At 57.5% G+C, this 57,130-nt stretch carries 47 protein-coding genes, 5 tRNA genes, 1 pseudogene and 1 riboswitch (1 of these 54 running past the window's edge); of the genes and pseudogenes, 34 read left to right on the top strand and 19 right to left on the bottom strand.

Annotation, left to right across the window (positions count from 1 at the left end):
- Positions 1 to 192: the 5' portion of a hypothetical protein gene (locus tag KCG87_RS21295; protein WP_027612618.1), read on the bottom strand. 117 nt of this gene lie to the left of the window's left edge; 192 of the gene's 309 nt are visible here — the first part of the coding sequence; it begins with the start codon at positions 190 to 192; its stop codon lies off the left edge, out of view.
- A 93-nt stretch (positions 193 to 285) separates the two neighbouring features.
- Entirely contained in the window at positions 286 to 1,053 is a 768-nt protein-coding gene (locus KCG87_RS21290; RefSeq protein ID WP_210558856.1) for a helix-turn-helix transcriptional regulator, read from the bottom strand.
- Positions 1,054 to 1,165: 112 nt separating this feature from the next.
- Here KCG87_RS21290 and KCG87_RS21285 point away from each other — a divergent pair, with 112 nt between their 5' ends.
- Both KCG87_RS21285 and KCG87_RS21280 read left to right on the top strand, forming a co-directional pair.
- Positions 1,166 to 1,981 (top strand): sulfite exporter TauE/SafE family protein, encoded by an 816-nt coding sequence (locus KCG87_RS21285; RefSeq protein ID WP_210558857.1) that lies wholly within the window; start codon positions 1,166 to 1,168, stop codon positions 1,979 to 1,981.
- Positions 1,982 to 2,044: 63 nt separating this feature from the next.
- Positions 2,045 to 3,190: a hypothetical protein gene (locus tag KCG87_RS21280; RefSeq protein ID WP_210558858.1), complete on the top strand. Its 1,146-nt coding sequence runs from the start codon at positions 2,045 to 2,047 to the stop codon at positions 3,188 to 3,190.
- A 9-nt stretch (positions 3,191 to 3,199) separates the two neighbouring features.
- Here KCG87_RS21280 and KCG87_RS21275 read toward each other — a convergent pair whose 3' ends face one another.
- The 4 genes from KCG87_RS21275 to KCG87_RS21260 all read right to left on the bottom strand — a co-directional run bounded on the left by KCG87_RS21275 (position 3,200) and on the right by KCG87_RS21260 (position 6,965).
- A complete protein-coding gene (locus KCG87_RS21275; protein WP_210558859.1) occupies positions 3,200 to 4,183 on the bottom strand; it encodes a hypothetical protein in 984 nt (327 codons plus the stop codon).
- A gap of 275 nt (positions 4,184 to 4,458) precedes the next feature.
- Positions 4,459 to 4,968 (bottom strand): Bro-N domain-containing protein, encoded by a 510-nt coding sequence (locus KCG87_RS21270; protein ID WP_210558860.1) that lies wholly within the window; start codon positions 4,966 to 4,968, stop codon positions 4,459 to 4,461.
- 389 nt (positions 4,969 to 5,357) lie between these two features.
- Complete coding sequence (locus KCG87_RS21265; RefSeq protein WP_210558861.1) at positions 5,358 to 5,777, bottom strand: very short patch repair endonuclease; 420 nt, start codon at positions 5,775 to 5,777, stop codon at positions 5,358 to 5,360.
- Positions 5,778 to 6,965 carry a restriction endonuclease gene (locus KCG87_RS21260; RefSeq protein ID WP_210558862.1) on the bottom strand — a complete coding sequence of 396 codons (1,188 nt, stop codon included), beginning with the start codon at positions 6,963 to 6,965 and terminating at the stop codon, positions 5,778 to 5,780.
- A gap of 81 nt (positions 6,966 to 7,046) precedes the next feature.
- Between KCG87_RS21260 and KCG87_RS21255 the strand changes: the two genes are divergently transcribed.
- The 3 genes from KCG87_RS21255 (at position 7,047) to KCG87_RS21245 (ending at position 11,418) form a co-directional block, all read left to right on the top strand.
- Positions 7,047 to 8,027 (top strand): DNA cytosine methyltransferase, encoded by a 981-nt coding sequence (locus KCG87_RS21255; protein WP_210558863.1) that lies wholly within the window; start codon positions 7,047 to 7,049, stop codon positions 8,025 to 8,027.
- Positions 8,028 to 8,113: 86 nt separating this feature from the next.
- Positions 8,114 to 10,273, top strand: coding sequence for an ATP-binding protein (locus KCG87_RS21250; protein ID WP_210558864.1), 2,160 nt, complete (start codon positions 8,114 to 8,116; stop codon positions 10,271 to 10,273).
- Positions 10,273 to 11,418: a hypothetical protein gene (locus KCG87_RS21245; RefSeq protein ID WP_210558865.1), complete on the top strand. Its 1,146-nt coding sequence runs from the start codon at positions 10,273 to 10,275 to the stop codon at positions 11,416 to 11,418. The genes KCG87_RS21250 and KCG87_RS21245 overlap by 1 nt, the downstream gene beginning before the upstream one ends.
- A gap of 111 nt (positions 11,419 to 11,529) precedes the next feature.
- Here the strand turns inward: KCG87_RS21245 and KCG87_RS21240 are convergent, their stop codons facing one another.
- From KCG87_RS21240 to KCG87_RS21230, 3 genes are all read right to left on the bottom strand, one after another.
- Positions 11,530 to 12,384 (bottom strand): DUF2971 domain-containing protein, encoded by an 855-nt coding sequence (locus KCG87_RS21240; protein ID WP_210558866.1) that lies wholly within the window; start codon positions 12,382 to 12,384, stop codon positions 11,530 to 11,532.
- An 81-nt stretch (positions 12,385 to 12,465) separates the two neighbouring features.
- Complete coding sequence (locus tag KCG87_RS21235; protein WP_003227292.1) at positions 12,466 to 13,716, bottom strand: ribonucleotide-diphosphate reductase subunit beta; 1,251 nt, start codon at positions 13,714 to 13,716, stop codon at positions 12,466 to 12,468.
- Positions 13,717 to 14,269: 553 nt separating this feature from the next.
- Positions 14,270 to 14,530 carry a DUF2790 domain-containing protein gene (locus KCG87_RS21230; protein ID WP_027612631.1) on the bottom strand — a complete coding sequence of 87 codons (261 nt, stop codon included), beginning with the start codon at positions 14,528 to 14,530 and terminating at the stop codon, positions 14,270 to 14,272.
- 475 nt (positions 14,531 to 15,005) lie between these two features.
- Here KCG87_RS21230 and acs point away from each other — a divergent pair, with 475 nt between their 5' ends.
- The 7 genes from acs to argR all read left to right on the top strand — a co-directional run bounded on the left by acs (position 15,006) and on the right by argR (position 23,050).
- Positions 15,006 to 16,961, top strand: a complete 1,956-nt coding sequence (acs, locus tag KCG87_RS21225) for an acetate--CoA ligase (protein ID WP_007963105.1) — start codon at positions 15,006 to 15,008, stop codon at positions 16,959 to 16,961.
- Positions 16,962 to 17,669: 708 nt separating this feature from the next.
- On the top strand, positions 17,670 to 18,443 hold the full coding sequence (locus KCG87_RS21220) for an ABC transporter substrate-binding protein (protein WP_027612633.1): 774 nt from the start codon (positions 17,670 to 17,672) through the stop codon (positions 18,441 to 18,443).
- A 91-nt stretch (positions 18,444 to 18,534) separates the two neighbouring features.
- Positions 18,535 to 19,224, top strand: a complete 690-nt coding sequence (locus tag KCG87_RS21215) for an ABC transporter permease (protein ID WP_003227287.1) — start codon at positions 18,535 to 18,537, stop codon at positions 19,222 to 19,224.
- Positions 19,221 to 19,919 carry an ABC transporter permease gene (locus tag KCG87_RS21210; RefSeq protein ID WP_210558867.1) on the top strand — a complete coding sequence of 233 codons (699 nt, stop codon included), beginning with the start codon at positions 19,221 to 19,223 and terminating at the stop codon, positions 19,917 to 19,919. Before KCG87_RS21215 ends, KCG87_RS21210 begins: the two co-directional genes overlap by 4 nt.
- A gap of 1 nt (position 19,920) precedes the next feature.
- On the top strand, positions 19,921 to 21,033 hold the full coding sequence (locus KCG87_RS21205; RefSeq protein ID WP_134787129.1) for a M14 family metallopeptidase: 1,113 nt from the start codon (positions 19,921 to 19,923) through the stop codon (positions 21,031 to 21,033).
- A 27-nt stretch (positions 21,034 to 21,060) separates the two neighbouring features.
- Positions 21,061 to 21,825 (top strand): ATP-binding cassette domain-containing protein, encoded by a 765-nt coding sequence (locus tag KCG87_RS21200; protein ID WP_003227281.1) that lies wholly within the window; start codon positions 21,061 to 21,063, stop codon positions 21,823 to 21,825.
- 232 nt (positions 21,826 to 22,057) lie between these two features.
- On the top strand, positions 22,058 to 23,050 hold the full coding sequence (argR, locus tag KCG87_RS21195) for a transcriptional regulator ArgR (protein WP_167734168.1): 993 nt from the start codon (positions 22,058 to 22,060) through the stop codon (positions 23,048 to 23,050).
- A gap of 26 nt (positions 23,051 to 23,076) precedes the next feature.
- Here the strand turns inward: argR and KCG87_RS21190 are convergent, their stop codons facing one another.
- Positions 23,077 to 28,122 carry a DUF6543 domain-containing protein gene (locus tag KCG87_RS21190; RefSeq protein WP_210558868.1) on the bottom strand — a complete coding sequence of 1,682 codons (5,046 nt, stop codon included), beginning with the start codon at positions 28,120 to 28,122 and terminating at the stop codon, positions 23,077 to 23,079.
- A 310-nt stretch (positions 28,123 to 28,432) separates the two neighbouring features.
- Here KCG87_RS21190 and KCG87_RS21185 point away from each other — a divergent pair, with 310 nt between their 5' ends.
- From KCG87_RS21185 to astE, 7 genes are all read left to right on the top strand, one after another.
- Positions 28,433 to 29,653 carry an aspartate aminotransferase family protein gene (locus tag KCG87_RS21185; protein WP_210558869.1) on the top strand — a complete coding sequence of 407 codons (1,221 nt, stop codon included), beginning with the start codon at positions 28,433 to 28,435 and terminating at the stop codon, positions 29,651 to 29,653.
- Positions 29,654 to 29,893: 240 nt separating this feature from the next.
- A complete protein-coding gene (aruF, locus tag KCG87_RS21180) occupies positions 29,894 to 30,913 on the top strand; it encodes an arginine/ornithine succinyltransferase subunit alpha (protein WP_025112905.1) in 1,020 nt (339 codons plus the stop codon).
- Positions 30,914 to 30,964: 51 nt separating this feature from the next.
- Positions 30,965 to 31,990, top strand: coding sequence for an arginine N-succinyltransferase (gene astA / locus KCG87_RS21175; protein WP_027612638.1), 1,026 nt, complete (start codon positions 30,965 to 30,967; stop codon positions 31,988 to 31,990).
- On the top strand, positions 31,987 to 33,456 hold the full coding sequence (gene astD / locus KCG87_RS21170; RefSeq protein WP_171061879.1) for a succinylglutamate-semialdehyde dehydrogenase: 1,470 nt from the start codon (positions 31,987 to 31,989) through the stop codon (positions 33,454 to 33,456). Before astA ends, astD begins: the two co-directional genes overlap by 4 nt.
- 163 nt (positions 33,457 to 33,619) lie before the next feature.
- A complete protein-coding gene (gene astB / locus KCG87_RS21165; RefSeq protein ID WP_115984193.1) occupies positions 33,620 to 34,966 on the top strand; it encodes an N-succinylarginine dihydrolase in 1,347 nt (448 codons plus the stop codon).
- Positions 34,967 to 35,023: 57 nt separating this feature from the next.
- A complete protein-coding gene (locus KCG87_RS21160) occupies positions 35,024 to 35,314 on the top strand; it encodes a topoisomerase II (protein ID WP_134787124.1) in 291 nt (96 codons plus the stop codon).
- A gap of 12 nt (positions 35,315 to 35,326) precedes the next feature.
- Positions 35,327 to 36,337 (top strand): succinylglutamate desuccinylase, encoded by a 1,011-nt coding sequence (astE, locus tag KCG87_RS21155; RefSeq protein ID WP_027612642.1) that lies wholly within the window; start codon positions 35,327 to 35,329, stop codon positions 36,335 to 36,337.
- A 122-nt stretch (positions 36,338 to 36,459) separates the two neighbouring features.
- On the opposite strand, the gene KCG87_RS21150 is transcribed toward astE, so the two are convergent.
- On the bottom strand, positions 36,460 to 36,969 hold the full coding sequence (locus KCG87_RS21150) for a 6,7-dimethyl-8-ribityllumazine synthase (RefSeq protein ID WP_098965159.1): 510 nt from the start codon (positions 36,967 to 36,969) through the stop codon (positions 36,460 to 36,462).
- Between the two features lie 101 nt (positions 36,970 to 37,070).
- A riboswitch (FMN riboswitch) is annotated at positions 37,071 to 37,242 on the bottom strand.
- Between the two features lie 289 nt (positions 37,243 to 37,531).
- Between KCG87_RS21150 and ltaE the strand changes: the two are divergent.
- The 8 genes and pseudogenes from ltaE to KCG87_RS21110 all read left to right on the top strand — a co-directional run bounded on the left by ltaE (position 37,532) and on the right by KCG87_RS21110 (position 43,641).
- A pseudogene (ltaE, locus tag KCG87_RS21145) lies at positions 37,532 to 38,534 on the top strand (low-specificity L-threonine aldolase).
- A 146-nt stretch (positions 38,535 to 38,680) separates the two neighbouring features.
- On the top strand, positions 38,681 to 41,299 hold the full coding sequence (gene alaS, locus KCG87_RS21140; protein WP_210558870.1) for an alanine--tRNA ligase: 2,619 nt from the start codon (positions 38,681 to 38,683) through the stop codon (positions 41,297 to 41,299).
- Between the two features lie 90 nt (positions 41,300 to 41,389).
- The gene (locus KCG87_RS21135) at positions 41,390 to 42,631 is read left to right on the top strand and encodes an aspartate kinase (protein WP_025112914.1); all 1,242 of its coding nucleotides are present in this window, start codon (positions 41,390 to 41,392) and stop codon (positions 42,629 to 42,631) included.
- A gap of 187 nt (positions 42,632 to 42,818) precedes the next feature.
- Entirely contained in the window at positions 42,819 to 43,007 is a 189-nt protein-coding gene (gene csrA, locus KCG87_RS21130; protein WP_002554426.1) for a carbon storage regulator CsrA, read from the top strand.
- Between the two features lie 62 nt (positions 43,008 to 43,069).
- Positions 43,070 to 43,160: transfer RNA gene (locus KCG87_RS21125), tRNA-Ser, on the top strand.
- Between the two features lie 107 nt (positions 43,161 to 43,267).
- Positions 43,268 to 43,344: transfer RNA gene (locus tag KCG87_RS21120), tRNA-Arg, on the top strand.
- Between the two features lie 71 nt (positions 43,345 to 43,415).
- Positions 43,416 to 43,492: transfer RNA gene (locus tag KCG87_RS21115), tRNA-Arg, on the top strand.
- A gap of 72 nt (positions 43,493 to 43,564) precedes the next feature.
- Positions 43,565 to 43,641 (top strand) — tRNA-Arg (locus KCG87_RS21110).
- A gap of 18 nt (positions 43,642 to 43,659) precedes the next feature.
- On the opposite strand, the gene KCG87_RS21105 is transcribed toward KCG87_RS21110, so the two are convergent.
- A complete protein-coding gene (locus tag KCG87_RS21105; protein WP_210558871.1) occupies positions 43,660 to 44,178 on the bottom strand; it encodes a cell envelope protein SmpA in 519 nt (172 codons plus the stop codon).
- A 321-nt stretch (positions 44,179 to 44,499) separates the two neighbouring features.
- Here KCG87_RS21105 and mgtE point away from each other — a divergent pair, with 321 nt between their 5' ends.
- Positions 44,500 to 45,942: a magnesium transporter gene (mgtE, locus tag KCG87_RS21100; RefSeq protein WP_027612263.1), complete on the top strand. Its 1,443-nt coding sequence runs from the start codon at positions 44,500 to 44,502 to the stop codon at positions 45,940 to 45,942.
- Positions 45,943 to 46,175: 233 nt separating this feature from the next.
- Here mgtE and KCG87_RS21095 read toward each other — a convergent pair whose 3' ends face one another.
- The gene (locus KCG87_RS21095; RefSeq protein WP_003178899.1) at positions 46,176 to 46,502 is read right to left on the bottom strand and encodes an Arc family DNA-binding protein; all 327 of its coding nucleotides are present in this window, start codon (positions 46,500 to 46,502) and stop codon (positions 46,176 to 46,178) included.
- A gap of 388 nt (positions 46,503 to 46,890) precedes the next feature.
- Here KCG87_RS21095 and phnN point away from each other — a divergent pair, with 388 nt between their 5' ends.
- Entirely contained in the window at positions 46,891 to 47,460 is a 570-nt protein-coding gene (phnN, locus tag KCG87_RS21090) for a phosphonate metabolism protein/1,5-bisphosphokinase (PRPP-forming) PhnN (RefSeq protein WP_210558872.1), read from the top strand.
- On the opposite strand, the gene KCG87_RS21085 is transcribed toward phnN, so the two are convergent.
- Positions 47,435 to 47,614, bottom strand: coding sequence for a PA3371 family protein (locus KCG87_RS21085; RefSeq protein ID WP_027612267.1), 180 nt, complete (start codon positions 47,612 to 47,614; stop codon positions 47,435 to 47,437). The genes phnN and KCG87_RS21085 overlap by 26 nt on opposite strands.
- A gap of 20 nt (positions 47,615 to 47,634) precedes the next feature.
- Positions 47,635 to 47,865, bottom strand: a complete 231-nt coding sequence (locus tag KCG87_RS21080) for a hypothetical protein (protein ID WP_027612268.1) — start codon at positions 47,863 to 47,865, stop codon at positions 47,635 to 47,637.
- Between the two features lie 294 nt (positions 47,866 to 48,159).
- Here KCG87_RS21080 and KCG87_RS21075 point away from each other — a divergent pair.
- Positions 48,160 to 48,236: transfer RNA gene (locus tag KCG87_RS21075), tRNA-Arg, on the top strand.
- An 82-nt stretch (positions 48,237 to 48,318) separates the two neighbouring features.
- Here the strand turns inward: KCG87_RS21075 and KCG87_RS21070 are convergent.
- On the bottom strand, positions 48,319 to 49,770 hold the full coding sequence (locus KCG87_RS21070; protein WP_227698847.1) for a lysozyme inhibitor LprI family protein: 1,452 nt from the start codon (positions 49,768 to 49,770) through the stop codon (positions 48,319 to 48,321).
- Between the two features lie 132 nt (positions 49,771 to 49,902).
- Between KCG87_RS21070 and KCG87_RS21065 the strand changes: the two genes are divergently transcribed.
- The 4 genes from KCG87_RS21065 to KCG87_RS21050 all read left to right on the top strand — a co-directional run bounded on the left by KCG87_RS21065 (position 49,903) and on the right by KCG87_RS21050 (position 55,084).
- Entirely contained in the window at positions 49,903 to 51,507 is a 1,605-nt protein-coding gene (locus tag KCG87_RS21065) for a tetratricopeptide repeat-containing response regulator (protein WP_047295822.1), read from the top strand.
- A complete protein-coding gene (locus tag KCG87_RS21060; RefSeq protein WP_097085806.1) occupies positions 51,504 to 52,196 on the top strand; it encodes a HAMP domain-containing sensor histidine kinase in 693 nt (230 codons plus the stop codon). The genes KCG87_RS21065 and KCG87_RS21060 overlap by 4 nt, the downstream gene beginning before the upstream one ends.
- A 200-nt stretch (positions 52,197 to 52,396) precedes the next feature.
- On the top strand, positions 52,397 to 53,638 hold the full coding sequence (locus tag KCG87_RS21055) for a glutamine synthetase family protein (RefSeq protein ID WP_209318239.1): 1,242 nt from the start codon (positions 52,397 to 52,399) through the stop codon (positions 53,636 to 53,638).
- Between the two features lie 69 nt (positions 53,639 to 53,707).
- Positions 53,708 to 55,084 carry an MFS transporter gene (locus tag KCG87_RS21050; protein ID WP_134787112.1) on the top strand — a complete coding sequence of 459 codons (1,377 nt, stop codon included), beginning with the start codon at positions 53,708 to 53,710 and terminating at the stop codon, positions 55,082 to 55,084.
- 257 nt (positions 55,085 to 55,341) lie between these two features.
- On the opposite strand, the gene KCG87_RS21045 is transcribed toward KCG87_RS21050, so the two are convergent.
- The 3 genes from KCG87_RS21045 to flgM form a co-directional block, all read right to left on the bottom strand.
- A complete protein-coding gene (locus KCG87_RS21045; protein ID WP_210558873.1) occupies positions 55,342 to 56,088 on the bottom strand; it encodes a flagellar brake protein in 747 nt (248 codons plus the stop codon).
- Between the two features lie 92 nt (positions 56,089 to 56,180).
- The gene (locus KCG87_RS21040) at positions 56,181 to 56,648 is read right to left on the bottom strand and encodes a flagellar protein FlgN (protein ID WP_007963060.1); all 468 of its coding nucleotides are present in this window, start codon (positions 56,646 to 56,648) and stop codon (positions 56,181 to 56,183) included.
- Positions 56,649 to 56,696: 48 nt separating this feature from the next.
- Complete coding sequence (gene flgM / locus KCG87_RS21035) at positions 56,697 to 57,023, bottom strand: flagellar biosynthesis anti-sigma factor FlgM (protein ID WP_007917589.1); 327 nt, start codon at positions 57,021 to 57,023, stop codon at positions 56,697 to 56,699.
- Between the last annotated feature and the right edge of the window lie 107 nt (positions 57,024 to 57,130).

Here is a 57,130-nt window from a genome sequence, read left to right as displayed (position 1 = left end):
CGCCAGCCGCGTCGCATCCGCCACGTCCTGCTGCGCTTCAAACCGCTGGATATCATCCACCGCAACCTCCGCCTCGCGCGACAGTTGTTCCACGCTCCAGCCCAGCATCGCTCGGGCCTGGACGCAGTGCGTCGGGGTGAACTGGAAAAGGGCAATGCGTTCAAGGATGTGGTTCATCGCAAGAGAGGCCATGGTGTGCTCCGGGCTCAAGAGTGCTGATTGAAAATGTACTGTGTTTTTGTACAGTTGTTTTCGGCCGGGATCAAACGCATTTTTTGATTTGCCCTAGTTCGCCGCCTCCAACCAGACGGACGGTGCCTGTCCGAGGATGCGCCGGAACATCGTCGAGAACGCTGCCGGGCTCTCATAACCGAAGTCCAGGGCGATCCGCGTCACCGATTCACCGGCCGCCAGCCGTGCCAGCGCCAGCACGACGCAGGCCTGTTGCCGCCATTGGCTGAAGCTCAACCCGGTCTGCTGCCGAAACAGTCTGTTGAAGGTGCGCAAGCTTATGTGCAACTGCTCGGCCCAGTGTTGCGGCGACTGATGAGCGTTGGGTTGATGCAGAAAGGTCTGACACAAAGCCAGGAGCTTTCCGTCAGTCGGCAGCGGAATGTGCAAGGGCAGGGGCGCACTGCGCGCCAGTTCATGCAGCAGCAGGTCGATCAATACGCCGTCGCGTCCTTCGAGGTCATAAGTCAGTGGCACTTCCACCGCTTCCATCAACAAGTGCCGCATCAACGGCGAAACGCTGATCACCTGGCAGCGCCCACCCAAGTCCACCGCCCCCGGCTCGATGTACAAACTGCGCGTACTCACGCCGAGCATCAGCACCTCATGCGCCACTCCCGGCGGAATCCACACTGCCCGTTGCGGCGGCACCACCCAATTGCCGTCATGGGTGCGAACCTGCATCACCCCGGTCGCGCCGTACAGCAATTGCGCCCGTCGATGCGTATGAAACGGCAACAGATGACCGTGGGAATAATCCGTACCGATCGCCACCACCGGGCGCGGCGTGTCATCCAGCAAATTGATCGAAACATTGCGCATCGAGCGTTTCCCGGTAGTTGGCGTAAACGCAAACATTATTGGCTGAGTTGCTGAAGCAGGCCAAGCCGACCCGCACTATCGTCGACCGCTCCCCATCACCGGAAGACGCGCCATGTTCTATCTCCTGCTAACCCTGTTCGGCTGCCTGACCGGGATCACCGCCGTGCTCTTCGGCTTCGGCGGCGGCTTCGTCGTCGTGCCGCTGCTCTACCGCATGCTCACCGCCAGCCACGGCGCCGACGACCCCATCAGCCAATCGGCCATGCACATCGCCGTCGCCACCTCGACCTGCGTGATGATCGTCAACGCCCTGATCGCCACCGACAAACACCGCCGCGCCGGCAACCTGATCCGCCATTACCTGTGGCCCCTCGGCGGCTTCATCGCCCTGGGCGCGATCATCGGCGCGATCGCCGCGGTGTGGGTCAGCGGCGAGGTCATCCGCTACGCCTTCATCGCCTACCTCGGCGTGACCATCATCGACTGCCTGCTCAGACGCGGCTTCCTCACCCGCAGCGAAGGTGTCATTCCACGCCGATTGGATCGCAAGGAAATATCCGCCGGCGGTGTAGGCATCGGCGCCATCGCCACGTTCCTCGGCGTAGGAGGAAGCGTCATGACCGTGCCGCTCCTGCGCCGCTGCGGACTGAGCATGTCCCAGGCCACGTCCATGGCCAATCCGCTGAGCGTGCCGGTGGCGGTGGCCGGGACGCTGACCTACATGGCACTGGCCGGTTTCAGCGAGACGGATCTGGGCGCGTGGTTTGTCGGGTATGTGGATTTGCTGGCGTTTGCGGTGCTGACGCTGGGGTCCTTGGTCGGGATTCGCTTGGCCACGCCGTGGATCGGACGGATACCGGATCGGCTGCATGCGTGGGTATACATCGCACTGCTGATCATCGTGATGCTGGGCATGCTGCTCAAGTAGAGCCTCGATTCCTGCGCGCATCCTCTGCATACTTCGCAGCCTCATTCATTCAGGGATCGATCCATGCTCAAGGGACTGCTGCGCCTGGCGCCATACGCTGCGGCGCTGTTTACACTGATTTCCACCGCCCATGCCGAAGATGGCCGGCGCGTGTTCACCGGTACGCTGGGCAAGATGCCGATTGTGGTGGAGCTCAACACCACGCAGCAGGACGAAGTTACCGGCCGCTACTTCTATGAGAAGTATCACCGCGACCTGGAGCTCAGTGGCTCGCTCCAAGACAGCACGTTGAACCTCGTCGAAGGCAACAACCGCTATGGCGACGACAAACCGTTGCCCACCTTGAAGCTGAAATCCACCGCCAATGGCTGGCAGGGCGAATGGCAAAACCCCAAGGGCAAGAAGCTGCCGGTGCAACTGACCGAAGCCAAACTTCCTGCGCCGAGCGCAACTACGCTGCCCTTTATTGCCACTTTGCCGAAGAGCGATCCCTACGAGTATTTGCGCTTACAGGGACTCAAACTCAAACCGGAGAAGAAAGAAAACTTCATGGGCTACGACCTGCAATGGTGGACGGAGCCTGAGTCGAAGATTTCGCTGTTCAGTGTCGAGTCTGGCTATACGAAGGAAGAGCAGCAGCGGATCAACAACCACTTGCTCGGACGGCTCTGGACTGAAGTCATTAGTTATCACGCCTGCATGCTGCAAGGTGGAGAAAACGCCGAGCAATGGCAGAGCGTCGCGCCCACGTTCTTGTCGCCCGACGTGGTCAGCTTGAATATCAACACCGGTTACGACTGCGGCGGCGCGCACCCTGATGTCGGCAACTCACCGATCAACCTCAATGCTCATACTGGCGAAGCAATAAAGCTGGAAGACGTGCTTGGAGTCGGACGCGAAGGCTCTTCGACCGGAGATAGCAAAGGCAGCCAGAGTGACGTGTTTGTGCAATGGTTGATAAAGCAATTCACCTCGCTGTATCCCAACGAAATGAAGAAGCCGGCTGTAGGTGACGAGGACAGTTGCGACTACACCGATGAAAATGTCTGGGTCGTTTCCGATTGGTACTTCACCGCGAAGGGCATTTATCTCGGGCCGTATTTCCCTCGTGTACAACGCGGTTGCGATGAGCCCGAATGGACGATCCTGCCGTACTCAGTGGTCAAACAGCATCCCGGTGCAGCCAAACTGCAACTGCCCCAGGGCTGACCCCGAGCATCACACCAACCCCGGCGCCTCCCGCACAATAAAGTGATCCAGGTTCTCGATGTTGGCACTAAACACCCCGAACGTCTGTTCGGGGTTTTTCTTGCTCGGCACCTGCTTCAACTCCGGCGTCACGCCATAGAAGAAACAGAACAACTCCTTGTCACTGTCGATCGCATGCTTGATCTCTTCCAGAAACGCCTTGCGCTTACGGTAGTTGTCGATCAACTTCTTGCTCAAGTACACGTTCACCGAATACGGCTTCTTCTTCGCCTCATCCGCCTGCTTGAACCAGACCTTCTGCTCGAAATCGATGCGAAAACTCTGGGTGTAATCCTTGATCTCCTTGATCTTGCCCCAGTAGATCAGCCCCTTGTTGTCCGTCAGATACTCGATCTTCTTGAAGAACGAGCCATAAGGCGCCGTGTGCTCGCCGATCTTCAACGGCATGCGCTTAAGCAACTCCTTGTCGGCGAAGTTCGACACAAAACACTCCACCGGATGCGCAAACACACTGGTCTTGTCCGGCGCCGTCTCACGCCCCGGCGACTCCCTGGAACTCACCTGCGCCACCCGCACCGGATCATCCCGCAACACCTCCGCCGCCCCCGCAGGCGCAGCTGGCTTGCGCACATACTCACGCCGCGTCAGCAACAACTCCGACGGAAAATGCTCCTCCCGCCCGTCATCCACTTCGCCATCCGCCGTCTCAACCCCGGACGCCGACGCCTTCAAACTCACATACGGACAACCCGCCACATGCTGCGTACCGGTCAAGTTCTTGAAGTGCGGCGTGCGCACGTAATTCACGTTCTTGGCGTTGAACGTGCCCAACTCGTTCGACGCATCGAACGCTGAACGACAGGCATCGTTGGGGCACTGGAAATGCTCCTTGGCCGAATCGAACGCCACCGTCTCATCAAAATTGAGATCGCGAACGTCATAGATCGACAACTTGTCGTCGAGGCTGAGGCAGTAGGCGAGATCGAATTTCATGGCAGGGCTCGGATCCTTGAGTGGGGGAGGGGTATTAATAGCGGGAGGCGCGGCGGGTTGCACTGATTGTTTTCAGGATGATGCGGAATCTGTGGGGGGCAGCCTGCTGGCGATTCCAGGCATCAGCCAGATTTCAATCCTCACCCCGCCACTGCGGGCAGCACATCACCCCTGTGGCGAGGGAGCTTGCTCCCGCTGGGCAGCGAAGCAGCCCCAAGCATTTTGAGCCAAAAAAAATCCGCTGCTTGAACCTCAAACAGCGGATCTTCAAACCATCAGCAACCACGCAACAATCGCGAGGCCCTACGCCACCAGGATTCTTGTCGATTGAACGGATCCTCCGCCAGCAAACAAGGCATATCCCGCAACCGGATCCACGGCTCATCCTGCCAGTGCAGCGTGCTCAGCGACATCTGCGGCCAACTCAAGACACTCAACGTCGGACGCTCAACCGAACGCGCCGGACGTGCATCACGCAGAGCAGGCACAACCTGATGCGTCAGCCACTCACGAAGCTGCCGATACTCAGGACAGTAGTGATAGATCAGCAGTGCATACACACCGGACTCACTCACCATCATGTGGTCTTCAGCTACGCCATAGGTTTCCACGCACATCATCTGTCGCTGATCAGCGTCGAGTTTGCGCAACTGGCGCTCATCAAGATGTTTGCCCATCAACCGGCCCAGTTCATGGACGCAGAACCACGCCTGGTTCTCAACCAGCAGAGCGTGTAGATGGGTTTTGTTACGAGTGAAACGAGTCGGGAGAAGTGGTTCAGACATGGCATGCCTCCAGACCTGGAAGCACGGGATTCGAACGGCGAGTACAGCGATTCACCTTCATCATGAAGGTTTGATAGTCAGGCATTTCCATTTACCTCTGGCTGCTTTCTTAGGGCATTCGTTAGGGTGTCGGGAGCTAAGAAACCCACCAGAGACGGGCCGGACATATTCCCCTTTCGGGTCTTGTATTCGCCCACTCCCGACATAACGGGACTTTTCGCAGGCGTAGAGAAACCGCAGACGAAAAAAAGCCGCATGACTGTCGGGTGCGGAAAACCGCTCTGGTTGAGGCGTTTCTTAGGCGCCGAGTTGTGAGCCTAGGGGCTCAGCGCTACATGGTCAAGCCTTCAAAAACGCCAACTCTTTTGAGGTGAAAAGTTGTGTAGTCCTTAGGCTTCAACGTTGAACACCTTTTGGATTTCAGTGCGTAGGAGATCTCTGTTTTTTGTGTGGCACTCCCAGACCGTTACCACCCGCCATCCCAGATTGATCAGAGCCTGTTGGGCATTGAGATCCCTTTCAACATTTTTCGTAAATTTGGTTAGCCAAAAATCGACCCTGCTTGTTGGCATGTATGCATATTTACACTCGGGATGTCGGTGCCAAAAACAGCCGTGAACGAACATGCATAATCGATATTTCGGGAACACCAGATCTGGTGTTCCCGGCAGGTCTTTTCTGTGCAAGCGGAATCGAAGTCCCATCTGGTGACATAGTGAACGCACGACCATTTCTGGTTTTGTATTCTTTCCCCGAATCTTGGACATGATCCTGGAGCGATGCTCGGGGGAAACTACGTCTGCACTCATTTACACCTCAGTCAAAGGGAAGCTCATGTTCAGCCACGTCATCACTGCGTTGCTGTCCTGAAGTCCAGTTTCGCGAAGAAGCTCAACAATGTCTCTTCCTGCAAGGATCATCACAGGATGACCATCTTCGACGATCTCCTTATAGGCTTGGTCATGAAGCCAGGAGGTGGTGATGATCACACCGAATTGTCGATGCCGTAGGCGGGAGATCAGCCTGGATACTTCACGAACGCCTACCGAGTTAGCAATCCCGTAGCATTTAGCTTCAATTGCAAAATCTACTAAAACAGACGTTTCCGGCCTTCCAATTCTGAGTTTTCCCGTACCGTCTCGACCTCCATCGCGATACCGCCTCGTTAGATCGAGTTCAACGGTGTCTTGCAAGCACACCCTCACCAGATGTGCTGCGCATGCCTCAAATGCATACGGATCTGACTCGAAATGCTTGTGTAGGATCGAAAGCATTTTCATGTCTTCTTTCGAAGATGGCAGCTGTTCCTTTTTTGAGCGGATAGGCTGAGATCGTTTTGCAATCAGAGGAGTGTATTGCCCGGAGCGAACCCATTTCATCCACTCAAGCGGTGCGTGTTCGCTATCGCTTGCTCGCGTGCCATTGATGATGTCCGTCAGCCAATCCCGTGAAATTTCTGACAAATCGAGAATTGTGAAAGTCGCTCTGTAGTTCTGAAAGCGCTGACCTTTGCTGGCATGCCACACAGCTACCAAATCATCGTTGTGAGTGCTTCCGATTCGACCCGGGACGGCAAGCCCCCTGAAAATCACATCTCGATAGATCCCTGCTTTGGTGAAAACGAAAATGGGTGGGATATCTGCCCTGTTGCCTGAGTGTTGTCGCTCGAAAATTAGCTCTAAAAGATTGTTGCCATAGCGATGGGTTTCGTCCAATTTACGCCCGGGCTTCTTGTTATCGCCGTAGTAGGTGAACACACCTGTAGAGAGGTCCAATTCGTCGGGCCAATCACGATCCTCCATGCTCGATAACAGGGCTATGAGGCGTGGGTCATTTCGTTTTCCTCGGATCCTGAAGCCACCTTGATTGCTAAGGTTCAGTAGCTTCGTCAGCGGATCGTCGCTGGAATTGCCATTGCGGCTACCGGCGTAGCGGGCGTCAATCATCAAATCTGAGCTTGACAGCTCGTCAACAGAGTAAACCAGGTTGTCTGTCATGGTGGTGTCCTAGTGCCATCAGTGTTGAATGGTGCCGGGAACCTGGTAACCTGGCTAGAAGATTAATTTAAAGGCTTTGAAATGGATCAGATTCGCGCGTTTGACATGTTCTGCGGGGCCGGAGGTAGTAGTTTGGGGGCTCGGGAGGGAGGCGCGACGATTGTCGGAGGAGTAGATCTTTGGGGGCCTGCAGTCCAATCGTTTAAGCTCAATTTCCCTGGGGCGCATGTTTATCAAGGGGATCTTCGGAAGCTGAGCCCTAAAAAAATCTTAAAAGAAACAGGGCCTATCGATCTTCTTATCTCGTCACCTGAGTGTACGCATCACACCTGCGCACGGGGTGCGAAGCCCCGCTCTGACGATAGTAAGGACACCGCTTTCCAAGTAATTCGCTATGCTAAGGCTATGAAGCCACGTTGGATAACTCTTGAGAATGTTATTCATATGAAGCCATGGTCCCGTTACGATGAGTTGATGGCGGAGTTGAAACTACTTAAATACAACGTCCGAGAGCAAGTTATTGACGCGTCAAAGTTTGGTGTAGCTCAGCGCCGACGTAGATTGTTCATGATTGCTGATCGTCAGGAATTTCCTGAAGTCGTAATGCCGTCTAATACAACGTACAAGAATGTTTGGGATATTTTGGATTGTAGCGGGAAATACAAAATGACCCCGCTGCGTATACCTCGCCGAGCAAAAGATACGTTGGCGCGGGCGGAAAGAGCTATAGCTGAATTGGGTAGCGATAAAGCATTTCTTATTGTTTATTATGGAACCGATGGTTCTGGTGGATGGCAGCGGATGGATGATCCATTGCGCACTGTCACAACAGTAGACAGGTTCGCCTTTGTTATGCCTACAGCTGAAGGGCATATGATGAGGATGCTGCAGCCCGAGGAACTACGGCGAGCCATGGGATTTCCGGATAGCTATACTTTTCCGGATGTGACTAGGCGTGATAAGGTAAAGTTGATGGGTAACGCGGTTTGCTCTCCAGTAATGGAGGAGATCGTGAAGTCTCTTTTTGTTGCTTCAGGCCGGAAAACTATAAAGGCCGCTTAGATAAAAAACTACTAAGTCTGTCCGGGGGATCTATGGAAGATAATGACGAGAACAGGCCTTCAGCATTTCGGCCTCGGGCAAGAATAATGAAGACATTGGGCGAGGAGCTCATTAGTAGTGATACTGTTGCAATTATTGAGTTAGTAAAGAATGCATATGATGCTGGTGCACGTAACGTTCTCATTAAGTTTGATGATGATCTGCGTGCCGGTGTCGGTTGTATTAAAGTAATTGATAATGGCTCGGGTATGGGGGTGGATGTAATTCGCGGAGCTTGGATGGAGCCCGCGACACCTACAAAAAAACAAAATAAAAAAAGCTTGGATGGTAGTCGAAGGGTATTAGGTGAGAAAGGCGTAGGAAGATTTGCAGCATCAAGGTTAGCTATTTCGTTAGAGTTGGTTAGTCGTCAGCAAGGGAGTCCATTGGAGTCGTATGCATTTTTTGACTGGACTCAGTTTGACGACGAAGAGCGATATCTAGATGAGATCAAAATCAGGACGCTCCAGCGCGACGCTATAGAGATATCCTCAAATAATAATGATGTTTCGAAGGGCTTTTTCGAGAGTGCGACTGGAACACATGGCACTATTTTGAAGATGGCTGGATTAAGAAATTCATGGGAAGAGATGAGCTTTGTTGCGTTGCAGAGAGGTTTGTCGCGACTCGTTTCTCCCTTCTCAAAAGTTGATGGGTTTGATATAAAAATCTCGGCACCAGCGCCTTTTCAAAAATTCTCAAAAAGTATAGAACCTCCACAGACTGTTAAATATCCCCACTACACTGTTTCTGGAACGATTTCTGAAACTGGTTTGGTTGATCTGAAGTATATTGTTCACGCGGGAGGGGATCCCGTGCGAGTATTAGGTAAAATTGTTCCAGTAGGAGATGACGGTCGCTGGGAATTTTTGGATTCAAATATTGAGTCGGATGAGAGTAATTTCCGCAGTCCAGCGTGCGGAGCTCTGGATGTCGAACTTAGAATTTGGGATCGAGATGATCTAGGTAACATAGTTCAGATGATTAAAAGCTCAATATCAAATGTGCGGAAAGATCTTGATGCTTTTGCTGGTGTTAATATATATCGAGATGGATTTAGAGTTTTGCCTTATGGTGAGCCAAATAATGATTGGCTCCGCTTGGATCTTCGTCGTGTACAAAATCCTACTCTTAGAATTTCCAATAACCAGATTTTTGGATATGTCCAGATTGCGGCGGACAGAAATCCCGAGTTGAAGGATCAGTCCAATCGGGAAGGCTTGAGAGAGAATCAGGCTTACTATGATCTTAGAGAGATAATGCTTGCTATTCTTTCAAGGATGGAAGTGTATCGTCGTCAGTATAAGCGAAAAGATGATACGCAAAAAAAGAAAGAAGAAGGGGGGCGTCCTGGGTTATTTGATTTGATCGACTTTGACGATATCAAAACGCACTTGTCTCAGAAGCATCCTGACGACAAGACGGCATTAGATATGGTAGATAAAGTTGAAAAAGACTATGTTCGGAGGCTTGAAGAGATAAAGCTCGTTGTCGCTCGATATCATGGGTTGGCAACTTTAGGTCAGCTAATAGATGGCCTGCTTCATCAGGGGCGTCATCCTTTAGCCAAGATAGTTGGATATGCCAGATTAGGTTTGAATAGTGTTGCTCGCCTAAAAGAAGAAAGTGGTGACAGTCCTTTTGTTTCAAAGCTCGTCGAACGCTTTTCAAATATTTTAGGTCAGGGTGGGGTCTTAGATGGCGTGTTTAGGCGCATTGAACCATTCGGCGGTCGCAGAAGGGGAAAACCTGCACAGCTCTATTTGGAACAATTAATAAGAGATGCTCATGATATTCTCGCTGAGGAATTTCAAAGGCTAAATGTGGTATTCAGTTCTCCCGATTCTGAAACGCTAGTAAGTATTGATCCGGCTGAGTTTCAGGAAATTATAGTTAACCTTTTCCAAAATAGTCTTTATTGGCTGAAACTGGTTGATAGTGATAACCGCATTGTGGCCGTAACAGTGAAGAGAAATAGTGATGGCGCGGTGGAGATAATAGTTGCTGATAGTGGTCCTGGAGTACCGTCCAATATCCGTGAATTGATTTTTGAACCATATTTTACTACCAAAAGTGATGGTGTGGGTTTGGGACTCTCAATTGTAGGCGATATAGTGACGGATTATTATGGTGGAAGCTTGGAGTTGATGGATTCTAATCCTCTTGGTGGTGCTGCATTCAGGATTACATTGAAAAGGAGGGTCTGATGGCTAATATATGGAATTTTTTGGTTTTTGATGATGATCAAGGGATACTTGATCTTCTCGTTGAGCTATTAGAGGAACCAGGTCTTTTAGGTGATGACATTGTTCGCTGTAAGACCGTTAATAATTTTGCAGAAGCACAACAATATGTAAAAACGGGTAATTTTGATCTTGTGGTTCTGGATCTGCAAGATGGAGTTGCTGATGCAGGTATCAGAGCTGCTGATGCTGAGCAGTTGAGCGGAGAAAGGATTCTATGCGTCCTGAAAGAAAATCAGTTTATTCCAGTGATTTTTCACACCGGTTACGCTGATAAAATCGTACACCTTGAAAGCCACTTTGTGAAAGTAGTTCGAAAAGGGGCGACTGATGAGCTTATGCGTGTTGTCGTGGATACCTTTCAGACTAAATTGCCCAGTTTGATACGTTATATTCAGGATGAGCAGAGAAAGTATCTGTGGGGGCATGTAGAGGAGCAGTGGAATAGTAGCTCTGAGCTAAATGCGGATGGTGAAATCGCTTATCTTCTTGCTCGTCGATTGGCTAATTCTTTAAGCTCTCTTTCAATAAGGCGTTTTTTTAATCCCGAGTACGACGCTCACACAAAGATACATCCGGTTGAGTACTATATTTGGCCATCAATTAATCCTGGGGTTAATCTGGGGGATATCTATCAAAATGCTGAGGATGGTGGTTTTTATCTGGTTATCAATCCTGCTTGTGATTTTGAACAAGGCAAGGCTGAGATCGTCTTACTTGTGAGGTGCCGGTCTATTGAGGAGTTTTCCGAGTTTAATCAGGTAAAGAATTTGGTCGACGGGAATTTAGAGATCAGTGGGGCTAAGAGGAAAGAGCTCGTTTCGCTAGTTGGTGATAATAGGAAGGCGGCTGGCGGACAGCCGGATAGATATAAGTATCTTCCAGGGACATCATTTATTCCGCATCTAATAACCGACTTTCAATCTTTATCGCAGGTTCCAATTGGTGAGTTTTTAGAAGGTAGAAAATTTGATAGGGTTGCGACACTAGACACTCCCTTTGCTGAGGGGGTGCAGGCAAAGTTCGCGCGTTATTATGGTCGATTTGGAGTTCCGGATCTAGATTTTGAGGCAGTTGCTGCTAACCTTATTTTGTCTATGCGAAGATAGTTTGATTCTAAGTAGGGGGTTGATTCGCCGGGAAGTTCATGTGCTTCCCGTTGCATTTTGCGAGATTTATGGTGCAAAAAAGTGGTCGCTTTGGATGAAATAGTTCGGATTTCAAGTGCGTAATTTGACTATATTTAACTCGAATTTTTCATCATGTTTTTCTGTTTTGTAGAAAGTGATGTGCTCCTTTTTGCTCTCTTTGCAGATTGTTATAATTTCTTCAATGTCTTTTTGGTCTGCTCTTAGGCCGAACGTTATGGATTTTATGCATTGAGGATTGAAATGTTTTAATCCGAAGTTTTTCTCGTCGATGAGTCTTACTTCCTGTTCGTATGACCATTTTTCATACTTGTCTGTTAAGACGGACAGTCCTCCTCGCTGGTCATCTTCATGTTTCAGTTCTTTTGCCAGTTTCTCTCTCTTGGCATTCCATTCATTCTCTGGCAGATGTAATAGGTTGTGGAATACGTCTGTGTAGAACTTTATGATTATTTTTGGGTCGTCAAGATCTGTGAAAATGGTCTTATAGTTTACGGGAAGTTTTTTTGTGGGCGGGATGGTATTTAAGTGTAAATTTTCGTAGCCAATGCAGAATCCTTTATGGTTGTCTGCGTAATGGCTCCACATGAGTATCTCATTATTAACTTGACTTAGGCTATAAATCCCAACTCTTGACATTCTTTCCCTAATCTCTTTGTGCGTTTTGTCCAATTCAGGATTGCCATTTTTTATTATTCTTGCGCATGTTTTTTTGAGCTCTTGATATATTTCGGAACTAAAGATTCCGTTTTTATGCAAAAGGTCTAATTCAGTGGATGCTCTTGTATACATTCTTGCCAGATTAGGGAATGGTGTGGATAGTTCGAATGGGTCGTTAAAGTCAGTGTATTTAGAAAAGTACACGCTGTTGTGTTTAAGTGTGTCCAGTGAGTATTTGTTTATTGCGCGATATTTATAGGTGAGCATCTGATTTTGTCATTGGTTTTTTGGCAAAAAAAACCCTGAGCAAATTCAGGGTTTTATTATTAAAAAATTATAGATGGATTATCAATCCCAGCTCAACGCCCCACCAGTCTGATACTCAATAACTCGCGTCTCAAAGAAATTCTTCTCTTTCTTCAAGTCCATGATCTCGCTCATCCAAGGGAACGGGTTAGTCGTCCCTGGGTACTCTTCCTTCAAACCAATCTGCGACAGACGACGGTTAGCGATGAACTTCAGATAGTCCTCCATCATCGCCGCGTTCATGCCCAGTACGCCGCGAGGCATTGTGTCGCGGGCGTATTCGATTTCCAGCTGCGTACCCTGCAGGATCATCTGGGTCGCTTCTTCTTTCATTTCGGCATCCCACAGGTGTGGGTTTTCGATTTTGATCTGGTTGATCACGTCGATGCCGAAGTTCAGGTGCATGGATTCGTCGCGCAGGATGTATTGGAACTGCTCGGCGACACCGGTCATTTTGTTGCGGCGGCCCATGGAGAGGATCTGGGTGAAGCCGCAGTAGAAGAAGATGCCTTCCAGAACGCAGTAGTAGGCGATCAGGTTGCGCAGCAGTTCTTTGTCGGTGTCCGGGGTGCCGGTTTCGAACTTCGGATCGGAGATCGAACGGGTGTATTTCAGGCCCCAGGCTGCCTTTTTGGCGACCGACGGGATCTCGTGGTACATGTTGAAGATCTCGCCTTCATCCATGGCCAGCGATTCGATGCAGTACTGGTAGGCGTGGGTGTGGATCGCCTCTTCGAAGGCCTGGCGCAGGATGTACTGGCGGCATTCCGGGTTGGTGATCAGGCGGTACACAGCCAGCACCAGGTTGTTGGCAACCAGGGAGTCGGCGGTGGAGAAGAAGCCGAGGTTGCGCATCACGATGCGGCGCTCGTCGTCGGTCAGGCCTTCCGGGTTTTTCCAGAGGGCGATGTCGGCGGTCATGTTGACTTCTTGCGGCATCCAGTGGTTTGCGCAGCCGTCCAGGTACTTCTGCCAGGCCCAGTCGTACTTGAAGGGTACGAGTTGGTTGAGGTCGGCGCGGCAGTTGATCATGCGCTTTTCGTCAACGGCGACACGGGCGGAGGCGCCTTCGAGTTCGGCGAGGCCTTCGGCGACGTCGAGGGAATCCAGTGCGGCCTTGGCGCGGGCCACGGCGGCCGAGTCGTCGGCGGTCACGGCGCGGGCTTCCAGCGCTGCTGCACCGCCGGCGCTGTCGAGGCGGTCCATGTTGGCTTCAGTAGCGTGGCCGGCGTTGGCGCCTTTCACGGTTGCTACTTCACTGTCTTCTTTGTCGAATTCGTCCCAGCTCAGCATGACGTGTCGTCTCCTGCGTGAGGGCCTGTCGCCCCGTGTGAAACCTGATTGGTTGGTTTTTCACACGGTCGTACAGACCGCGTTGGATCTTAAGGAATCGTTTTTTGCGGCAGCCAAGGCAGGCAATAAAACAGAATTTTGTACGGGTTTCCGAGAGCCTCTGACGGGCGCAGATCAGCGTTGACGCTGCTGCGGGGCTTCAGAATGGCTTTTGCTCCCTGTAAGGGAATATTGCTGACCCGATTAGGGCGGCATTATAGGGAAAAAAACACGGCTGTGCTGAGGCGAATCCGCGCATGGAGCGGTCGAGGAGGCTGGTTTTTCGATGAGAGTGCGGGTTTACAGGGCTTTGCCGGGGATAGATTTTTTTTCGCAAAAATCTCGCGATTGTGGATTTGCTCAAAAAACGAACAAAAAAACCGGTTTTTCACTACATCTAGTGTTTTGCAAGCATTTTTGACGACTCCAGACACAACTGAGCCCGACCGAAGCCGGGCTGGAATCGACCCTCAAATGAGGCGCTGAGCGGTCCGATTCGGTGCAGTCTCAATCATCAATTGGTGCAGCCGTTGCCCATGACGCTGTAACGCAGGATGTGGCGCTGACCCTTGGAGTCGTCGTACTCCATTTTGGCCGGTACCACTTCGCAGACATTCGGCACTTCGCTCATCGATACAACTTTGGCGATGTCCAGGTGAGTGGAGTAAGTGTATTCCTCGATCACCGGTTGTTGCTGTGCGACATCAGTCGGGACCTCGTCTGCCATGGCGGTTGCGCACAGACTGCTGAGGGCCAGAACCAATAAAGCTTTCATTTCAGATTTACCTTTTTGAGGTCGAGTGGGGTCACGCAACCTTTTTAGGGTTGCGTGTGGAACTTCATCATTTGCAGTTATTACTTGAGAGCTGGATTAACGGCCTTCGTGGGGGCTGTAACGTTGTTAATCGCGTTTGCCTTGTCGGCGAGGTGGATTTTAGGGAGGAGGGGTGGGGGTAAACAGGTGGGGTTTTGATAAACACTTTTGGCAGATTTGGTAACAATCGGTCGTCAGGGTGGGGAAGAGCGTTTTCTGGCGATGCAATTTGTCTGGGGAACCGAGTTGTCTGGATCGCTTGCAGGCAAGCTCCTACAAGGGGTTTGGGGTGTTTGGGGGTAGTGCGTCGGGCTTGCTGTCTGGGTATCGCCATGTTTTGTAGGGGCTTGTTACTACCATCGTCGAATGGTTCTATGGGCCCGGCCCGGCTACAACGGGGTCATACAAAAACAACTATTCCACCGAGGTAAGAAAGATGAGTGCGGCTTCTCTGTATCCCGTTCGTCCCGAGGTTCTGGCCAATACGCTGACTGACGAGGCGACCTACAAAGCCATGTACCAGCAGTCGGTCGTCAACCCTGACGGTTTCTGGCGCGAGCAAGCCAAGCGCCTCGACTGGATCAAGCCTTTCACCACGGTGAAGCAGACTTCCTTCGACGATCACCATGTCGACATCAAATGGTTCGCCGACGGCACCCTGAACGTTTCCTACAACTGCCTCGACCGTCATTTGGCCGAGCGCGGCGATCAAGTCGCAATCATCTGGGAAGGCGACGATCCTTCCGAAAGCCGCAACATCACCTATCGCGAACTGCACGAACAAGTGTGCAAACTGGCCAACGCCCTGCGTGGTCAGGACGTACACCGCGGCGACGTGGTGACTATCTATATGCCGATGATCCCCGAAGCCGTGGTCGCCATGCTGGCCTGTACCCGGATCGGCGCGATTCATTCGGTGGTGTTCGGTGGTTTCTCGCCGGAAGCCCTGGCGGGGCGGATCATCGACTGCAAATCGAAAGTGGTGATCACCGCTGACGAAGGCATTCGCGCCGGCAAGAAGATCTCGCTGAAGGCCAACGTCGACGACGCGCTGACCAACCCGGAAACCAGCAGCATCCAGAAAGTCATCGTGTGTAAGCGCACCGGTGGCGACATCAAGTGGAACCAGCATCGCGACATCTGGTACGAAGACCTGATGAAAGTGGCGGGCACTGTCTGCGCGCCGAAAGAGATGGGCGCCGAAGAAGCGCTGTTCATCCTTTATACCTCCGGCTCGACCGGCAAGCCGAAGGGCGTGCAGCACACCACCGGCGGTTATCTGCTGTATGCGGCGATGACCCACGAGCGCGTGTTCGACTACCGTCCAGGCGAAATCTACTGGTGCACCGCCGACGTCGGCTGGGTCACCGGCCACAGCTACATCGTCTACGGCCCGCTGGCCAATGGCGCGACCACGCTGCTGTTCGAAGGCGTGCCGAACTACCCGGACATCACCCGGGTGGCGAAGATCGTCGACAAGCACAAGGTCAACATCCTCTACACCGCGCCGACCGCGATCCGCGCGATGATGGCGTCCGGCACCGCTGCCGTTGAGGGCGCGGATGGCAGCAGCCTGCGTCTGCTCGGTTCGGTGGGCGAGCCGATCAACCCGGAAGCCTGGGACTGGTACTACAAGAATGTCGGCAAGTCGCGTTGCCCGATCGTCGATACCTGGTGGCAGACCGAAACCGGCGGCAACATGATGAGCCCGCTGCCGGGCGCGCATGCACTGAAGCCGGGTTCGGCGGCACGTCCGTTCTTCGGTGTGGTGCCGGCGCTGGTCGACAACCTCGGCAACATTATCGAGGGCGAGGCCGAGGGCAATCTGGTGATTCTCGATTCGTGGCCGGGTCAGGCGCGCACGCTGTATGGCGACCATGACCGCTTCGTCGACACCTACTTCAAGACCTTCCGCGGCATGTACTTCACCGGTGACGGTGCGCGGCGTGACGCCGATGGTTACTACTGGATCACCGGGCGTGTCGACGACGTGCTCAACGTCTCCGGCCACCGCATGGGCACCGCCGAGATCGAAAGCGCGATGGTCGCCCACCCGAAAGTCGCCGAAGCGGCGGTGGTCGGTGTGCCGCACGACATCAAGGGGCAGGGCATTTATGTCTACGTCACCTTGAAGAATGGCGAAGAGCCGAGCGAGCAACTGCGTCTGGAACTGAAGAACTGGGTGCGCAAAGAGATCGGCCCGATTGCTTCGCCGGACGTGATCCAGTGGGCGCCGGGGCTGCCGAAGACGCGTTCGGGCAAGATCATGCGGCGGATTCTGCGCAAGATTGCTACGGCTGAGTACGATGGGTTGGGCGATATCTCGACCCTGGCGGATCCGGGTGTGGTGCAGCATTTGATTGATACGCACAAGACGATGAATGTGGCTTAAGCCTGTCTGATGCATTGAAAAGCCCTGTCCGGTGATGCCGGGTGGGGCTTTTTTGTGTCTGGAGGTTTTGGGGTGGTTTTGCGGGCCTCATCGCGAGCAGGCTCACTCCTACAGTTGATTGGAGCGCGATCACTGTAGGAGTGAGCCTGCTCGCGATAGCCATCTGTCAGACACCGGTGTACTTCGCTGTCGGAATGAAAACCCACCCAACCAATAATTATCGATTTCCCGCGTAAGCCCCTTCCCGCTGTTACCCATGCCTACCTGAGTAACCAAATGTGTAACCGCCCGCCCCGCCGCGGGGCGAAGGGAAACGCAATGCCCCGTTTTAGAGCCTCAAAACCCCCGGTGAAAAATAAGACACAACGCTGCGCTTGCCGGATTAGAAGGGTTTGCGAATAATAGGCCCGCAATTTGCAGCATAGATCGGTTCACTGTCTTTCGCTCTTGCATGAATTTGCAAGGCTGTCAATGCGCTCAAGCGGGTTTCTCTGTGCATCTGTAATTAGTTGTCGCATTGAAGAAATATCGGCTTCGGGCCTGTCGTTAGAATGCCGATCACTCGCTCATCGTGGCTGACGTTGAAACCTCCGAGGGTTTCAATGGGAAATTTCCCACCGATGCTGCGCCGCTTTCCCGATTCACCCATTCGCATATTGGGCTGTCGCTCACTCTGCCGTTTTTGCCCTTTACCGATGGAGTCCCAAGATGAAGAAACTTGTGCTGCTTGGCGCCCTGGCACTGTCCGTGCTGTCGCTGAATTCCTTCGCTGATGAAAAACCTCTGAAGATCGGTATCGAAGCGGCTTACCCTCCGTTCGCTTCGAAAGCGCCGGATGGCAGCATCGTTGGTTTCGACTACGACATCGGCAATGCCCTGTGTGAAGAAATGAAGGTCAAGTGCCAGTGGGTCGAGCAAGAGTTCGACGGTCTGATCCCGGCACTGAAAGTGCGCAAGATCGACGCGATCCTGTCGTCGATGTCGATCACCGAAGACCGCAAGAAGTCCGTGGACTTCACCAACAAGTACTACAACACCCCGGCCCGTCTGGTCATGAAGCAGGGTACCGTTGTCAGCGACAACCTGTCTGAGCTCAAGGGCAAAAACATCGGTGTACAACGTGGTTCGATCCACGAGCGTTTCGCCCGCGAAGTCCTGGCCCCGCTGGGTGCCGAGATCAAGCCATACGGCTCGCAGAACGAAATCTACCTCGACGTGGCTGCTGGTCGCCTCGACGGTACCGTGGCTGATGCCACCCTGCTGCAGGACGGCTTCCTGAACACTGATTCCGGCAAAGGCTTCGCCTTCGTTGGCCCGCAGTTCACCGACGTCAAATACTTCGGCGACGGCGTAGGCATCGCGGTGCGCAAGGGTGACGCGCTGAAAGACAAGATCAACGCGGCCATCGCGGCCATCCGTGAAAACGGTAAATACAAAGCTATCCAGGACAAGTACTTCGCCTTCGATATCTACGGCAAGTAACACGTCTCTGCGACAAGTCAGAAATGGCGCAAGCAACAGGATCTCTGCGGTTTGCGCCATTTTTTCATCCCAACTTTCGAGGACCTGAATCATGTTGAAAGGCTACGGGGCTGTCATCCTCGATGGCGCATGGCTGACGCTTCAGCTCGCCTTGTCGTCCATGGCCCTGGCCATCGTTCTCGGGCTGATCGGGGTCGCATTGCGCCTGTCGCCGATTCGCTGGCTGGCGTGGCTGGGCGATCTGTATTCCACGGTGATCCGCGGGATTCCCGACCTGGTGTTGATCCTGCTGATCTTCTACGGCGGTCAGGACTTGCTCAACCGTGTTGCGCCGATGCTCGGCTATGACGACTACATCGACCTGAATCCGCTGGCCGCCGGTATCGGCACCCTCGGTTTCATCTTCGGTGCGTACCTGTCAGAGACGTTCCGTGGTGCGTTCATGGCGATCCCCAAGGGCCAGGCCGAAGCGGGCATGGCGTACGGCATGAGCAGTTTTCAGGTGTTCTTCCGGGTGATGGTGCCGCAGATGATTCGCCTGGCGATTCCTGGCTTCACCAACAACTGGCTGGTTCTGACCAAGGCGACCGCGCTGATTTCGGTGGTCGGTCTGCAAGACATGATGTTCAAGGCCAAGCAGGCGGCAGATGCCACCCGCGAGCCTTTCACCTTCTTCCTCGCAGTGGCGGCGATGTACCTGGTGATCACCAGTGTCTCGTTGCTGGCGCTGCGTCACCTTGAGAAGCGCTACTCGGTAGGCGTAAGGGCGGCTGATCTATGATCTTCGACTACAACGTCATTTGGGAGGCCATGCCGCTGTACCTCGGCGGCCTGCTGACCACCCTCAAACTGCTCGCGCTGTCGCTGCTGTTCGGTCTGTTGGCGGCACTGCCGCTGGGCCTGATGCGCGTCTCCAAGAACCCGATCATCAACGGCGCCGCGTGGCTCTACACCTACGTGATCCGCGGCACGCCGATGCTGGTGCAGCTGTTTTTGATCTACTACGGTCTGGCCCAGTTCGAAGCAGTACGTGAAAGCTTCATGTGGCCGTGGCTGTCCAGCGCAACGTTCTGTGCGTGCCTGGCTTTCGCGATCAACACCAGCGCCTACACCGCCGAGATCATCGCCGGCAGCCTCAAGGCCACGCCGAACGGCGAGATCGAAGCCGCCAAGGCCATGGGCATGTCGCGCTTCAAACTGTACAAGCGCATTCTGTTGCCATCGGCCCTGCGCCGGGCGCTGCCGCAGTACAGCAACGAAGTGATCATGATGCTGCAGACCACCAGTCTGGCGTCCATTGTGACCCTGATCGACATCACCGGCGCGGCCCGTACCGTCAACGCGCAGTACTACCTGCCGTTCGAGGCGTACATCACCGCCGGCGTGTTCTACCTGTGCCTGACCTTCATTCTGGTGAAGCTGTTCAAGCTGGCCGAGCGCCGCTGGTTGAGCTACCTCGCCCCGCGGAAGCACTGATATGGAACGCATCGACCACGTATTGCCGTGGAGCCATCTGGGCAGCGAGCGCAAGATTTCGGTGTTCCGGTTTGGGAGCGGCGAGCGCAAGGCTTACATCCAGGCCAGCCTGCACGCCGACGAACTGCCGGGCATGCGCACCGCCTGGGAGCTGAAAAAGCGCCTCGGCGAACTCGAAGCCCAAGGTCTGCTCAACGGTGTGATCGAGCTGGTGCCGGTCGCCAACCCGCTGGGCCTCGGCCAGTTGCTGCAAGGCAATCATCAGGGGCGTTTCGAGGCGGGCAGCGGCAAGAATTTCAACCGCGATTTCGTCGAGCTGAGCGCGCCGGTGGCGGCGACGCTGGCCGAGCGTCTTGGTGACGATCCGCACGCCAACATTCGGCTGATCCGTCAGGCCATGGCGGATCATCTGGCGGCATTGCCCGAGGCAGGCAGCCAGTTGCAAGGCATGCAGCGCGTTTTGCTCAGCCACGCCTGCACTGCCGATGTGGTGCTTGACTTGCACTGCGACGCCGAAGCCGCGCTGCACATGTATGCACTGCCGCAGCACTGGCCGCAGTGGCGCTCCCTGGCCGCACATCTGAATGTGAAGGTCGGTTTGCTGGCGGAAGATTCCGGCGGCAGCTCCTTCGATGAAGCGTGCTCGTTGCCATGGTTGCGTCTGTCGCGGCAGTTTCCGGACGCGCAGATCCCACTGGCGTGCCTGGCGACCACCGTCGAGCTCGGCGGTCAGGCCAATACCGACCGCGCTGATGCGGTGGCCTGGGCCGAAGGCATTCTGGCGTTCCTTGCCGAGCAGGGCCTGATCACGGGCGAGTGGCCGAAACCGGCCAACGAAGCGTGCGAAGGCATGCCGTTCGAAGGCACTGAATTACTGTTGGCGCCGCACCCCGGCGTGGTGAGTTTTCTGCGTAAACCCGGCGAGTGGGTTGAAGCCGGGGATGAGATTTTCGAAGTGATCGACCCTGTGTCCGATCGGGTCAGCACGGTGTGTGCTGGTACGTCCGGGGTGCTGTTTGCCATTGAACGGCTGCGCTATGCCCAACCCGGTTTCTGGCTGGCCAAGGTGGCGGGGCGCGAAGCGCTGCGTCACGGGCGCTTGCTCAACGACTGACTGACTGTTTTTGTGAGAACCGACCGCATGTACAAACTTGAAGTCCAAGACCTGCATAAACGCTATGGCAGTCACGAAGTGCTCAAGGGCGTGTCCCTGAAAGCGGCAGCCGGCGATGTGATCAGCATCATCGGCTCCAGTGGCTCCGGCAAAAGTACTTTCCTGCGCTGCATCAACCTGCTCGAGCAGCCGCACGCGGGCAAGATCCTGCTCAACAACGAAGAGTTGAAACTGGTAGCGAACAAGGACGGCGCGCTGAAAGCCGCTGATCCGAAACAGCTGCAACGCATGCGCTCGCGCCTGTCGATGGTGTTCCAGCATTTCAACCTGTGGTCGCACATGACCGCGCTGGAAAACATCATGGAAGCGCCGGTCCACGTACTGGGCGTGTCCAAGGCCGAAGCCCGCGAGAAAGCCGAGCACTACCTGAACAAGGTTGGCGTGGCCCATCGTAAAGACGCGTTCCCGGGGCATATGTCCGGTGGCGAGCAGCAGCGTGTGGCAATTGCCCGTGCGCTGGCGATGGAGCCGGAAGTGATGTTGTTCGACGAACCGACTTCGGCCCTCGACCCGGAACTGGTCGGTGACGTGCTGAAAGTCATGCAGGCCCTCGCTCAGGAAGGCCGCACCATGGTCGTGGTCACGCACGAAATGGGCTTCGCCCGTGAAGTGTCGAACCAGTTGGTGTTCCTGCACAAAGGTGTCGTGGAAGAGAGCGGCAACCCGCGCGAAGTGCTGGTCAATCCGCAATCCGAGCGTTTGCAACAATTCCTCTCAGGTAGCCTCAAGTAATCGCTGCCGTTATGCACCAGATTAGGTCATGCTTCGCGACCTGAAGACTGGCTCGGTCCCCCTGTGGGAGCGGGCTTGCTCGCGAAAGCGGTCGATCAGTCAACATCATTGCTGCCTGAACCACCGCCTTCGCGAGCAAGCCCGCTCCCACAATGGATCTGCGACAGCTTCGATTACGGGCTAGCATTGGCCCATGCCTTCATCACCGTTCTTCGTTTCGGATTGCCCGCCCATGACTGCCCATCGAATTGGTTTCCTGATTTGGCCCAGCACTAAAGCTTTGACGCTGGCGCTGGCGGAGGAGGCCTTGCGTGTTGCTCAGCGGGTGCATCCGGAGGTGGTTTACGAATTGTCGTTCCTCCAGGCCGAAACCGTGACAGACGTTGCGGCCGAGGGGGCGTGGCAACTGCCGGGCGAGGCGTGGACCGGCAAGCTGGAAAACTTCCAGAAACTCTTTTTGCTCGCCGACGAGCCGCCTGCCACGCTGGCCCCGGCCCTCAGCAGCGCACTCAAGCAACTGGTGCGGGCCGGTTGCGTGATCGGTGGTCTGTCGGCGGGTGTCTATCCGTTGGCGCAACTCGGTCTGCTCGACGGTTATCGTGCGGCCGTGCATTGGCGCTGGCAGGACGATTTCGCCGAGCGCTTCCCGAAAGTCATCGCCACCAGTCACCTGTTCGACTGGGATCGTGATCGCCTGACCGCGTGTGGCGGCATGTCGGTACTCGACCTGCTGCTGGCGGTGCTGGCCCGTGATCATGGGGCAGAACTGGCCGGTGCGGTGTCCGAAGAACTGGTGGTCGAGCGCATCCGCGAGGGCGGTGAACGCCAGCGTATTCCACTGCAGAACCGCCTCGGTTCCAGCCATCCGAAGCTCACCCAAGCGGTGTTGCTGATGGAAGCCAACATCGAAGAGCCGCTGACCACCGACGAAATCGCCCAGCACGTGTGCGTGTCCCGTCGACAGCTGGAGCGGATCTTCAAGCAATACCTCAACCGCGTGCCGAGCCAGTACTACCTGGAGTTGCGCCTGAACAAGGCCCGGCAGATGTTGATGCAAACCAGCAAGTCGATCATCCAGATCGGCCTGTCCTGCGGTTTCTCCTCCGGGCCGCATTTCTCCAGCGCCTACCGCAACTTCTTCGGCGCCACGCCGCGCGAAGATCGCAACCAGCGGCGCAGCAGCAGTCCGTTCGAACTGTCGTCAGTGCCGCCGGAGCGCGGTTGACGCACCCCGGCAGAACCCGCTGAGCGTCACTCATCGACCCCCGAATCTTCAGACGTGGACACCTCCATTTCCGCCCGTTCGATGACGGCTTCCACGCCAAAATCGATGCGGTGCTTTCTGAAGTAGGCGATCAGCCGTTGCAGGCTCAGCTCAGAGAGCGGATTGCTCCGCAGGCTGAATTTGTCCGCACGCTCTTCTGGCAACTCCAGGATATCGCTGGGAACCTGGGTGATCGCGTTGTCGCTCAGGTCGGCGATTTCCAGGTGTTCGAGTTGCAGCAAGCCCGGCGGCAGGCTGGTGATGCCGCTGCTGTCCAGCATCAGCGTTTGCAGATTAGTCATCTGGCTGACATCCGGCGTCTCGCCCAACGGGTTGTCACTCAAGTCCAGGTGATCGAGGCGCTCCATTTGCGCAAGCTCAAGGGCGTTTTGCGGAGTGAGCGTCAACTCGCAGTGTGAAAGCGACAAATAGGTCAGCTTGGCCATGCGAAACACCGCCGGCGGAATGTGTTCAAGCCGATATTGATAAATCGTCAGTCCTCTGAGGCTGGCAAACGTCTCGACAAACCTGTCGATTCCAAACGTCTGACCCGGCAGGCTTCTGAGGTACAGATGCGTGACATGGCTGAAATCGGCATTGAGTACGGGCAAGTCGCCGCGGATGATCTTCGCCAGGTTCAAGTCATGCAGTGGCTGGAGGTTCTCATCCGGTTCGTCCTGCTCGGTTTCCCGGCGCCAGCATTGTTCAATGAGCGATTTGAATTCGTGACGTGCGGCGTGCTCGTTCAGCACTTGCTCAATCGTGAAGGGCTCGCCACTGATCGGGTGCAAGGCAGGGTGGTCGGTCGCCCAGTGGGCGAGGTTGCTACTCAAGTCGCTGTATTCACGCTCAAGTCGTGCAAGTTCGATTCGACCCTCGACCAGGGTGCCGGGTAGCAGATAGAAAAATTCACTGGCCTGTTCCAGATCCATGTGTGTGTACAGCGCCTGTACGCGCAGCAGATCAGCCTGTTCGGCCATTACGCCGAAGTCCTGGCGGGTGTCGTTGAAGTGGCGTTTGATGCGCTCCCGGTCTGCGCTGGCAATCGGATTACCGCTCAGATCGAAGCCTTCCGGAACGTTGTTGGGCAGCTCGAAAAGGGCGGGAGACAACGACCGGATCTGGTTGTCGTTGAGCAGCGCGGTGCGCAATAGCGGGCGCGTGAGCAGGCCGGGTGGCAGTTCGGATATGCCGGTCTCCGACACATCGATGTAATTGAGTCGGGGCATTTTTTCGACATTGGGGGTGAGTCCGAGCGGGTTCCTGAACAGGTCCAGGGTCCTCAGCTGAGTCATTGCCGCCAGTGTGGTTTGGCTCTCGGCTGTCAGGGTGATGCTGCAGTCGCTGAGAATCAGCTCGCGCAGTTGCGGTGACCGGCTGATCGATTCCGGCAGGTTGCCCAGCTGGAAATTGCGCAGCGCCAGACGACGCAAGCCGGAGAAGCAGTTCAGAAAACCGTGTATACCCTGAGTGCTGCCGACCCCTTCGATGGTCAGGTAGTCCACGTGACTGAAGTTCACCTCAAGTTGTGGCAGCTCTCCGATGATTGACTGTGACAGGCGCAGATCGATGGTCTGCTCGGTGTTCTCCGGCAAGGAAACCTGCTGCTTCCAGCAGTCCAGGATGTCGACCCGCATCTGCCGTCGGCGATGACGCTGGATCGCGTATTGCTCGGTGGTGAGGCGGGCGCCTGACTGCGGATGAACGAGGGGAATACCCTCAGTCCACGGACTCAGCACCGCGTCGAGGCGGTTGCGTTCAGTGATCAAGCGGCTCAGCTCCGCTCGCGGGCCGTTCGGATGGCGTTGCAGGCGCTCGACGAATGCATTGAGTTCCTCGGGCAGCAAGTGCGGCAGCAGCCAGTGGGCATGGGCGTGCAGCGTCGGCGTATTGGTAGGCATGCGCCGATAGCCACTGGTACCGCCACGCAGGCGCATCACGGTGGGGTCGTAAGCGGGTTTGCGAATCGGATTTTGCGACAGCAGGTTCAGCAACGCTTGACGGTCGAGCGCGTCGTCACGAATCAGCTGCTTGAGCTGCAGGTCTTGCGTGATGTGGATGGTCAGCGCCGAACGTTCTGCGTCGGGCAGGGCATGCAGCAGGCTTGAATACAGTGAACCCGGCGCGCTGAGTGACTCACCGGTAGCGTCGAACGGCTGATAGTCGCCCTGTTCGGTCAGTACCAGCACCTTGCGAATGAGCGCGTCCTGCGCGCCGAGGCTGTCGATCAGTTGCCCGCTATGGCTGTAGTGCCTGAGCTCCATTCGTATCGACGGCGACCAGCCCGGCAAGCGTGGCAGCGAGTGGAGGGCCAGCCGATCCGTATCCAGATTATTGACTGTCGCTTGCAGCTCCAGCCCTTCAAAGGCTCGGGTTGCGCGCACTTGCAGACCCGTTTCCTGGGTCAGAACCACCAGTCTTGCGGAGAGTGTTCCACGCTGTAATTGCAGGTATTCAGCATCACTTGCCGTTTCCAGTATCGATTGCGCCAACGCCTTCGGCAGGCCGGGTTCGGCATCCATCAGTACCTGTACCAGCGGGCTGGCGCCGCGCTGTAACTGACGATATCGATCCTCGAACAGGCTTTGGCGTTTGCGCTGTGCCAGCTCGGCGACGCTGCGCCGCAGGCTAGTTGCGCGGGCCTCGGCCGAGGGTGCGGGCGTATGCAGGGCTTCGCTCAATAGCCGCCTTCGTTGCGATTCTGTCAGGCGTTGCAGGCAGGTCTTGAGCAGGTCGCCATCGTCCAGTCGTGAGCCCTCGATTTGTATGAATGGCACATCGGCGACGGGGCTGCGCCACAGGGTTCTGCCCTGACGGTCGATCAGTTGCAGGCCTCGGTCGGCAGGCCAGTCGCCGTTGTCGAAAAGCAGTTGCAGTTGGGTGGCCGGGTCGGCCTTGAGGTAATCCTCGGCATTCGAGCTGCCAATCTGCTCGATGAACAATTGAATGTCCTGATCGATCTGCCAGCGCTGCAGCGTGTCACTGAGTAAGGGTGGCAATTGATCGCGCTCGACGTGCATCTGGCGCAGGGTTTTTTCCTCGCAGCCACTGATATTCAGCAGGCGCTCCCGCAGAGCGGCGGGAAGGCGCTGCATCTGCGTACTGCTGCGGCTCAGCACGGTGGCGCGATCCCAAGCCAGTGGCTGGTCAATTTCGGTTTGCCAGGCGCCTGCGGTGTTGTGCCTGAGTGCGGGTTTGTAAGCCTCGGGGCGCGTCGGATGGTCGATGCGATGGGCGCCCGTTTCGGGGTCAAGGCTGACGGCATACAACTTGTCTTCCAGAGCCAGCAGGCTCTTGCCCTGGTGGGTTTGCAGGCCCAGTGCATCGGTTCGGATGTCTTTGGGCAGCGTGCCGGGCCACTCGTAAGGGCGCAGGTCGGGTTTCCAGTAGCGGGTCTTGCCATTGGCCGTTTTCACCGGAATGAAGCGGTCGATGAACTGGACGACATCGGCAGGCAACAGCGCGCGAAACTCGCTGACGGCGATAGCGCCGCCGGCGGCGAAAGTGCCGACCTGCACCATGGACTCCACGACGCCGATCAAATGCGCGAACGCTTCGCGGGGTTGTCCTTCGGCCCAGTCGACGATGCTTTCGAACGTCTCGTCGAGCAGTTGGTAGGCCGTGTAGGCAAGCATCAGCTCGCCGAGAAATGGCACGAATGGCAAGGCGACGAACGCGACGAGGTTGATCAACGACTGTGCGATGTCCGTGAAGGAATCCCAGAGTGCCCAGCGCGCCTTGCGATCGACCATGGCCGTCGAGACGGCGATGACGCGGGCATCGTTGAGCATCTTGTCGAGCTTGCGCTGGTAGAGGTAAACCCACAGCTCACCCCGGATCGGGGTCGCGACGATCTGCATAAAAGGCCGCACGGCCGGATGCTCGCGCCAGCTGGGGCGTGGATCGCCGGCCGGTACGGGTTGCCAGGTGACGGGGCTGAGCAAGGCCCGCAACTGACCGAAGAAAGCGCCGCGCTCGGCGTGGTCGATAAAACGGCTGAAGAAGACCTGATAGTCCGGATCGCGCAGGCGTTGCGCCAGCTCCTCAGCGAAGGCAGCGGAACTGGCGTATTCCTTGACTGGGTGTTGCGGGTCATCGGGAATGTAAACCACGACTCTCGCTGTTGCGTTTGCAGCTTCAAGATTCGGCGCGAACAGCACGATGCCGGTCAGGCTGGCTTTCATCATCGTCAGCGCATGGCAATGCCACGCCTGACGATTGAGGCGCAAATGCTGCAAGCCATCGAGCAGCCCGAGGATCAGGCGATGGACATCGGCCCCCAGCAGCTTTTGCATGTAGGCCATTTGCAGGGCGGCGACCAGGGCGGCTTTGTCACTCGTGCAAACCTGCGGTTGCAGCACGGCTGCGACCAGCGGATTGCTGACGCCCAAATTGTCTTGCAGATAAGTGTTGTAGCGGCGGCCGATATCCAGGTCGCGACACAGGCGGGTGAAGGCAGGGATCGGCATCGCCTTGAGGATGTTCGGCAACACGCTGAACTGGCCGTCAGGTAAGGGCTGACTGACATAACCCGAGGCGGACTCAAAGGCGTCAGCACTGGTCTCGCTGATTTCAAAATTGTGCAGCGCGGCGTCCAGTAGCGAGACAGTCCAAGTGCGTGCGGCGCCGGATTTGATGCGCAGCCACGGAACATGGTCGGGCAGGTACAGGCGCAGGAAAGTCTGCCGGACATCCAGATTCAAGCCAAAGCGCTTTGCCAGTTCGGCGCGCAGCAGCGGTTCGGCGAACGCTTTGGCGTCCTGCAACCGGGCAAGGCTTCGTTCGACGCGGTTGTGTGCGGTCCAGTGCGCGGCATTCAGTGCGCGCAGTTTTGCATGCTCGGTGCGTGATGCCTGTTTGAGGTTGGCGGGCAGCAGCGGACTGGCCCGTTTCAATGCCGCGCGTTTGTGTGCCGCAGCCTGAATCAGCCATGTCGGGATGGCCTGGAGCAGCGGTTGATAGTGTGCGTCCTGCCGGGGTAGCAGCAGCGGGTCGGGCAGTGTCGCGAGGGCGGGTGTGGTTTCTTGAATCATGGGGTGAGGCCGTTTGCCTGGAGAAAGGTCCCTAGCAAACACCGGCCATTGATTCGATGTGCGGTACATATATACCGCACACCACAAAACTCTCTTGATTAAGATCCCCGGTACGTCTGCGCAAACGGCGGCGCGCAGTTTAAACTGCGCCTTTGCGACGCTATATGTCGCATTGCCGTAAACCCGGGAAAATCCGGGGTTTGCGCTATAAGAAGTTGTCGCTTGGCGGCAAGGCCGGGCTGAAAACTGTCCTTACAATCCCCCCATCGCTCGCCAGTTTCAGGCGGGTGTTCCTCTTCAGGAGACTCCGATGTCCGTTGAGCACGCTGCGGTACAACGCGCCGATTTCGACCAGGTAATGGTTCCCAACTACGCGCCTGCCGCTTTCATTCCGGTGCGTGGCGCCGGTTCCCGCGTCTGGGACCAGAGCGGTCGCGAGCTGATCGACTTCGCCGGCGGGATTGCCGTAAACGTATTGGGCCACGCGCATCCGGCGCTGGTCGGTGCCTTGACCGAACAGGCGAACAAGCTGTGGCACGTGTCCAACGTGTTCACCAACGAGCCGGCCCTGCGCCTGGCGCACAAGCTGATCGACGCCACGTTCGCCGAGCGCGTGTTCTTCTGCAACTCGGGCGCCGAAGCCAACGAGGCCGCGTTCAAGCTGGCCCGTCGCGTGGCGTTCGACCGTTTCGGCAGCGAGAAGTACGAGATCATCGCCGCGCTCAACAGCTTCCACGGTCGTACCCTGTTCACCGTCAACGTCGGTGGCCAGTCGAAGTACTCCGACGGTTTCGGTCCGAAAATCACCGGCATCACCCACGTTCCTTACAACGATCTGGCCGCGCTGAAAGCGGCGGTGTCCGACAAGACCTGTGCGGTCGTGCTCGAACCTATCCAGGGCGAGGGCGGTGTACTGCCGGCCGAACTGGCTTACCTGCAAGGTGCCCGCGAACTGTGCGACGCGAACAACGCGCTGCTGGTGTTCGACGAAGTGCAGACCGGCATGGGCCGTACCGGTCACCTGTTCGCCTACCAGCATTACGGCGTAACCCCGGACATCCTGACCAGCGCCAAGAGCCTGGGCGGTGGTTTCCCGATCGCCGCGATGCTGACCACTGAAGCGCTGGCCAAACATCTGGTCGTCGGCACCCACGGCACCACTTACGGCGGTAACCCGCTGGCGTGCGCCGTCGCCGAAGCAGTGATCGACGTGATCAACACCCCCGAGGTGCTGAGCGGCGTCAACGCTAAGCACGACAAATTCAAGACCCGCCTGCAGCAGATCGGCGAGAAGTACGGCCTGTTCACTCAGGTGCGTGGCCTCGGTCTGTTGATCGGTTGTGTGCTGAGCGAAGCCTGGAAAGGCAAGGCCAAGGACATCTTCAACGCCGCTGAAAAAGAAGGCCTGATGATTCTGCAGGCCGGCCCGGACGTGATCCGTTTCGCCCCGAGCCTGGTGGTGGAAGACGCCGATATCGATGCCGGTCTGGACCGCTTCGAACACGCGGCAGCAGCACTGACGCAAGCCTGATAGACCCTTCGGCGCCCGAGGATTCGGGCGTCGAACCCAATTTTTGATACCGGACAGATTTAACTGTCGGAGTCAGCCTTAGTGGTGAGGGGATTTATCCCCGATGGGCAGCGAAGCGGCCCCCAAAATCTTGGGGCTGCTGCGCAACCCATCGGGGATAAATCCCCTCACCACAGGGCTCACTCCTACAAGGCCCGGCTATTTCTTCAGTAAATTTTTATAAGAGAAAGGAGTGACACCATGCTGGTGATGCGCCCTGCGCAAATGGCTGATCTGGGCGAGGTACAGCGTCTGGCTGCGGACAGTCCGATTGGTGTCACTTCCTTGCCGGATGACGTGGAACGCCTGAGCGACAAGATCGCCGCGAGCGAAGCCTCGTTCGCTGCCGAAGTGAGTTTCAACGGGGAGGAGAGCTACTTTTTCGTTCTCGAAGACACCGCCACCGGCAAACTGGTCGGCTGCTCGGCGATCGTTGCCTCGGCCGGTTACTCGGAGCCGTTCTACAGCTTCCGCAACGAAACCTTCGTCCACGCCTCCCGCGAGCTGAAGATCCACAACAAGATCCACGTGCTCTCGCAATGCCACGACCTGACCGGCAACAGCTTGCTGACCAGTTTCTACGTGCAGCGTGAGCTGGTGGGGTCGCCGTGGGCCGAGCTCAACTCCCGTGGCCGCCTGCTGTTCGTCGCCAGCCACCCGGAGCGTTTCGCCGATTCGGTGGTGACCGAGATCGTCGGCTACAGCGACGAAAACGGTGACTCGCCATTCTGGGACGCGATCGGGCGCAACTTCTTCGACCTCAACTACGCCGAGGCCGAACGCCTGTGTGGCCTGAAGAGCCGCACGTTCCTCGCCGAACTGATGCCGCATTACCCGATCTACGTGCCGCTGCTGCCGGATTCCGCTCAAGAAGCGATGGGCCAGGTGCACCCGCGTGCGCAGATCACTTTCGACATCCTGATGCGCGAAGGCTTCGAGACCGATCACTACATCGACATTTTCGACGGTGGCCCGACCCTGCATGCGCGTGTTTCGGGGATCCGTTCGATCGCCCAGAGCCGTGTAGTGCCGGTGAAGATCGGCGAGCCGGTCAAAGGCGCCGGGCGCCAGTATCTGGTGGCCAACGCGCAGTTGCAGGATTACCGCGCGGTGCTGCTGGAACTCGATTACGCGCCGGGCAAACCGGTGACCCTGGATCTGGAAGCAGCCGAAGCCCTGGGCGTCGGTGAAGGTGCCAGCGTGCGCCTGGTGGCGGTTTAACGCCTTAGCGAGTTTCACGGGTGGCGAAGGCGGCCCGTTTGAGGAGATAGCATGATTGTTCGTCCCGTACGCAGCAGCGATTTATCCGCGCTGATCGACCTGGCCCGCAGCACCGGCACCGGCCTGACCACCTTGCCGGCCAACGAAGAGCGCCTGACCCATCGGGTCGGCTGGGCCGAGAAGACCTTTCGCGGCGAAGCCGGCCGTGGCGATGCGGACTACCTGTTCGTGCTCGAAGACGACAACGGTCGCGTGGTGGGGATTTCCGCTATCGCCGGCGCGGTCGGTCTGCGTGAGCCGTGGTACAACTTCCGCGTCGGCCTGACCGTCAGCGCCTCGCAAGAGCTGAACATCTATCGCGAGATTCCGACGCTGTTCCTCGCCAACGACCTGACCGGCAACTCCGAGCTGTGCTCGCTGTTCCTGCATGCTGATTACCGCACCGGTCTGAACGGCCGCATGCTGTCCAAAGCGCGCATGCTGTTCATCGCCGAGTTCCCTGAGCTGTTCGGCAACAAGATCATCGCCGAGATGCGCGGCGTCTCCGATGAAGCCGGGCGTTCGCCGTTCTGGGAGAGCCTCGGTCGGCACTTCTTCAAGATGGAATTCAGTCAGGCCGATTACCTGACCGGCGTTGGCAACAAGGCGTTCATCGCCGAACTGATGCCGAAATTCCCGCTGTACACCTGCTTCCTGTCGCCGGATGCGCGCAACGTGATCGGTCAGGTACACCCCGACACCGAGCCGGCGCTGGCGATGCTCAAGAGCGAAGGTTTCAGCTATCAGGGTTACGTCGATATCTTCGACGCCGGCCCGGCCATCGAGTGCGAAACCAGCAAGATCCGCGCAGTCCGCGACAGCGAAGCGCTGGTGCTGGCGATCGGTACACCGGGCGATGACGCCACGCCGTTCATCATCCATAACCGCAAGCGCGAAGATTGCCGCATCACCGCTGCCCCGGCCCGCCTGGCCGCCGGCACGCTGGTGGTCGATCCGCTGACCGCCAAACGTCTTCAACTCAACGCCGGCGATCAAGTGCGCGCCGTGGCGTTGTCTGCTGCTCGGGAGTCGAAATAATGAATTCGCTATACATCGCAGGTGAATGGCTCGCCGGTCAGGGCGAAGCCTTTCAGTCGCTGAACCCGGTGACCCAGCAGGTGCTGTGGTCGGGGGAGGGCGCTACCGCCGCTCAGGTCGAGTCCGCCGTGCAGGCAGCGCGTCAGGCCTTTCCGGGTTGGGCGCGGCGTTCGCTGGACGAGCGCATCAGCGTGCTCGAAGCCTTCGCCGCCGCCCTGAAAAACCACAGCGACGAACTGGCCCGCACCATTGGTGAGGAAACCGGCAAGCCCCTGTGGGAAGCCGCGACCGAAGTTACCAGCATGGTCAACAAGATCGCGATCTCGGTGCAGAGCTACCGCGAACGTACCGGCGAGAAGAGCGGCCCGCTGGGCGACGCCACCGCCGTACTGCGCCACAAGCCACATGGTGTAGTGGCGGTATTCGGCCCTTACAACTTCCCGGGTCATTTGCCGAACGGGCACATTGTGCCGGCACTGCTGGCCGGCAACAGCGTGCTGTTCAAGCCAAGCGAACTGACGCCGAAAGTCGCCGAGCTGACGGTCAAGTGCTGGATCGAAGCCGGTCTGCCGGCCGGTGTGTTGAACCTGCTGCAAGGTGCTCGCGAAACCGGCATCGCGCTGGCGGCGAACCCGGGCATCGACGGTCTGTTCTTCACCGGCTCCAGCCGCACCGGCAATCACCTGCATCAGCAGTTCGCCGGGCGTCCGGACAAGATTCTTGCTTTGGAAATGGGTGGCAACAACCCGCTGGTGGTCGATCAGGTGGCTGATCTGGACGCGGCGGTGTACACGATCATTCAGTCGGCGTTCATCTCCGCCGGTCAGCGCTGCACGTGTGCGCGCCGGTTGCTGGTGCCGCAAGGCGCGTGGGGCGACAGCCTGCTCAAGCGTCTGGTGGAAGTCAGCGCGACCATCGAGGTCGGTGCGTTCGATCAGCAACCCGCGCCGTTCATGGGCTCGGTGATTTCCCTTGGCGCGGCGAAAGCGCTGATGGATGCCCAGCAACACCTGCTGGCCAATGGCGCGGTGTCGCTGCTGGCGATGACTCAGCCGCAAGCGCAATCGGCGTTGCTGACTCCGGGCATTCTGGATGTGACCGCCGTGGCTGAGCGTCCAGACGAAGAACTGTTCGGCCCGTTGCTGCAAGTGATTCGCTACGCCGATTTCGCTGCGGCGATCGCTGAGGCCAACGACACCGCTTATGGCTTGGCGGCTGGTTTGCTGTCGGATTCCGAAGATCGTTATCAGCAGTTCTGGCTGGAAAGCCGCGCCGGTATCGTCAACTGGAACAAACAGCTGACCGGTGCCGCGAGCAGCGCGCCGTTCGGCGGTGTCGGGGCTTCGGGCAACCATCGCGCCAGCGCTTACTACGCGGCGGATTACTGCGCGTACCCGGTGGCGTCGCTGGAAACACCGAGCCTGGTGTTGCCGGCGGCCCTGACGCCAGGCGTGAAGATGGCGTAACGGCCATCGCGAGCAGGCTCACTCCTACAGGATTTGTGTCGAACATAGCATGTGTGAACACCGCCAAACCTGTAGGAGTGAGCCTGCTCGCGATAGCCGCGACGCGGTCTGACTGAATTGTTACTTGAAGCCTATAACAACAGATTCTCGTGGAGCCTCGCTGATGAAATCCTATGAAGTCAATTTTGACGGTCTAGTGGGGCCGACCCATAACTACGGTGGTCTGTCCTACGGCAACGTTGCGTCCCAGAGCAACAGCCAGCAATCCTCGAATCCGAAGGAAGCGGCGCTGCAAGGTCTGGCGAAAATGAAAGCGCTGATGGAAATGGGCTTTCAGCAAGGCGTGCTGGCGCCGCAGGAGCGTCCGGACGTGGCCGCTCTGCGCCGTCTGGGTTTCAGCGGCACCGACGCGCAAGTGATCGAGCGCGCCGCGAAGGAAGCCATGCCGTTGCTGGTCGCCAGTTGCTCGGCATCGAGCATGTGGGTGGCCAATGCCGCCACTGTCAGCCCGAGTGCCGACACCGCTGACGGTCGCGTGCATTTCACCGCCGCCAACCTCAACTGCAAATACCACCGCAGCATCGAACACCCGACCACCAGCCGCGTGCTCGGTGCGATGTTCGCCGATCAGCAGCACTTCGCCCATCACGCCGCACTGCCAGCCGTTGCGCAGTTCGGTGACGAAGGCGCGGCCAACCACACGCGTTTCTGCCGTGAGTACGGCGAGGCCGGTGTCGAGTTTTTCGTGTTCGGTCGCAGTGCGTTCGACACCCGTTACCCGGCGCCACAGAAGTACCCGGCGCGCCAGACTCTGGAAGCCTCGCAAGCGGTGGCGCGACTGCACGGTCTGCGTGACGAAGGCGTGGTTTACGCGCAGCAGAACCCGGCGGTGATCGACCAGGGCGTATTCCACAACGACGTGATCGCGGTGGGTAACGGCGAGGTGCTGTTCTATCACGAGGATGCGTTCCTCGACACCGAGCAGATGCTGGCCGAGTTGCAGGGCAAACTGGCCAAGGTCGGCGGCAAGTTCCAGTCGGTCTGCGTGCCGCGTTCGGCGGTCACTGTGGACGATGCGGTGCGCTCCTACCTGTTCAACAGCCAGCTGCTGTCGCGTCCGGATGGCTCGATGCTGCTGATCGTGCCGGAAGAATGCCGTGGCAACGAGCGCGTGTGGAACTACCTGCAAGGTCTGACCAGCTCCGGCGGGCTGATCCGCGAAGTCAAAGTCTTCGACCTCAAGCAGAGCATGCAGAACGGCGGTGGCCCGGCGTGCCTGCGACTGCGCGTCGCGCTCAACGAAACCGAGCTGGCGGCCGTCAACCCAGGGGTTATCATGACGGCCCCGTTGTACGGTTCGTTGACCGCATGGGTTGAAAAGCACTACCGCGACCGCCTGAGCGAAACCGATCTGGCGGACCCGCAGTTGCTGCTTGAATGCCGGACGGCACTGGATGAACTGACGCAAATCCTTAAACTGGGCGCGGTTTATCCATTCCAGATCAATTGATGGCCGGCGCGTCGCCTGAACGCGGCGCGCGGCTTGTCTCCCCAAGAGAGTAAAAACATGAGCGATTCCCTGCAGCTGATCCTTGAAGACACCGACGGCACGCAACTGCAAACCTCGTGCACCCGCGTCGCGGTCATGTGGCAAGGCAAAGAGCTGTGGATCCAGCAGGACGGCCGTGGCCAACTGCTGATCGGCGTGGACGTCGAGGAAGGTGACGAAGAGTACGCCAACCTGCTGCTGCGCCCATTGGCAACTAATCTGGTAAGTCTGCAACTGGAAATGGAACCGGCTGAAGTCGGCGACGACGAAGACCACGTGCACGGCCCGGATTGCAACCACGATCACTAAGGAAACCGCTCTATGCTCGCCCTCGGCAAACTGCTTGAACTGACCCTCGCCGGCCGCGAACCGGCGGAGAAGACTCAACTGACTGTCGAAGGCGTGCGCATGCGCTGGTTGAGCGAGGGTGCGCTGGAAGTCCGGCCACCCGAAGCGCGTGACAATGGCCTGGACCTGCTGCTGTCGGCAGGTATCCACGGCAATGAAACAGCGCCGATCGAGTTGCTCGATCGGCTGCTGCATGACATCGCTCGCGGCGATCTGAAGCCGCGTGCACGCATTCTGTTCCTGTTCGGCAACCCCGAAGCGATCCGCAAGGGCGAGCGCTTCGTCGAGCAGGACGTCAATCGGCTGTTCAACGGCCGGCATGAACAAACCAGCGGTTCCGAAGCCATCCGCGCCTGCGAGCTGGAACGGCTGGCGGCGAGCTTCTTCAGCCTGCCGGATCGGCAGCGCCTGCACTACGACCTGCACACCGCGATTCGTGGTTCGAAGATCGAGCAGTTCGCGCTGTATCCGTGGAAGGAAGGTCGCCAGCATTCGCGCCGCGAACTGGCGCGTCTGCGCGCCGCCGGGATGGAAGCGGTGCTGCTGCAGAACAAGCCGTCGATCGTGTTCAGTTCCTACACCTACGACAAGCTCGGTGCCGAGGCTTTCACCCTGGAACTGGGCAAGGCGCGGCCGTTCGGGCAGAACGAAGGGGTGGATGTTTCACGTCTGGAAACTCGTCTGAAGCAGATCATCGAAGGCAATGAGCCGGATCTGGCTGCAGAGGGTCTGGATGGTTTGCAGTTGTTCAGCGTCGCCCGGGAAATCATCAAGCACAGCGATGCGTTTCGCCTGAACCTGCCAGCGGACATCGAGAACTTTTCTGAATTGGATGTGGGTTATGTGCTGGCCGAAGATCTGGCCAATACCCGCTGGGTCATCGAGGAGGAGGGCGCGCGGATCATTTTCCCTAATCCGAAGGTCAAGAACGGCTTGCGCGCCGGCATCCTGATCGTGCCTGCCACCGACGAACATCTCGCCTGAGTTCAACACCTATCCAATGTAGGAGTGAGCCTGCTCGCGATCGCAATGTGTCAGTCGCCATCGTGGTCGACTGATACTCCGCTATCGCGAGCAGGCTCACTCCTACAGGTTTGGTTTCGTGATCAGACGGCGACTGCACGCGGCTCTGTGCGACGCAACGCACGAACCTTCTGCAGCGTATCCGCGCAAGTCCGCGCCGCTTCCTGACCCTTGTGCACGAAATGCTCGAAGAAGAATTTCTGATGCTCTTCACCGGCATGGAAGTGATGCGGGGTCAGGGACACCGAGAACACCGGCACTTCGGTTTCCAGTTGCACCTGCATCAGGCCGCTGACCACTGACTGGGCAACGAATTCGTGACGATAGATGCCGCCGTCCACCACCAGAGCGGCCGCGACGATGCCGGCATAACGGCCGGTTTTGGCCAGCAGCTTGGCGTGCAGGGGCATTTCAAAGGCGCCGCCGACTTCGAAGAAATCGATGTCCGATTCCTGATAACCCTGAACCAGCATTTCGGCGACGAAGCCCTTACGGCTTTGGTCGACGATTTCCTTGTGCCAGCAGGCCTGGATGAACGCAACGCGCTCGCCGTGAGGGTGTTTGCTTTTGCTGTCGATAGCGGTGGGTTGCATGTTCTGACTCCTGTTTGTGTGAAAAACAGGGCGTTATGAATTGAAAGGGATTCAAGGGTACGCACGAGCACACAAGCGCGCGGGCGGCCCTTTGGTGTCAATCCCGTTCTCTCTTCATCCGGACTATGACCGTCGGCCCCGGAATCACACCGGGTCTGCTGACCTTGCCGCCGATCACAGCAAAAGCCGTGTTCGTCGCCAAGCGCTCGCGGGCTATGCGCATTGCGCGCAATTACCGCCGGTGGGGAATTGCACCCCGCCCTGAGAACGTTTTTGCCGCCCTTTCTCGGGCGGCGCAGCGTTTTTATCACATATTTTCCAGCCGTGCACAGAACCTGTGGGAGCGGGCTTGCTCCGGGCGGCGTTCCGACGAAGGCGGTGTGTCAGTCAGCAAATTGATTGGTTGACACACCGCTTTCGCGAGCAAGCCCGCTCCCACATTGGGTTGCGTCCTTTCAATAAGTAATGTGCTTTTTCTCACTCAAGGGTTGATTAATCGGCGCCATGACCGCAGTAATTCACCTTCGAAAGGGATTTCCCCTGCTGACTAGAGGCCAGGTTCATGAGCGTTATCGATCTTCGCAGCGACACCGTCACCCAACCGACTCCTGCCATGCTCGACGCGATGACGGCGGCGGCCACGGGTGACGATGTGTACGGCGAAGATCCGACGGTCAATCGTCTGGAGGCGGAACTGGCAAAACGCCTGGGGTTCGCCGCCGCGCTGTTCGTGCCGACCGGCACCATGAGCAATCTGCTGGGCCTGATGGCGCATTGCGAACGTGGCGACGAATACGTCGTCGGCCAGCAGGCGCACACCTATAAGTACGAGGGCGGTGGCGCGGCGGTGCTCTTCGATCCAGCCACAGCCGCTGGAAGTGCAGGCCGACGGTTCGCTGGATCTGGCTCACGTAGCGGCAGCGATCAAGCCGGATGACTTCCATTTCGCCCGTACCCGGCTGCTGGCGCTGGAAAACACCATGCAAGGCAAAGTGTTACCGCTGGAGTATCTGGCCCGCGCCCGCCGCTTCACTCAGGATAAAGGCTTGCAACTGCACCTCGATGGCGCACGCCTTTACAACGCCGCGGTCAAGCTGGGCGTCGATGCACGGGAAATCACTCAGCACTTTGATTCGGTGTCGGTGTGCCTGTCCAAAGGCCTCGGCGCGCCGGTGGGTTCGGTGCTATGCGGCACTGAGCGACTGATCGGCAAGGCCCGGCGTCTGCGCAAAATGGTCGGCGGCGGCATGCGTCAGGCCGGGTTGCTGGCAGCGGCGGGGCTGTATGCGCTGGATCACCACGTTGAGCGCCTGGCGGATGACCATGCCAACGCCCGGTTTTTGGCCGAAGGCTTGCGCGAGGCCGGGTTCAGCGTAGAGCCGGTGCAGACCAACATGGTCTACGTGCAAATGGGCGATCAGGCCGAAGCGCTCAAGGTGTTTGCCGCCGAACGCGGGATCAAGTTGAGCGCCGCCGCGCGCTTGCGCATGGTCACGCACATGGACGTCAGTCGCTCGCAAATCGAGCAAGTGATCGCGACATTCGTCGAGTTTTCGCGCAAGTGACAGCGTTAGCCGTCCAATTGACCGTTACTATCGTATAAACACGCTGTACCCCGCGCGAAGGGCCGATATAATGCGGCCCTTTGCCGTCGTTTCGTCTGTTGACGTTTCGTACAGGCCTTTGGCCGCAGCCTCCGTGGAAGAACCTAATGAAAAGCGCAGAAATCCGTGAAGCCTTCCTTCGCTTCTTCGAAGAACAAGGCCACACCCGTGTAGCCTCCAGCTCTTTGATTCCGGGCAACGACCCAACCCTGCTGTTCACCAACGCGGGGATGAACCAGTTCAAGGACTGCTTCCTGGGCCAGGAAAAGCGCGCGTACACCCGCGCAACCAGCAGCCAGAAGTGCGTGCGTGCCGGTGGCAAGAACAGCGACCTGGAAAACGTCGGTTATACCGCTCGTCACCACACCTTCTTCGAAATGCTCGGTAACTTCAGCTTCGGTGATTATTTCAAGCACGACGCGATTACCTTCGCCTGGACCTTCCTGACCGGCGTCCTGAAACTGCCGAAGGAAAAACTCTGGGTCACCGTCTACGCCTCCGATGACGAAGCGTATGACATCTGGACCAAGCAGATCGGCGTGCCGGTCGAGCGCATGATCCGCATCGGCGACAACAAAGGCGCGCCTTACGCCTCCGACAACTTCTGGACCATGGGCGATACCGGCCCGTGCGGCCCGTGCACCGAGATTTTCTACGATCACGGCGAGCACATCTGGGGCGGCCCACCGGGTTCGCCGGAAGAAGACGGCGACCGTTACATCGAGATCTGGAACAACGTGTTCATGCAGTTCAACCGCACCGCCGATGGCGTGTTGCATCCGTTGCCAGCGCCGTCGGTCGACACCGGCATGGGCCTGGAGCGGATCAGTGCGGTGATGCAGCACGTCAATTCCAACTACGACATCGACCTGTTCAAGAACCTGCTCAAAGCCTCGGCCGAAGCGATCGGCTGCGAGAATGGCGACCAGTCGTCGCTGAAAGTGGTGTCCGACCACATCCGTTCCTGCGGTTTCCTGATCGCCGACGGCGTGCTGCCGTCCAACGAAGGCCGCGGCTACGTGCTGCGCCGGATCATTCGTCGCGCCTGCCGTCACGGCAACAAGCTGGGCGCTACCGGCAGCTTCTTCTACAAGATCGTCACTGCGCTGGTCGCCGAGATGGGCGAAGCCTTCCCGGAACTGAAGAAGCAGCAGAGCAACATCGAGCGCGTACTCAAGGCTGAAGAAGAGCAGTTCTCCAAGACCCTGGAGCACGGCTTGAAGATTCTCGAACAGGATCTGCTGGAACTCAAAGGCACCGTGGTGCCAGGCGACGTGGTGTTCAAACTCTACGACACCTACGGTTTCCCGATGGACCTGACGGCTGACATCGCTCGCGAGCGCGGCCTGACCGTTGACGAAGTCGGCTTCGAGCGTGAAATGGAAGCCCAGCGTGTTCGTGCGCGTTCCGCCAGCTCGTTCGGTCTGGACTACAACACCCTGGTCAAGGTTGATGTGGCCACCGAGTTCACCGGTTACAAAGACACCAGCGGTTCGGCAAAAATCGTCGCTATCTATAAAGATGGCCAGTCGGTCGACGTCTTGAGTGAAGGCGAAGAGGCGGTGATCGTGCTGAACCAGACGCCGTTCTACGCTGAGTCCGGCGGCCAGATTGGCGACTGCGGTTTCCTCCAGGCGGGCAACGCGCGTTTCGACGTCCGTGATACCACCAAGACCGGCGGCGCATTCTTGCACCACGGTGTTCTGGATTCCGGCAGTCTGACCATCGGCGCGCCAGTGGAAACCCATGTCGATGCCGAGGTGCGTCACGCGACTTCGCTGAATCACTCGGCCACCCACTTGCTGCACGCTGCGCTGCGTCAGGTACTGGGCGAGCACGTTCAGCAGAAGGGTTCGTTGGTGGATAGCCAGCGTCTGCGCTTCGACTTCAGCCACTTTGAAGCGATCAAGCCGGAGCAGATCAAAGCGCTGGAAGACATCGTCAACGCCGAGATCCGCAAGAACTCCGCAGTTGAAACTGAAGAAACCGACATCGAAACCGCCAAGCAGAAAGGCGCGATGGCGCTGTTCGGCGAGAAGTACGGCGACAACGTGCGCGTGCTGAGCATGGGCGGCGATTTCTCCGTCGAGCTGTGTGGCGGTATCCACGCCAACCGTACCGGCGACATCGGCCTGCTGAAAATCATCAGCGAAGGCGGTGTGGCATCGGGTGTGCGTCGTATCGAGGCAGTCACTGGTGCTGCGGCACTGGCCTACTTGAACGCTGCCGAAGAACAACTCAAGGAAGCGGCCAACCTGGTCAAGGGCAGCCGCGACAATCTGATCGACAAGCTGTCGGCCGTGCTGGAGCGCAACCGCGCGCTGGAAAAGCAACTCGAGCAGTTGCAGGCCAAGGCTGCCAGCGCCGCGGGCGACGATCTGTCGAACTCGGCAGTCGACGTCAAGGGCGTGAAGGTTCTGGCCGCACGTCTGGATGGTCAGGATGGCAAGGCGCTGCTGGCGCTGGTCGATCAGCTGAAAAACAAACTCGGCCGCGCAGTGATCCTGCTCGGCAGTGTCCATGAGGAAAAGGTCGTACTGGTTGCAGGCGTAACCAAGGACCTGACTGGCCAACTCAAAGCCGGTGATTTGATGAAACAGGCTGCTGCGGCAGTGGGCGGGAAGGGCGGTGGTCGTCCGGACATGGCGCAGGGCGGCGGTGTTGACGCCGGCGCACTGGATGGCGCGCTGGCGCTGACCGTTCCATTCGTCGAGCAGGGTTTATAAGACGGCCCGCCGGGCCCGCAGTCTAGTGGCGGGTCCGGCGGCTGTTCGAGTGATTATTGGGCGCCCTTCATGGGCAGAGGCGGCTTTGAAATGGCTTTGATCGTACAGAAATTTGGAGGCACCTCGGTCGGCACTGTCGAGAGAATCGAGCAGGTCGCCGACAAGGTTAAGAAATTCCGCGATGCCGGCGATGACCTGGTGGTTGTGCTGTCTGCAATGAGCGGCGAAACCAACCGTCTGATCGATCTGGCCAAGCAAATCAGTGGCGACGTGCAACCGGTTCCGCGTGAACTGGACGTGATCGTTTCCACCGGTGAGCAGGTGACGATTGCCCTGTTGGCCATGGCGCTGATCAAGCGCGGTGTGCCGGCGGTGTCGTACACCGGTAATCAGGTGCGGATCCTGACGGACAGTGCGCACAATAAAGCGCGTATCTTGCAGATTGATGACCAGAAGATTCGCGGTGATCTGAAAGCAGGTCGCGTGGTGGTTGTCGCCGGTTTCCAGGGCGTCGACGAGCACGGCAACATTACCACCCTCGGCCGTGGCGGTTCCGACACCACAGGCGTGGCACTGGCGGCTGCCTTGAAGGCTGACGAGTGCCAGATCTACACCGACGTCGATGGTGTCTACACCACTGACCCGCGTGTGGTGCCGGTCGCTCAGCGTCTGGACAAGATCACCTTCGAAGAGATGCTGGAAATGGCCAGCCTCGGTTCCAAGGTGCTGCAGATCCGTGCGGTGGAATTCGCCGGCAAGTACAACGTTCCGCTGCGCGTACTGCACAGCTTCAAGGAGGGTCCGGGCACCCTCATTACTATTGATGAAGAGGAAACCATGGAACAGCCGATCATTTCCGGCATCGCTTTCAACCGCGATGAAGCCAAGCTGACCATCCGTGGCGTGCCAGACACCCCGGGCGTGGCGTTCAAGATTCTCGGCCCGATCAGTGCCGCGAACATCGAAGTCGACATGATCGTGCAGAACGTTGCGCACGATAACACCACCGACTTCACCTTCACCGTGCACCGCAACGACTACCAGGCCGCACAGACCGTGCTGGAAAACACCGCTCGCGAGATCGGTGCCCGGGAAGTGGTGGGCGACACCAAGATTGCCAAGGTCTCGATCGTCGGCGTCGGCATGCGTTCCCACGCAGGCGTGGCCAGCCGCATGTTCGAATCCCTGGCCAAGGAAAGCATCAACATCCAGATGATCTCGACGTCGGAAATCAAGGTTTCCGTGGTGATCGAAGAGAAGTACCTGGAACTGGCCGTGCGCGCCCTGCACACGGCTTTCGAACTGGACGCGCCGGCCCGTCAGGGCGAGTAATCCGTTCACCTGAAGGGCGCGGTCTGACCGCGCCCTTTATTTTTTGAATGGCGCGAGCCCTGAACTGTTCTTTTGCTCGCGCTGGTCAATACTCAGGCATGTAGGGCTACGATCGCTCCGGTTGTAGGTCGGGTGCCTTTTTTTTGCAGACTGTTGTCCCTGAAATGAAATGCGTGAGGAGAAAGGTATGCTGATTCTGACTCGTCGGTGCGCAGAAAGCCTGATTATCGGTGATGGCGAAATCACCGTGACCGTGCTCGGCGTCAAAGGAAATCAAGTGCGCATCGGCGTCAACGCCCCGAAAGAGGTTGCCGTGCACCGTGAGGAAATTTACCTGCGTATAAAGAAAGAGAAGGACGAAGAACCAAGCCATTAATTTTTATCGATTTTTATGTTTGCAAACGGGGAAGAAGGTGGTTAATATACGCCCCGTGTTGCGGAGAGCTGGCCGAGTGGCCGAAGGCGCTCCCCTGCTAAGGGAGTACACCTCAAAAGGGTGTCGGGGGTTCGAATCCCCCGTTCTCCGCCATTATTTGCTTAGTACGTTGTAATCTGGCTTTTTCTGTAAGTTCTTGAATTTATTAGAAAAAGTGGTTGGAATAGAGATTAGACGGGCTATAATGCGGCGCAACAAATGCACTCGTAGCTCAGCTGGATAGAGTACTCGGCTACGAACCGAGCGGTCACAGGTTCGAATCCTGTCGAGTGCACCATTTAAGAGTTGTTTATAGCAATATAAAGAACTCGGCTTCAGCCAGTTGTGGTCTGGTTTAAAAACACAAATGCACTCGTAGCTCAGCTGGATAGAGTACTCGGCTACGAACCGAGCGGTCACAGGTTCGAATCCTGTCGAGTGCACCATTTAAGAGTCGTTTGTAGCAATACAGGCAACTCGGCTTCAACCAGTTGTGATCTGGTCTAAAAACACAAAATGCACTCGTAGCTCAGCTGGATAGAGTACTCGGCTACGAACCGAGCGGTCACAGGTTCGAATCCTGTCGAGTGCACCATATTCAAGAAGCCCGCGTTTAACGCGGGCTTTTTGTTGCCTGCGATTTGGCTTTTCCTTTCACGCATCCCTTCTCGTCAAAATCGACTTGAGCACTTCGGCCTCTTTTCAGGTCATAGCGATAGCTCGTCGTCGACGTTCGAATATTCACCTTGTCCGGTTTGCCGAGCGCGCTCTCGACATCCTGTTGGCTCATGCCGGCAATCACTCGTTGATTGATGATTGCTGCGCGGCGCTGCCTGGCATCGATCAGGTTGCCGCATTTGTCCGCCAAGCGGCCAACGATGCCCGGTTCACGTCCCCTGATTGTCATACCGGATATTTCCTCATGGTTGTGTTCCGGCATGATCGGTACGACGGATCCGGGCGAGTAAGGGTGAACCTGTTGCTCTGAAAGCTGCTCGTCGCTCGCACAGCTCAGGGTCGTGAAGGTGATGCCGCGGTCGGCAGCCTCGCAGCGGTGAAGGGTGGTGGCGGCTCCGGCGAGTGGCAGGCAGAGCAGGCTGGCGACCACAAAAAGGCATGTTCTGGATAGCATTCGACGTCCTCCATGACGGTCTACGCTCAAGGGTAGTCGCTACATTTTTCAACGCCGGTGTGTTTTCTTTTCAAGATGAGTCGTCGCATCTGCACGGGTCAGGACAGCGCTCAACTTTGTCGCGCAAGCACTTGTTTCGACCGCGATTTTTTAACGTTTAAAACCGTCAGGCGGTGTATCATTGCGCCCGTCAGCCCCGCCGGGGCTTATGGAAAACCTCCATGGACTTACCCAGTAGTTACTCAGTAGCCCGTTTCACCAATCATGAATTGACTGATTGATCCTTCCGGCGTGCCCCGCTGCTGGGAGTGGAGTTCGCCTATGTCCGAAATCGAAGTAAAGAAAACCCAGGAAAGCCTGCAGGATCGCCTGGCTCAGGTCGTTGAGCTGCTGCAGCGCCAGAAGGTCGTCGAAGACCTGACTCATCGCCAGGAAGGCGCGCACCACGACCGGGTCGAGAACCTGGTTCACCGGCAGAACCTCGTCGAGCTGCAACGCAAACTCGATGATCTGCACTCCGCCGACGTTGCCTACATCCTTGAAGCCTTGCCGCTGGACGACCGTCTGACGCTCTGGCAACTGGTCAAGGCTGATCGCGACGGCGACATTCTTCTCGAAGTATCCGATTCCGTTCGTGAAACGCTGATCGCCGACATGGACGATCACGAGCTCCTGGCTGCGGCCAAGGACATGGACGCCGACGAACTTGCTGACCTGGCCTCCGAGCTGCCGCGAGACGTCGTCCATGAGCTGATGGAGACGCTCGACCAGCAACAACGCGAGCGCGTGCGTTCGGCCCTGTCCTATGACGAGGAGCAGGTCGGTGCGCTGATGGACTTCGAGATGGTGACCATCCGCGAGGATGTCAGCCTCGAAGTGGTTCTGCGTTACCTGCGTCGGCTCAAAGAGCTGCCGGGCCACACCGACAAACTGTTCGTGGTCGATTACGACGGCGTGCTCAAGGGCGTGCTGCCGATCAAGCGTCTGCTGGTCAACGATCCGGAGAAACAGGTTTCTGAAGTCATGGCCAGCGATCCGGTGAGTTTTCATCCGGACGAGGACGCCTATGACGCGGCTCAGGCGTTCGAGCGTTACGACTTGATCTCGGCCCCGGTGGTCGACAAGAACGGCAAGCTGATCGGCCGTCTGACCATCGACGAAATGGTCGACCTGATTCGTGAGGAGAGCGAAAGCGAAGTCCTCAACATGGCGGGTCTGCGCGAAGAGGAAGACATCTTCGCCTCAGTCTGGAAATCCCTGCGCAACCGTTGGGCGTGGCTGGCGATCAATCTCATCACTGCCTTTGTCGCGTCGCGGGTGATCGGTCTGTTCGAAGGCTCGATCGAGAAGCTGGTGGCGCTGGCGGCGCTGATGCCGATCGTGGCGGGTATCGGCGGTAACTCCGGTAACCAGACGATCACCATGATCGTGCGTGCCATGGCGCTCGACCAGGTCAGCACCGGCAACACCTCGCGTCTGATGCGCAAGGAGCTGGCGGTGGCGTTGATCAATGGTCTGGTCTGGGGTGGGGTGATCGGTGTGGTCGCCTACCTGCTTTACGGCAGTTGGTCGCTGGGTGTGGTGATGACGGCGGCGATGACTCTCAACCTGCTGCTCGCGGCGCTGATGGGGGTGTTGATCCCGATGACGCTGGCCAAAATGGGTCGCGACCCGGCGATGGGCGCCAGTGTGATGATCACGGCCATGACCGACAGTGGTGGCTTCTTCATCTTTCTGGGGTTGGCGACGATCTTCCTGCTCTGATTCGCTGCCATACAAAAGCCCGCCGAAATGGCGGGCTTTTTTGTGCCTGTGTAGTTATCTGTAGTGAGGGGATTTATCCCCGATGGGTTGCGCAGCGACCCCGGAAGAGGGCCTGCTGCGCAGTCCGTCGGGGATAAATCCCCTCACCACAAAGTCTGCCTTGGATTGTCGTGATTAAAATCCGGGTAAAAAAAAAGCCAGCACTTAAGCTGGCTTGAGATGTTCGGCGCAACTCAGGACGCGTCTGCGGCCATCTCGGCGTCGTGAGCGATCAGCGACACCAGTGCGTTCTGTTGACGGTGCGACAGCTGACGGAAGCGTTGCAGCAGCTCACGCTCATGCAGCGAAAGCTCCGGGCTGTCCAGGCGCATGCTCAACTCTTCGCCCAGTGCACCTTCCTGAATAAGACTCTGCTCAAGGCGCGCAATGATTTCGGAGTTCATGCTGCGATGATGATTGCGAGCCACCTCGGCAATGCGTTCACGCATCCCGTCTGGCAGACGTACGACGAACTTGTCAGCCGTACGGCTGGAATAAATTGCCTGTTTCAATGGGCGCATATATTTAACCGGTTAGTTCAGGGGAGCGGTTCTCGGGATTGGCCGCAGGATGTGTGGTAGGACAAGCATCCGCGCCAAATGGTTCAACCTGAATTGTTAAGAGGCCCGCATCATGCCTCAAAATTGCCAGATCATTGGCGTCAATTCTGTGACAAATATTGAGCTGGGTAAAGGCGTAATGCCAGCACCAATTATCAGAAATGCGGACTGGTTTGAAAACTTTGCCTTGGTCCGCATCAATGACCGCTTCCGGGTGCACATCTGTTGATGTCCGAAGACGTCAGAACGTGCATGCTATGCGGCTTTCAATCCTTGTTCCTTACCTGTACAGGATAGTGGCAATTTGCCGATTTACTAGGGCAAACACCCGTTGGAGGGCGTTTTCAGGATGGATGGCAGGCTTATTTATCTGATGGGACCCTCCGGTTCAGGCAAGGACAGCCTGATCGAGGCCGCGCGTGAGCCTTTGCGTGAGTTGAAATGCGAAATCATCCGCAGAGTGATTACCCGATCAGCGGAATCGGTGGGTGAGGATGCCATCGGCGTGACGCCCGAAGAGTTCGAGCGACGCCAGCAAGCCGGGGATTTCTCGCTGTCCTGGCAGGCCAATGGGCTGGCTTATGGTATCCCGGCAGAAATCGACGAATGGTTGCGCGCTGGACGATCTGTGCTGGTGAACGGCTCACGCGCCAACCTGCGTCAGGCGCTTGAGCGCTATCCGACGCTGCTGCCGGTGCTGCTGACGGTCAAGGATGAGGTCTTGCGTGAACGCCTGCTCAGACGAGGGCGGGAGACGCTTGAGCAGATCGATGCGAGACTGGCGCGCAATGCGCTGTTCAAGGACAGAAGGGCAACTGACTTGCCCGTGCATCTGATCGACAACTCGGGCGACCTGGCGGACGCCGTCAAGCAACTGCTGGGCTTGATCCGTCTTAACGCAGCACCGGATCAAACTTGATCCTGCGCCCGGCCACCAGGGCCAGCACAAACAACACCGCAAACACGCCGCAGCCAATCAGGGGCAGGGTGACTGAGGTTTCCTCGAACAGCGAAAAATGCACAACGCCACTCAATAAGGCGAGGATCAGAAATCCTGCGGCTGATCTGGACATGCTGTACTCCTGAAGATATTTCAAAAAACCAGACGTTCGGTGTCGCGCGTCGGCATTGCTTGCTCAGGCTCATTGACTGCCTGCGCCGCGTAGTCGCTCTGATCGCTCAGCACCGCCAACTGCGGCGCTTTCTGCACCTGCAAATAATGCGGCATACGCTGAGCTACCGGTTCAGCACTCTCTGGAACAAAATGAAAGCCAACCAAAACCGCCAGTGCGATAGCGTTTGCGAGCAGGAGAGTGCTGTTCATGGGGCGGACTCCGTTTGTGCTGTTGTGAGAACAGACAAAGCAGCCGTCGTGCCAACAGTCTAACCGCTGTGAAGTCCTTTAAAAACAAGGATTTGCAAGGGTTTTTCATAGGGAGAGGGTTGCAATCTGCAATGATGGCTTTTTGAGGTAGTGCAAATTGCACGGTAAATGTTCTCGCAACCTTGCAGGGCGCCTGCCTACACTTAAAAAGCCCACGGACGACATGACAAATCAAGGGCTGGCCGTTAACATGCACGCCGTCCGTCGCGCCGAGTCCGGCCGCGACAACTCAGTGTCTCAGTAGCTCAATTGGATAGAGCATCCCCCTCCTAAGGGGAAGGTTGGCAGTTCGAACCTGCCCTGGGACACCATCATTCAGAGCCTCGCCAAGGCTCGCAAAAAAGCCCCGCACAGGATGATCTGGCGGGGCTTTTTCGTTTTCATTGCTGCTGTCTAGTTTGCCGCGCCACCCTCGGCTTTGCCTATTGAGATGCTTACTTGAGTTATGTGGCGGCGCCCGTTGACCGTATAGCTTTGTGCCTGCTCTTCTGATCCCGGCTTTCGCAACGCCAGTTGCGCAAACAGCCCGACTTTTTCATCGTAGCTACCAAACCAATTGATCAGTCTGGCGATAAAGCAGTCGTCGCCGATGATCACCGGGAAATCGGCGACGGGTTCAATCGCGTAATAACTTGCGCCGTAGCTGTAATAGTCATCGTCCCCCGGGCCTGATGAGGGGATTGGGCAGATGGGGGCCGAGTTCTTCGACTCCGTATTTCTTATCTTGGATAAACCTAGAATGAGTGCCTTTTGTACGGTGGGGGTCAGTTCATAGGCTGTCGGATTGTCCTGATTCGCCTGAGTGCGAGGCACGTTCAGTTCATAACCATACTGCACCGTTATCGTGGGGACCTGATGATTGATCCGCAGGGGGTTGAGCAGATAGACCTTATCAACACCGTAAGCGCCATCTCGATAGGCGGCGTAAATTCTGTCATGCACCTTGATCCAGTTGACCGCTTGGTTGGCGCCGCGATCATTGGTGTAGAAAAGGGTGGTCTCGGCGTTGGGTTCGGTAGCAGCTTCGGCACCTCGTCTGGTGAACCTGCTTCCTGTGCCGCGCCAGGTTTCGGTGTACCAGAACAACCCGGTGCCGCCTGAGTAGGTTTCAACGATCAGGTCGCGCAATCCATCGCCATCCAGATCGGTAAGGGTGTAAGTCGTTTGACCCATTTCAGAGGCACCTGTGATGTTGGACGCATTTAATGCCTTCCATTCATCCAGGCTCACTCCTTTCGGGATCGTTTCGGGAAAATGCGTTTGCTCATCATCATCGGGAACACCGGCAAACGAAGTTTTATCAAGGCTTACCGTGAATGCACCTAGAGTCTTTTCCAGAGCAAACTCGGGATCAACCTTGCTCGCCGCCTCGATACGTTGCTGCAGCTCGACCATCGCCTGTCTGTCTATCTCGTCGGGCAAGTACGCCAGCGTATCGATCCATTGCGTTTGCAATGATTCGAGCCGTTCGCGATAGCGCTGATTAAGGCAACTGACATTTTCAACGCATTGATTGCGGGTCTTTAGCCAAAGGCGCTGAGCGCCTTTAAGCTCGGCCGTTTTATCTGGCGCTGACTTCATGAGTTTGCTGTATGCAGCACCCATCTGCGCATCCAGCTCATACAACCCTCTATCCGCACAAACAGCCTTCTCCACGGCACTCGCCGCTTTCGCACAATCCATTCCTCCCGCCATTGCCTGCTGAAAAAACAGCAGCGCACAGGCGGACACGATGCAACGTCCTTTGATGTACACGAGATAAACCCTGTAGTGAAAAGTTGACTTGGCGCGCAGGGTAATCGCTGCACAAGGAATCTTGAACCCCTCCACTTCAGAGAACCCCACTCCTTGCCGATAACTCCTTCGGCGACCTCAGACTCGCGCGAAATCGCTTGATAGCATTTGGCCTCCAGCTATCATCAGCGCGCCTGTGAAAACGCCCCCGGTTCACCTACTTCAATTGCCTGGAAATCCTCGATGCTGTCGTATCACCAAAAGAGTTTTCTGATCGTCGATGATTTCTCGGATTTCCGCAGTTCCGTACGCTCGATGCTGCGCGAACTGGGGGTCAAGGATGTGGATACCGCCGATACCGGCGAGCAGGCGCTGAAGATGTGTGCGCAGAAGTCCTACGATTTCATCCTGCAGGATTTCCACCTCGGCGACGGCAAGAAGAACGGCCAGCAGGTGCTGGAAGACTTGATGTCGGAAAAGCTCATCAGCCATGAAGCGGTGTTTGTCATGGTCACGGCCGAGACCAGTCAGGCGATGGTGCTCAGTGCGCTGGAGCATGAGCCGGATGCTTACCTGACCAAGCCGTTCAATCGCTCCGGTCTGGCTCAACGACTGGAGCGTCTGGAGCAGCGCAAGACGTTGCTCAAACCGATTCTGCAAGCCCTTGATCGCGGTAAACCGGTCGAGGTGCTCAATGCCTGTATTGCGCTGTGCAAGCAGGACATCCGTTATTCGCCGCTGTGCCTGCGTTATCGCGCCGATGCGCTGCGCGACATGAACCAGAACGAAGCCCTTGAACGCCTCTACGACAGCATCATTGCTGATCGGCCGTTGCCATGGGCGTTTGCCGGGCTGGGCAAGTTGTTGTTCAAGCGTGGGCAAGTGGCGCAGGCCAAAGATGTCTACGAAAAAGCGCTGAAAGTGTTCCCGATGATGCCGGCGTTGTACGACGGCATGGCCGATGTGCTGGTCGCCGAGGGCGATACCAAAGGCGCGCAGCGGGTGCTGGAGGAGGCGATTCGTTTGTCGCCGCTGGCGGTGCGCCGGCAGGCGTTGCTCGGCAAACTGGCGATGGCCAACGAGGATTTCGACACCGCGTCCCGGGCCTATCGTCAGGCGGTGGCGCAGGGCGCGCAGTCGCGTTTCAAGGACCCGGAAAGCAACCTCGGTCTGGCCCATGCCCTGATCAGCAAGGGCAGTGAGCGCGGGCTCGACACGCGCACGCGGCTGGAGATCAACACCACGCTCAGCGCCGTCGCCAAAGAGAACCCGTCTGACCCCGGCCTGCAGATTCGTGCGCGGCTGATGAAGGCCACCAGTCTGCTGCTCAACGATGCCGAGACCGCCGACAAGCTTACCGAGCAAGCACTGATGCGCCTCGACGGTATGGAACAGTTCATGAGCCCTGAAGCGGCGCTGCTGGTCGCCAAGCAATTGCAGATGCTCGGTCAGGCCGAGGCGGGCACTTCGATGCTCAAGAGCTGTGCGGAGATCTACGGTGACGATCCGGCGGTGATGAAAGACATCGCCAAGCTCACCGACGACCCGACTATCCTCAGTTCGAGCAACGCCGCCGCCGACCTCAACCGTCAGGGCGTGCGCGTGTACAAGACCGGCAATCTGGTGGAGGCCCGCGAGGTGTTCCGCAAGGCGCTGAAGATGCAACCGAAGAACATCAGTATCGCGCTGAACATGGCCCAGTCGCTGCTGCACGGCACCGACACCAGTGTGCCGTCGGCGGAGCTGGAAGAATGTCGGGCCTGCCTGAAAATGGTCGGCCTGATGCCCGACACCGACGCGCGTTATGCGCGTTATCAGAAGCTGAAAAGCAAGGCGTTTGGCGAATGAACCAAGACGAGCAGGCGCTGGATTTCTCCACGGTGATCGCCTCCACCGTTCACGACATGAAGAACTCGCTGGCGATGCTGATGCAAGCCCACAGCCAGTGGCTGGCGCGCTTGCCCGAAGCGCAACGCGGTGGGGCGGAGCAGGGTGTGATCGACTTCGAGTTCGCCCACCTCAACGGCATGCTGGTGCAACTGCTTGGACTGTACAAGCTCGGCGTCAACCAGTTGCCGCTGCAACCGGCGTATCACGAGCTGGATGATTTCATTGAGGCGCAACTGGCCGCGCATCAAGAGGTGTTCGCCAGTCGCGGGATCATTGCTACCTACGAAGTTGATCCGCTGAGCCCGCTGGGTTTCTTCGATCGCGAATTGGTTGCGTCGGTATTGGGCAACTGCATCAACAACGCGATTCGTTATGCCCGCGAGTCGCTGCTGATTACCGTCAGCGACGAGGCTGGGCAACTGGTGTTGAGCATCAACGATGACGGCGACGGTTACCCGGCCGAGATGCTCGAGCGGCAGGCTGATTACGTGCAGGGCATCAATCACGGCAGCGGCAGCACCGGCCTGGGCCTGTATTTCGCCAACCGGATTGCTGCGTTGCATCAGCGCAATGGCGTGGTCGGGCACACCGAGATTCGCAATGGCGGACCGTTGGGTGGCGGGGTGTTCAGCCTTTATCTGCCGTGACCCGGGTTTTTGTTTGACGCTGCTTGATATTCCGAACAGCCGGAGCCTATTTTGTACGGGTCGCCGCTTGCGGCTCGCACAATAACAAGGATTGCGTCATGACAACCGATGGCCAGCGTTCACTCGCGCAGCGACTGACCGGCATTGATGAGATTGAATGTGTCACGCCGGATTTGAACGGCGTGCCGCGCGGCAAGGTGATGACCGCCGAGGGTTTTCTCGAAGGGCGGCGTTTGCAGATGGCGCGGGGTGTGCTGCTGCAATGCATCATGGGCGGTTATCCGCCGGCGCGGTTTTACGGCAGCGATGACGGCGACCTCGCGCTGGTGGCCGAGCCAAGCATGATCCATCCCCTGCCATGGAGCGACGAGCCACGTGCCCTGGCCATCTGCGATGCCGACGAACTGAGCGGCGAAAGCTCCAACCTGTCGACCCGTGGCCAACTCAAGAAAGTCATCGCCCGTTACGCCGCACGCGGTCTGGCGCCGGTAGTGGCGACCGAGCTGGAATTCTTCGTCTTCGCACCGAACACCGATCCGACTCAGCCGTTCCGTCCGCCAGTCGGCCTCGACGGGCGTCGCGAGGATGGGCAGTCGGCGTTCAGTGTCAGTTCCAACAATGGCCTGCGGCCATTCTTCAGCGAAGTCTATAAATGCATGGCCGCCCTCGGTCTGCCGCGCGATACCTTCATGCATGAAATGGGCGTCAGCCAGTTCGAGATCAACTTGCTGCACGGTGATCCGCTGTTGCTCGCCGATCAGACCTTCCTGTTCAAACACCTGCTCAAGGAAGTCGCGCTCAAGCATGGTCTGAGCGTAGTGTGCATGGCCAAGCCGCTGGCGCACACGCCGGGCAGTTCGATGCACATTCACCAGAGCCTGGTCGAGATCGCCACCGGCAAGAATGTGTTCAGCGACGAGAGCGGCCAGCCGACCGCAATGTTCCGCCATTTCATCGGCGGGCAGCAGGCGGGCATGGCTGATTTCACAGCGCTGTTTGCGCCGAACGTAAACTCCTATCAGCGTCTGTGTCACCCGTATGCGTCGCCGAACAATGCCTGCTGGTCCCATGACAACCGCGCTGCAGGGCTGCGGATTCCGGCCAGTTCGCCGGTGGCTCGACGCGTGGAAAACCGTTTGCCTGGCGCCGATGCCAACCCGTATCTGGCGATTGCCGCGAGCCTGGCCGCCGGCTTGCATGGGATCGAGCATGCGCTGGAGCCGAGTGCGGCGATTCAGGGCGAATTCGAAGTGCCGGACAATCTTTCGTTGCCGTGTACCTTGCATGCCGCGCTCGAGCGTCTGAAACGTAGCCAATTGGCCAGGGAACTGTTCGGACAGGAGTTCATCGAAGGCTACATCGCTTCGAAGACCATGGAGTTGACCAGCTTCTTTGATGAAATCACTCCCTGGGAACGGCGTGTTCTAGCAGCCCAGGCCTGACTAACTGTCGCCGTCGGGCTATCGTCTTGATAGTCCGATACTCACTGCAAGGAGCCGCTCGGAACGCCGATGCGCCAAATCTGGAAATCCTTTCGAGCGCTGTATTTCGCCTCGCTGATGATGTTGATCGGCTCGGGCCTTCTATCTACTTACCTGGCATTGCGCCTGGCCGCTGACCATGTCGATGGGCTGTGGGTCGGTGCGCTGATGGCGGCCAACTATTTCGGCCTGGTACTGGGCGGCAAGATCGGTCACCGCTTGATTGCCCGGGTCGGCCACATTCGCGCTTATTCGGCGTGTGCCGGGATCGTCGGCGCGGCGGTGCTCGGGCATGGCCTGGTCGACTGGCTGCCGGCGTGGCTGGTGCTGCGGACCATCGTCGGTCTGGGCATGATGTGCCAATACATGGTGATCGAGAGCTGGCTCAACGAGCAGGCCGACGCCAACCAGCGCGGGCTGGTGTTCAGCGGCTACATGATCGCTTCGTATCTGGGGCTGGTGCTCGGTCAGTTGATTCTGGTCATGCATCCGGGCCTCGGCCTGGAGCTGCTGATGCTGGTCGCGCTGTGTTTTGCCCTGTGTCTGGTGCCGGTGGCGCTGACCCGGCGAATTCACCCGGCGCCACTGCATCCGGCACCGATGGAGCCGCGCTTCTTTATCAAGCGCGTGCCGCAGTCGTTGAGCACGGTGCTGGGGGCCGGTCTGATCATCGGCTCGTTCTACGGTCTGGCACCGCTGTATGCCTCGCAGCAGGGGCTGTCGACCGAGCAGGTCGGTCTGTTCATGGGTAGCTGCATTTTTGCCGGGCTGCTGGTGCAGTGGCCGTTGGGCTGGTTGTCCGACCGTTATGACCGGGCGCTGCTGATTCGCTGTTTTGCCGGGTTCCTGGCGGTGGCGGCGTTGCCGTTGGCGATCCTGCCGCAGGTGCCGCTGGAAGTTCTGTTTGTCGTCGGGTTCATGTGTTCGCTGGTGCAGTTCTGCCTGTACCCGCTGGCGGTGGCGTTTTCCAACGACCACGTCGAGGGCGATCGCCGGGTGTCGCTGACGGCGATGCTGCTGGTGACCTACGGTGTCGGTGCGAGCATCGGCCCGCTGCTGGCAGGTGTGCTGATGAAGCTGTTTGGCAGTCAGAGTCTGTACGCGTTTTTCAGTTTCTTCGCGCTGGTGCTGGTGTGGCGCATTCGCCCGAAAGCGGTGACCAATCTTCATCAGGTCGACGACGCACCGCTGCATCACGTTGCGATGCCGGACAGCATGTCCAGCTCGCCGTTGGTGGCAGCACTCGATCCGCGAGTGGATGAGCAGGTGGTGCAGGAGCAGATGCAGACCACGGTTACGCCAGAACCGGAGCCGGAACCCGAAGTGCAGCCTGAAGCGGCGGTGGAAGCTGATCCGGCTGATGAGGGCGATAAACCGACGCCGGACATCAGTGGGGCCAGACCCTGAATCGGGTGAGGGTAAGGCTGTTCAAAGAATGATGCTTTAACTGTGGTGAGGGGATTTATCCCCGACCGGCTGCGAAGCAGTCGCAAAATCAACGCATGCGAAGTATCTGATACTGCGCATCGGCAGGTTTTGGGGGCGCTACGCGACCCATCGGGGATAAATCCCCTCGCCACAGGGATCTCCAGGCCAGGACTGGACAATGGAAATAGAAAAGGGCAGTCCCGCGAGGGGCTGCCCTTTCTATTTGCCTGTACGAATCACAGATCGTCTTTATCGAACCGACGTGCTTCACGCTGCAACTGATAGACGAAGCGTTCGACGTTGCGCGCCGCCTGGCCGCTGATGTTGTGGAAACGCAGACCAGCGAAGGTGATGTTGAGCTTTTCTTCGAAGTGCAGATAGCGCAGTTCGACCGAGATGGGTTGATTGCCAAACAGCGGGGTGGCGATCATGCGGTCATAGACCTGGCCCAGTTGCAGGCGGTCGGTGATGTCGCCTTCAAAGCGCAGCTTGCAACCGGTGGCGGAAATATCCAGCAGTTTGCCGTTGATTGGCGCCTTGAGCTTTTCGCCGCCGAGTTCGACGCTGACCAGATCGGTCAGCTTGAGGGCTGCGCGAAAGGCGTTGCGGCGCTGGTGGTAAACCACCTCGGTCGGCAGCGCGCCGGTGTAGAAGCGATCGCCCTCGGATTCTTCGATGTTCAGCGTGCCGGTGCATTCCCAGGCGATGCGCACGCCCTCGTGGAAGCCTTCGACCTTGAACGGTTCGCCCGCCTGCAGAAAGCGCTCGCCATCGCGCGGGATCATCTCGTCCAGGGCAATCGTCGCGGTATCGCGGTCGACCTTGATCAGATAGCTCTGGAAACGCTGGCTGCGCTCGTGGAACGTGATGATCAGTGGATCGTGGCTTTCTTGCAGCTGGCGCAGGTTGCTGGAGATTTCCAGGGGCGTGGTCAGCACCTTTGGTGGCTGCGGACTATCATCCGCGCTTAGGGCGTTTGGCACGTTTTCTCAATCTCCAGACAAAATTTGACTACGACTAGCCAGCATTTTGCCAGCATGTTTCGCGGGTTGATAGTGCAGGCACATCGAATGGCTCACGCCTGGCTGAGCGTACGCGGCTTGGTGGGTTTGGCGAAAGTGCCCGAGGCGTCATACAACGCTGGCGGCTCGCCCCCGGTGAGGATTTTCAGCTGATTGGCCGTGGCGGCCTGCTGAATCTGGATCGACTGGCCGTTCTTGACGTTGGCCGCCTGGCACTGGGCAATCAGGTCGGTCAACACGTCGCTCTGGGCCAGCAACTGGTCGCCAATGCTCGAGTGGCTGGCCAGTTGCTCCAGGCCCTGACGGTCGAGCGGCAGGTTGAGGCTGGCGAGGATTTCGCTGCGCTTGCGGCCATGCTGTTCAAGCAAAATGATCAATGCCTGTTTGCGCGCCAGAATGTCTTCGAGCAAAGGCATGTCACGACCGTGCAAAGCGAGGGACTCGGTTTGCAGTAACTCCAGCAATTGTTGAGCTGGAGCAAAGTCGTCGGTGATCAGTTGCAATAAATTAGTGTCGTGCATGGCTGGCCTTGGGTTTTAAGCGTCCAAAAGCCTGGCGCCGGCAAAAGCCTAGCGCTGGGCTTCGAAGTTGAGCAGTTTGCTGGCTACACGGTTGCTGTCGACTTTATAGCTGCCATCGGCAATCGCTGCTTTCAACTCGGCCACCCGGGCTTTGTCGACGGCAGGCTGATCGCGCAGCTTGTCAGTGACCTTCTGCAACTGTTGAGCCTCATTGCTGAGGTGTACCGATTCCCCGCTTTTTGCGGTACTGGCCGTTTCGGCCTGGGTATTCAGCGGCGCGGAGGTGCCGGATTCGGCGGTTTCCTTGGCGTTGCTGGTACGTGTACTGCCCGTAAGTGACGAGGAGCTGTTCAAACGGCTGAAATCGATGACCATGTTAAAAACCTCTGGGAATTTGGACGCTTGCCATGTTCTCGGCCATTCCCTGGAAAACTTTAGGCTCACTTTGCAATGAGCTGCATGTGCCGAAGCGTGTTCTGCTG

It is taken from the genome of Pseudomonas sp. MWU347, assembly GCF_017947305.1.
In the GTDB taxonomy this organism is placed as follows: domain Bacteria; phylum Pseudomonadota; class Gammaproteobacteria; order Pseudomonadales; family Pseudomonadaceae; genus Aquipseudomonas; species Aquipseudomonas putida_A.
The sequence above is the reverse complement of the archived record's forward strand: the minus strand, read 5'-3'. Positions and strand labels throughout refer to the sequence as shown.

Bases quoted from the DNA above. Each gene is read 5' to 3' on its own strand.
- KCG87_RS21290 (WP_210558856.1), bottom strand. From the start codon at position 1,053: ATGCGCAATGTTTCGATCAATTTGCTGGATGACACGCCGCGCCCGGTG.
- KCG87_RS21285 (WP_210558857.1), top strand. From the start codon at position 1,166: ATGTTCTATCTCCTGCTAACCCTGTTCGGCTGCCTGACCGGGATCACC.
- KCG87_RS21280 (WP_210558858.1), top strand. From the start codon at position 2,045: ATGCTCAAGGGACTGCTGCGCCTGGCGCCATACGCTGCGGCGCTGTTT.
- KCG87_RS21275 (WP_210558859.1), bottom strand. From the start codon at position 4,183: ATGAAATTCGATCTCGCCTACTGCCTCAGCCTCGACGACAAGTTGTCG.
- KCG87_RS21270 (WP_210558860.1), bottom strand. From the start codon at position 4,968: ATGTCTGAACCACTTCTCCCGACTCGTTTCACTCGTAACAAAACCCAT.
- KCG87_RS21265 (WP_210558861.1), bottom strand. From the start codon at position 5,777: ATGAGTGCAGACGTAGTTTCCCCCGAGCATCGCTCCAGGATCATGTCC.
- KCG87_RS21260 (WP_210558862.1), bottom strand. From the start codon at position 6,965: ATGACAGACAACCTGGTTTACTCTGTTGACGAGCTGTCAAGCTCAGAT.
- KCG87_RS21255 (WP_210558863.1), top strand. From the start codon at position 7,047: ATGGATCAGATTCGCGCGTTTGACATGTTCTGCGGGGCCGGAGGTAGT.
- KCG87_RS21250 (WP_210558864.1), top strand. From the start codon at position 8,114: ATGAAGACATTGGGCGAGGAGCTCATTAGTAGTGATACTGTTGCAATT.
- KCG87_RS21245 (WP_210558865.1), top strand. From the start codon at position 10,273: ATGGCTAATATATGGAATTTTTTGGTTTTTGATGATGATCAAGGGATA.
- KCG87_RS21240 (WP_210558866.1), bottom strand. From the start codon at position 12,384: ATGCTCACCTATAAATATCGCGCAATAAACAAATACTCACTGGACACA.
- KCG87_RS21235 (WP_003227292.1), bottom strand. From the start codon at position 13,716: ATGCTGAGCTGGGACGAATTCGACAAAGAAGACAGTGAAGTAGCAACC.
- KCG87_RS21230 (WP_027612631.1), bottom strand. From the start codon at position 14,530: ATGAAAGCTTTATTGGTTCTGGCCCTCAGCAGTCTGTGCGCAACCGCC.
- acs (WP_007963105.1), top strand. From the start codon at position 15,006: ATGAGTGCGGCTTCTCTGTATCCCGTTCGTCCCGAGGTTCTGGCCAAT.
- KCG87_RS21220 (WP_027612633.1), top strand. From the start codon at position 17,670: ATGAAGAAACTTGTGCTGCTTGGCGCCCTGGCACTGTCCGTGCTGTCG.
- KCG87_RS21215 (WP_003227287.1), top strand. From the start codon at position 18,535: ATGTTGAAAGGCTACGGGGCTGTCATCCTCGATGGCGCATGGCTGACG.
- KCG87_RS21210 (WP_210558867.1), top strand. From the start codon at position 19,221: ATGATCTTCGACTACAACGTCATTTGGGAGGCCATGCCGCTGTACCTC.
- KCG87_RS21205 (WP_134787129.1), top strand. From the start codon at position 19,921: ATGGAACGCATCGACCACGTATTGCCGTGGAGCCATCTGGGCAGCGAG.
- KCG87_RS21200 (WP_003227281.1), top strand. From the start codon at position 21,061: ATGTACAAACTTGAAGTCCAAGACCTGCATAAACGCTATGGCAGTCAC.
- argR (WP_167734168.1), top strand. From the start codon at position 22,058: ATGACTGCCCATCGAATTGGTTTCCTGATTTGGCCCAGCACTAAAGCT.
- KCG87_RS21190 (WP_210558868.1), bottom strand. From the start codon at position 28,122: ATGATTCAAGAAACCACACCCGCCCTCGCGACACTGCCCGACCCGCTG.
- KCG87_RS21185 (WP_210558869.1), top strand. From the start codon at position 28,433: ATGTCCGTTGAGCACGCTGCGGTACAACGCGCCGATTTCGACCAGGTA.
- aruF (WP_025112905.1), top strand. From the start codon at position 29,894: ATGCTGGTGATGCGCCCTGCGCAAATGGCTGATCTGGGCGAGGTACAG.
- astA (WP_027612638.1), top strand. From the start codon at position 30,965: ATGATTGTTCGTCCCGTACGCAGCAGCGATTTATCCGCGCTGATCGAC.
- astB (WP_115984193.1), top strand. From the start codon at position 33,620: ATGAAATCCTATGAAGTCAATTTTGACGGTCTAGTGGGGCCGACCCAT.
- KCG87_RS21160 (WP_134787124.1), top strand. From the start codon at position 35,024: ATGAGCGATTCCCTGCAGCTGATCCTTGAAGACACCGACGGCACGCAA.
- astE (WP_027612642.1), top strand. From the start codon at position 35,327: ATGCTCGCCCTCGGCAAACTGCTTGAACTGACCCTCGCCGGCCGCGAA.
- KCG87_RS21150 (WP_098965159.1), bottom strand. From the start codon at position 36,969: ATGCAACCCACCGCTATCGACAGCAAAAGCAAACACCCTCACGGCGAG.
- alaS (WP_210558870.1), top strand. From the start codon at position 38,681: ATGAAAAGCGCAGAAATCCGTGAAGCCTTCCTTCGCTTCTTCGAAGAA.
- KCG87_RS21135 (WP_025112914.1), top strand. From the start codon at position 41,390: ATGGCTTTGATCGTACAGAAATTTGGAGGCACCTCGGTCGGCACTGTC.
- csrA (WP_002554426.1), top strand. From the start codon at position 42,819: ATGCTGATTCTGACTCGTCGGTGCGCAGAAAGCCTGATTATCGGTGAT.
- KCG87_RS21105 (WP_210558871.1), bottom strand. From the start codon at position 44,178: ATGCTATCCAGAACATGCCTTTTTGTGGTCGCCAGCCTGCTCTGCCTG.
- mgtE (WP_027612263.1), top strand. From the start codon at position 44,500: ATGTCCGAAATCGAAGTAAAGAAAACCCAGGAAAGCCTGCAGGATCGC.
- KCG87_RS21095 (WP_003178899.1), bottom strand. From the start codon at position 46,502: ATGCGCCCATTGAAACAGGCAATTTATTCCAGCCGTACGGCTGACAAG.
- phnN (WP_210558872.1), top strand. From the start codon at position 46,891: ATGGATGGCAGGCTTATTTATCTGATGGGACCCTCCGGTTCAGGCAAG.
- KCG87_RS21085 (WP_027612267.1), bottom strand. From the start codon at position 47,614: ATGTCCAGATCAGCCGCAGGATTTCTGATCCTCGCCTTATTGAGTGGC.
- KCG87_RS21080 (WP_027612268.1), bottom strand. From the start codon at position 47,865: ATGAACAGCACTCTCCTGCTCGCAAACGCTATCGCACTGGCGGTTTTG.
- KCG87_RS21065 (WP_047295822.1), top strand. From the start codon at position 49,903: ATGCTGTCGTATCACCAAAAGAGTTTTCTGATCGTCGATGATTTCTCG.
- KCG87_RS21060 (WP_097085806.1), top strand. From the start codon at position 51,504: ATGAACCAAGACGAGCAGGCGCTGGATTTCTCCACGGTGATCGCCTCC.
- KCG87_RS21055 (WP_209318239.1), top strand. From the start codon at position 52,397: ATGACCGCCGAGGGTTTTCTCGAAGGGCGGCGTTTGCAGATGGCGCGG.
- KCG87_RS21050 (WP_134787112.1), top strand. From the start codon at position 53,708: ATGCGCCAAATCTGGAAATCCTTTCGAGCGCTGTATTTCGCCTCGCTG.
- KCG87_RS21040 (WP_007963060.1), bottom strand. From the start codon at position 56,648: ATGCACGACACTAATTTATTGCAACTGATCACCGACGACTTTGCTCCA.
- flgM (WP_007917589.1), bottom strand. From the start codon at position 57,023: ATGGTCATCGATTTCAGCCGTTTGAACAGCTCCTCGTCACTTACGGGC.